Origin of the sequence: Solirubrobacter soli DSM 22325 (assembly GCF_000423665.1) — a bacterium.
Classification (GTDB): domain Bacteria; phylum Actinomycetota; class Thermoleophilia; order Solirubrobacterales; family Solirubrobacteraceae; genus Solirubrobacter; species Solirubrobacter soli.
The window spans coordinates 1-57,671 of sequence record NZ_AUIK01000029.1; the positions used below are offsets into that span (position 1 = coordinate 1).

The window sequence follows — 57,671 nt, forward strand, 5'->3', positions numbered from 1 at the left end:
GGCGGCGGCGCGGGGCGGCGGCGGCGGCGCGGGGCGGCGGCGGCGGCGCGGGGCGGCGGCGGCGCGGGGCGGCGGCGGCGCGGGGCGGCGGCGGCGCGGGGGCGGCGGCGGCGCGGCACGCGCGGGGGGCGCGGGCGCGGGCGGCGCGGCGGCGGCGCGCGGCGGCGCGGCCGGCGGGGGCGCGCCGGCGGGGCGCAGCGTGGGCGACGACGACGTGCGCCGGGGGATCGTCGACGGCGCCGAACGGCGTGGCCGGCGCAGACGGCGCGGGCAGCGAAGACCGGCGGGCGGCGCAGCGCGGGCGATTGGCGCGGCGTGGGCGCCATCTGCGCTGAGGGGTGGGTGACGAGAAGGTCCACAGAGGACCTTCTCGTCACCCACCCCCATCAATGCGCCAACTCGAACAGTGCGAACGTGATCGATGGGCATCGCTGCTGCCGAGACCGACCACGATCGCCCGTCGCGCAAACCTCGACGCGCGCCTGGCGCGGCAGTGGCGCGTGGCGTGGCACGACGAGGGTCGGCGTGCTCGATCGGCGCGACGAGACGAGGGGCGCGGCTTTGCGGCGCGGTGAGGGCGGCGCGACCCGGCGAGGGCGCGGCGAGGCGGCGCGGCACGCGCAAGGGGTGCGGCGCAGGCGGCGCGGGGGCGGCGCGGGGCGGCGGCGGCGCGGCACGCGCGGGGGGGCGCGGGCGCCGCGAGGCGGCGGCGCGGCGAGGCGGCGCGACCCGGCGAGGGCGTGGCGAGGCGGCGCGGCACGCGCAGGGGGCGCGGCGCAGGCGGCGCGGGGGCGGCGCGGGGCGGCGGCGGCGCGGCACGCGCGGGGGGCGCGGGCGGCGCGAGGCGGCGGCGCGGCGAGGCGGCGCGGCGAGGACGGGCGCGAGCGGCGCGGCGCGGGCGGCGCGGCTCGGCGGCGCGGTGAGGGCGCCGCGGCTCGGCGGCGTGGCTCGGCGGCGTGGCGGCGCGGCTCGGCGGCGCGGCTCGGCGGCGCGGCGCGGCTGCGCGGCGCGGCTGCGCGGCGTGGCGGCGCAGCTCGGCGGCGCGGCTCGGCGGCGCGGCGCGGCTGCGCGGCTCGGCGGCGCGGCGTGGCGGCGCGGCTCGGCGGCGCGGCGTGGCGGCGCGGCTCGGCGGCGTGGCGGCGCGGCGGCGCGGCTCGGCGGCGCGGCGGCGCGGCGGCGCCGCGGCGCGGCGGCGGCCGGTGTGCGGCCCCCGGTGGCACGCGCGTGCCGCACTAGGCGGCTTCGGCGAGGCCCTCCAGTAGGAGCGGTTCGAGTTCGTCGAGGGCGAGGCGGATGGCGCCGAGCAGTGGGCCGCGTTCGGCGAGTGGGGAGGCCTCCAGGCGGGGTGGGCGGCGGACCATTCGCTGCAGGCGGTCGCGGAGCGGGGCGAGCAGGACCTCGCCCGCCCGGGCGACGCCGCCGCCGATCACGACAACCTCGGGGTTGACGAGCTGGGCGGTGGTGACAATGCCGTGGCCGGCCCAGCGCTCGGCACGCTCGACGATCGCCAGCGCTTTGCGGTCGCCCGCGCCCGCGGCCGCGAAGACCGCCTCGGGCGCCTGGCCGGAGAGCTCGCGCACGAGTTGGCCGATGCCGCGGGCGCCGTGCTCCTCCTCGAACGCGCCGAGAAACGCCAGCTCGCCCGCCGCGCCCTCGTGGCCGCGCATCAGCGAGCCGCCGACCATGATCCCCGCGCCGATCCGCTCACCCGCGAGCACGCAGACGACATCCTCCAACCCGACGGCCGCGCCGCACCAGCGCTCGGCGAGCACGGCCAGGTTGCAGTCGTTCTCGATCACGACCGGGCAGGCGAGGTCGATCGCGCCCGCGAGGTCGAAGTCGTCGTCGAACACGCTCGAGAAGAGGACGGTGCCGCGCGTGCGGTCCATCGCGCCGGTGCAGCCGACGCAGGCGAAGAGCAGGTTGTCGACGCCCAGCGCGGCCACCTCGCTCCGGATCACCGGCAGCCGGTCCTCCCCGTCGAACTCTCGCACCCGCTCGACGACCACCCGCCCGAGCAGGTCGGCGACGGCGCAGCGCACCTTCACCTCGCCGATGTCGACCCCGAGCACGAAGCCCGCGTCGGCGCGGAACGCCAGCGACCGCGCCGGCCGGCCGCGCGCGCCCTCGACCGCGGCGACCTCCGACAGCCAGCCGAGCGCGACGAGCTCATCGGCGACGGCATCCACGGTGGGCCGCGAGAGCTCGGTGGCTGCCACCAGCTCGGTGACGCGCAGCGGCCCCGAGGCGCGCAGTGCGTCGAGCACGCGCTGGGCGTTCATGCGGCGGAGCAGTCGCGTCGTGGCCATCGCGGCGAAAGCATATTTCATAAACCACTCTTGACAAATCGATGACGCGGCGCAACTCTATTCGCAAGGTCATTTCGTAAATGACCTAGGAGAACTGTCCTCAGAGGAGAGGGGGAGCACGTGGCGAGCGTCACGTTCGATCGCGTCTCGAAGGTCTACGACAACGGCTTCAAGGCCGTGGACGACCTGGATCTCGAGATCCGCGACGGCGAGTTCATGGTCCTGGTCGGTCCATCCGGCTGTGGGAAGACGACGGCCCTGCGAATGCTCGCGGGCCTCGAGGAGATCTCGGACGGCGAGCTGGTGATCGACAACACCGTCGTCAACGAGGTCGCGCCGCAGAAGCGCGACATCGCGATGGTCTTCCAGAACTACGCGCTGTACCCGCACCTGACGGTCTACGACAACATGGCGTACGGCCTGAAGATCCAGAAGCTCTCCAAGGCCGAGATCAAGCAGCGCGTCCACGAGATCGCGAAGGTGATCGGGCTCGAGGACCTGCTCGAACGCAAGCCCAAGGCGCTCTCCGGCGGCCAGCGCCAGCGGGTGGCGATGGGCCGGGCGATCGTGCGCCGCCCGAAGGTCTTCCTGATGGACGAGCCGCTGTCGAACCTCGACGCCAAGCTGCGCGTCCAGATGCGCTCCGAGGTCGCGCGCATCCAGCACGAGCTGCAGGCCACGACCGTCTACGTCACCCACGACCAGGTCGAGGCGATGACGATGGGCGACCGCGTGGCGCTGATGCGGCGCGGCGTGCTGCAACAGGTCGATACGCCGATGAACCTCTACGACAACCCCGCGAACCTCTTCGTGGCGAGCTTCATCGGCTCCCCCGCGATGAACCTCTTCGAGGCGACCGTGGACCGCCGCAACGGCCACCTCGTGGCGACGATCGGCGACCAGTTCCTGCGTCTCCCGCAGCGCCGCGAGCTCGACGCGCTCGCCGGCCGCAAGCTCGCCCTCGGCATCCGCCCGGAGCACCTCGAGGACGCGACGGTGGCCACCGGCGCGCCGCCCGAGCTGCGCCTGAAGGCCGCGGTCCGCGGCGTCGAGGCGCTCGGGGCCGAGCTGATCGCCCACCTCGAGGTCACCGGCCGCGCCGTCCTGACCGACGAGGTCAAGGAGATCGCCGCCGACCTCGACGCGACCCTGGTGGCCGAGCTCGAGCAGGAGAGCGCGGACGCGACGCTGCCGCTGGTCGGCCGCTTCGACGTCGCCAGCCGCGCGCGCACGGGCGGCACGGTCGAGGTCGTGGTCGACACCGACAAGGTCCACTACTTCGACCTCGACACCGGCGCCGCGATCGGGCGGAGCTGACATGGCCGTCGCCATCGACCGCCCGGCGACGGCCAGGCCCAAGGCGAAGCGGCGCGGACGCCGGATCACCGCCGAGACCCGCACGGCGATGCTGTTCCTGGCGCCGAGCTTCATCGGCTTCCTGGTCTTCTACGCCGTCCCCGCGGTGCGGGGCTTCTACCTCAGCTTCACCGATTTCGACCTGCTCAAGAACTCGGGCAGCTGGATCGGGCTGGACAACTACCGGGGGCTGCTGTCGGACGCGCTGTTCTGGAACGCCCTCTGGATCACGCTCAAGTACGTCGTCATCAACATCAGCATCCAGACGACGCTCGCGCTCGCGATCGCCGTGCTGATGCACCGCTTGACCCAGTCGGTCGTCGTGCGCAGCGTGATGCTGATCCCGTGGCTGGTGCCCAACGCGGTGCTCGCGCTGCTGTGGATGTGGATGCTCGACCCGAACCTCGGCATCGTCAACCACTGGCTCAACGCGATCGGCATCGACAGCCAGGGCTTCCTCGGCTCCGAGTCGCAGGTGATCCCGACGATCGCCGGGATCAACATCTGGAAGAACATGGGCTACACCGCGCTGCTGCTGTTCGGCGGCCTGGTGATGATCCCCAAGAGCTTCTACGAGGCCGCGTCGCTGGACGGCGCGTCCGAGTGGCGGATGTTCCGCACGATCACGCTGCCGCTGCTGCGGCCGGTGCTCGCGCTCGTGCTGGTCGTGACCGTGATCGGGTCCTTCCAGGTGTTCGACACGATCCAGATCGCCACCGCCGGCATCGGCGGCGGCAACCCCGGCGGACCCGGCAACTCCAGCCGCGTCCTCTACATGTACATCTTCCAGCAGGCCTTCGAGTTCAACGCGCTCGGCTACGCCTCCGCGCTCGCCGTCGCGCTGATCATGCTGCTGGTCATCGTCGCCGCCATCCAGATGCGCATGCTGCGCGCGGGGGAGTCGGATCTCGCATGAGCACCGCCGTTCGAATCCGCGCGAAGAAGCGCACGAACTGGGGCCGCATCGCGGCCTGGGGCGCGATGGGCCTGCTGCTCTTCGTCAGCCTCTTCCCGTTCTTCTGGATGATCCGCACGGCGCTCTCCACGAACGCCGACCTGGTCACGGGCTCGCAGTCGCTCGTGCCGGACAACCCGACGCTGCTCAACGTCCGCCAGGCGCTCGGACTGGCATCGACGGACGAGCTGACCAAGGCCGGGACGCTGACATCGGCCGACGTGAACTTCTTCACCGCCCTGCGCAACAGCGTGATCGTCTGCACGCTGATCACCGTCGGCCAGGTCACGTTCTGCTCGATGGCCGCCTACGCCTTCGCGCGTCTGAAGTTCCCCGGCCGCGACAAGCTGTTCTTCCTGTTCCTGACGGCGATGATGATCCCGCCGATCTTCACGCTGATCCCGAACTTCGTGCTGATCAAGAACCTCGGCTGGCTGAACACGTTCCCGGGGATCGTCGCGCCGTTCTTCCTGATGACACCGTTCGCGGTGTTCTTCCTGCGCCAGTTCTTCCTCGGGATCTCCAAGGAGGTCGAGGAGGCGGCGCTGCTCGACGGCGCCGGGCGCTGGAAGATCTTCCGCCAGCTGATCCTGCCGATGTCGGCGGCGCCGCTGGCGACGCTCGCGGTGCTGACCTACATCACCGCCTGGCACGAGTACATGTGGCCGCTGGTCGCGGGTGACTCGGCGAACGTGCGGGTGCTCACCGTGGCGCTCAACGCGTTCAAGTCGTCGACGCCGACCACGGCCCCGCCGTGGGCGCCGTTGATGGCGGCCACGTTCCTGGCCTCGCTGCCGCTCATCGTGCTCTTCATCGCGATGGCGAAGCGCATGGTCGACGCGATCGGCTTCTCGGGGATCAAGTGATGAAGCGACTCACCGCAGTCATCCCGCTCGCGCTCGTCGCCGCGGCGTGCGGCGGCTCGAGCCAGCCCACCCGCACCGCGGACGGCAGGACCCTCGTCCGCTACCAGCTCTGGGACACCAACCAGAAGCCCGTCTACCAGAAGTGCGCGGACAAGTTCGAGCAACAGAACCCCGACATCAAGATCCAGATCGAGAACAAGAACTGGGGCGACTACTGGTCCGGGCTCGCGCGCGGGTTCATCGCCGACACCGCCCCGGACGTCTTCACCGACCATCTCGGCAAGTACCCGCAGTTCGCGCAGAGCGAGGTGATCGAGCCGGTCAGCACCCGCGCGGTCGACATGAACCAGTACCTGCCCGGGCTGGCGAGGCTGTGGAAGAGCCCGAACGGCAAGCAGTACGGCTACCCCAAGGACTGGGACACCGTCGCGCTGATCGTCAACGAGGACATGCTCGCGAAAGCGGGCGTCACCAGGCAGCAGCTCGACACCGCGACCTGGAACCCGGACGACGGCGGCAGCTTCGAGCAGATCGTCGCCAAGCTCACGGTCGACGGCAAGGGGCGGCGCGGAGACCAGCCCGGCTTCGACCCCTCAGACGTGAAGGTCTACGGGCTCGCGTTCGACCCGGGCGGCCTGACCTACGGCCAGACCACGTGGGCGGGCTTCGCCGCCAGCCTCGGCTTCAAGCTCAACGACAAGAACCCGTGGGGCTCGAAGTACAACTACGACTCGCCGGCGTTCGCCAAGACGTTCACCTGGTGGCGCGACATGATCCACAAGGGCTACATGCCCTCGCTGGAGCAGGCGCGCACGCTCGGCCAGTCGGCGGCGTTCCAGAGCGGCCGCGCCGCGCTGGCGATCGACGGCGACTGGACGATCGGGACCTACTCCGGGACGAAGGGCATCAAGGTCGGCTACGCGCCGCAGCCCGCCGGCCCGAAGGGCTCGTGGAGCATGTACAACGGCCTCGCCGACGCGATCTGGGTCGGCTCCAAGGTCAAGCCGCAGGCGACCAAGTGGGTGCAGTTCATGGCCTCGACCGCCTGCCAGAGCATCGTCGGCTCGGAAGCCGTCGTGTTCCCGGCGATCAAGTCCGAGATCCCGAAGGCCGTCGCCAAGCACGACAAGGACGGGATCGATGTCAGCGCGTTCACGTCCTACATCAAGTCCGGCAACACGGTGCTCTACCCGATCACCGACAAGGCGCCGCAGATCAACCTGATCGTGCAGCCGACGCTCGAGGAGTTCCTCAACGGCAACGAGGACGCCACGACCGTCTTCAAGAAGATGAACGACCAGGTCAACAACCAGCTGAAGTTCGCCCAGTGATGCTCGCCGTCCTCGCCCACTTCACGCCGGTCACCGCGTTGATCGCGTCGCGCAGCCAGGACGCGTTCACCCGCGCGCACGGCCGCGCGGCGCTGCGCTTCCAGCTCTCGCTGGCGCTCTACCTGGCCGCGATCGTCGGAGTCATGCACCTGCTGGACGGCAGCATCGTCGCCGTCCAGTTCGTCCCGTTCCTGCTGTTCCTGAACCTCGTCCTGGTCCTCAACGCGGTGCTGTTCGCGATCGTCGCGATCCACCGCGCCGCGACCGGGCAGACGTTCACGTACCCCCTGACCATCGGAAGGATCTGATGCCGAAGATCGCCTTCATCGGAGCCGGATCGGCCGTCTTCACCCGCAACCTCGTCGGCGACGTCCTCAGCCTGCCGGCGCTGCGCGACACCGCCGAGTTCGCGCTGATGGACATCGACGCCGAGCGGCTGGACACGGCCGACCTCATCACCCGCCGCCTGATCGACGCCCACGGCGCCCGCGCCACCGTCTCGGCGACCACCGACCGTCGCAGCGCCCTCGACGGCGCCGACTACGTCGTCACGTCGTTCCAGATCGGCGGCTACAAGCCGTCGACGGTGGTCGACTTCGAGGTGCCCAAGCGCTACGGGCTGCGCCAGACGATCGCCGACACGCTCGGCGTCGGCGGGATCATGCGCGGCCTGCGCACGATCCCGGTGCTGCTCGACGTCTGCCGCGACCTCGAGGAGCTCTCGCCGGACGCGCTGCTGCTCAACTACGTCAACCCGATGGCGATGCTGTGCTGGGCGGCCGCGGAGGCGTCGTCGATCCGCACGGTCGGGCTCTGCCACTCCGTGCAGGGGACGACCGCCGAGCTGGCCCGCGACCTCGGAATCCCCGCGGGCGAGATCGACCAACTCGCCGCCGGCATCAACCACATGGCGTTCTTCCTGCGCTTCGAGCACGAGGGCGAGGACCTCTATCCCGCGCTGCGCGAGGTCGATCCGCCGCCGTGGAACCGGGTCCGCTACGAGGTGCTCAAGCACTTCGGCTACTTCGTGACCGAGTCCTCGGAGCACTTCTCCGAGTACGTCCCGTGGTTCATCAAGGACGGCCGTCCCGACCTGCTCGAGCGCTTCAACGTGCCGCTGGACGAGTACCCGCGCCGCTGCGAGCGCCAGATCGCCGAGTGGGAGTCGATCCGCGGCGTGCTCGAGGTGTCCACGGAGCAGTCGCACGAGTACGGCGCGCACATCATCAACGCGTGTGAGACGGGCGAGCCGTACGCGTTCAACGGCAACGTCCCGAACCGCGGCCTGATCGACAACCTGCCCGCGGACTGCTGCGTGGAGGTGCCCTGCGTCGCATCGGCGGACGGGATCACGCCACAGCGCGTCGGAACGCTGCCGCGCCAACTCGCCGCGCTGATGCAGACCAACGTGAACGTGCAGGGTTTGACCGTGGAGGCCGCGCTGACGGGTCGCCGCGAGGCGATCCACCAGGCCGCGATGCTCGATCCGCATACCGCGGCCGAACTCTCGCTGGACGAGATCGCATCTTTGGTGGACGATCTGCTCGAGGCGCACCATGAGCACCGGGCAGCCACGTGAAGACGCCAAGATCGCCTTCGACCGCGAACGGCGTCGGCGTGCGCTGTCGCGGCTGGCCTCGCGGATGCGTTTCGAGGCCGACGACGTCTCGCACATGCTCCCGTTCGAGGAGGTCGTCTCCGCGCTGGGCGCGACCAGCCGCGCCTCGCTCGGCGAGCAGGTGATCCCGCTCGACCAGATCGTCGGGACCGTCGACCGCCGGAGCGGCGACTTCGACCGCCGCTTCCGGCCCTCCCCCAGCACCCGCGGGCGCTGGGAGCGGATCGCGGAGGCGCGCAAGCGCGGCGAGGCGATGCCGCCGATCGACGTCTTCCAGATCGGCGACCTCTACTTCGTCCAGGACGGGCACCACCGCGTCTCCGTGGCGCGCGCGATGGGCGACAAGGACATCAACGCCAACGTCGTCCAGGTACGCACCAAGCTCGGCGGCGCCGACAGCTCGCTGCAGAAGAGCGACCTGCCGCTGAAGGCCCACGAGCGCGTCTTCCACGAGCGCGTCCCGCTGCCGGCGGCGGCGCGCGACCGGATCCAGCTCTCCGACGAGTGGCGCTACGCCCAGCTCGCGAACCTCGTCGAGGGCTGGGGCTACCGGGTGTCGCTGGAGCGCGAGCGACTGCTGCCGCGCGCGGAGATGGCGCTGCTGTGGTTCCGCGAGGAGTACGAGCCGATGGTCGAGATGCTGCGCGAGGCCGGCCTCGGCGGCGGCGGGACCGAGACCGAGCGCTACCTGCGGGTCGTGATGCTGCGGTTCCTGCTGCTGCAGCGTTGGGACTGGACGGAGGACCTCGCCGAGCGGCTCTCGGACGAGGTCTCGCACCCGAGCAAGGCCGCCGAGGCCGACACCATGACCCACCAGATCATCAAGGAGATGCGCGACTAGTCAGCAGGACCCGCAGGCGGTCGAGCAGCGCCGCCTCGGTGAAGGGCTTGTCGATGATCTCGCCGGTCAGCTCGACCACGGGCTGGGCGTAGCCGGACATGAACAGCACGCGGAGGCTCGGGCGCGCGGCGGTGAGGCGTTCGGCGACCTCCTTGCCGAGCATCTCGGGCATCACGACGTCGGTCAGGAGCACGTCGATGTCCCCCGGATGCTCGTCGGCGAGCTTGAGCGCGTCCGCGCCGCGGGTGGCGGAGAGCACCTCGTAGCCGTTCTCGTCGAGGATCCGCCGGGTGACCTCGAGCAGCGCGGGCTCGTCCTCGACGACGAGGATCGTCTCGCCGCCGCCGCGCGTGGGCGGCGCGGCGGCGTCGTCCGACACGCCCGGCACGGGCGCGTCCGTGGTCGGCAGCAGGATCGTGAACGTCGTCCCGAGCCCGGGCTCGGAGTAGATCTGCACGCTGCCGCCGGCCTGGGCGACGATCCCGTGCACGGTGGCCAGCCCGAGGCCGGTGCCGTCGCCGCTGGACTTCGTCGTGAAGAACGGCTCGAAGGCGCGGGCGGCGGTCTCCCGGTCCATGCCGATCCCGCTGTCGGAGACGCGCAGGCGCACGTAGCGCCCGGGCTCGAGGCTGGGGCGCGCGCTCAAGTAGGCGGCGTCGGCCTCGACGTTCTCGGTGTCGAGCGTGAGGATGCCGCCGTCGGGCATCGCGTCGCGGGCGTTGACGGCGAGGTTGAGGAGGATCTGCTCGAGCTGGCCGTGGTCGGCCATGATCGGCCAGAGGTCGGGGGCGAGCGACGTCTTGAGCATCACGTGCTCGCCGATCGTGCGGCGCAGCAGCTCCTCCATCTCCAGCACGACCCCGGTCAGGTCGAGCACGCGCGGGCGGACCACCTCGCGGCGGGCGAACGAGAGGAGCTGGCGCGTCAGCCGCGTCGCCCGCTCTCCCGCCTTGCGGATCTCCGCGCTGTCGTGCTGGTCGCGCGTGCCCGGCTCCGCGCGGCGCTCGATGAACTTGGCGTAGCCGAGGATCACCGCCAGCAGGTTGTTGAAGTCGTGGGCGACGCCGCCCGCGAGCTGGCCGAGACTCTCGAGCCGCTGCGACTGCTGGAGCTGCAGGCGCAGGCGCTCGGCGTCGGTGACGTCCTCGGCGATCACGACGCTCGCCTCGGCGCCGCGGAAGTCGATCGCGTGCGAGGCGACGTTGACCTCGATCGGGACGCCGTCCTTGCGCAGGTGGTCGCCCGGCCCGCGTTCGATGTCATCGACGGTCAGCGCGAGGAACTCCTGTCGCGTGTAGCCATAGCTGGCCACCGCGGCGTCGTTGACCTCGACGATCCGGCGTGTGTCCACCTCGTTGACCCACATCGGCAGCGGGCTGCCCTCGAACAGGACGCGGTAGGCCGCCTGCTCTCTGATGAGCTCTTGGCCCAGCTCGTTCAGCCGGCGCGCGAGGCCGGCGACCTCGCGCGGGCCATCGACCGGAAGCATGCGCGGCACGCCCGCGGCGGCCGCGGCGTCGATCTCGTGGCCGATCCGCGCCAGTGGGCGCGCGACCCGCCGGTGCACGACCCAGGTCGCGAGGCCGAACAGCAGCAGGCCGGCGAGGACGATCGTGAGCTCGCGCCGGTTGAGCTGGCGGGTCGCGGCGAGCGCCTGCGCGCGGTCGGCGCCCGCCCGCACCCGCCAATTGACGCCCGGAACGGTCGCCTGGGCGTACAGCCGCGTCCTGCCGTCCACGTCCTTCTCGGACCGCGTGTAGGGCTTGCCGATCCAGCGCGCCGGGTCGATCGACCGGGTGAGCACCTGCTTGCCCGTGGCGTCGATGAGGACGAACTCGAGCCCGCGCGGGCCGCCGTAGCTGCGTCCCAGGCTCTGGCCGACCGCGTCGAGGTTGAACGAGGCGATGACGAAGCCATGGCCGGGCACGGGCGCGGTCGCCAACACGACCTGCTTGCCGGTGCGCGCGTCCGAGACGGGAGCGCGCAGCAGCGGCCGCCCGGCCGCGGCGAGCCAGTCGGCGTCCTGGTAGCCGCCGGCCCCTTTCATCGACGAGCACGCGACCGATCCGTCCTCCCGCACGAGGTCGAGGTGGCCGGTCGTGTACGCGTCGGTCCCGCCGAAGGTCAGCCCGCAGTCGCCGGGGTTCTCGAACGCCTTCCCGACGCCGGGGTTGGCCGCGGCGTTGCCGACGGTCTGCTGGAGCACCTTGATGCCGTCGCCGATCTCGCGCGCGGCGAGCCGGGCGCCGAAACGGGCGTCGGCCTGTGCCGCCTCGCGCGCATCGTCACCCGCTTGGACGCGCCCGTAGACGACCGCTGCTCCGGCGGCCGCCACGAACAGCACCGCGAGGCCGGCGAGATACGCGCGCAGCGGCACGTTCGGATGTTGGCACCACGGAACTCGCCGCGCGCCGGTATTTGCCACGAGGTCCGCGTGCGGACAGGATCATCGATTAGGGTCCGGCGCCGTGCAGAACGTGCACGCGATGCGTCCCGAGGTGCGGGCGGACTACGAGGCCGCGCGCGCGGTCGCGCACGGCGACATGGCCTTCGAGGTGCGCTTCGAGCGCTTCTTCACCGAGCTGCGGGACCCGCTCTGCGCGCTCTACGGCGACGATCCGCGGTTCGCCGACGCGTGGGAGCGGTTGCTGCGCGCCGTCGCGGCGACGGCGGCCGCGAGGTCGGACGAGCTGCGCGTGCTCGACCACGAGCGCGAGATCACGCCCGACTGGCTCCAGCGCGAGCAGGCGGTCGGGTATGTGACCTACGTCGACCGGTTCGCGGGCACGGTGCGCGGCGTGCGGGACAAGCTCCCCTACCTGCGCGAGCTCGGCGTGACGTACCTGCACCTGATGCCGCTGCTGCACGCCCGGCCCGCGCCCAACGACGGCGGCTACGCGGTCATCGACTACGCGGCGGTCGACCCCGCTCTGGGGACGATGGACGACCTGCGCGCCCTGGCGGACGACCTCCGCGCCGAGGGGATGGCGCTGTGCGTGGACGTGGTGCTCAACCACACCGCGGCCGAGCACCCGTGGACGCGCGAGCATCCCGACTACTACCGGACGTTCCCGGACCGCGTCGAGCCCGACCTGTACGAGCGCACGCTGCCCGACGTCTTCCCGGACACCGCCCCGGGGAGCTTCACGCAGGTCTCCGACCGCTGGGTGTGGACGACGTTCAACGCGTACCAGTGGGACCTCGACTACACGAACCCCGACGTGTTCGTGGCGATGACGTCGGCGATGCTCGGCCTCGCCGCGGTGGGCGTGGACGTGCTGCGGCTCGACGCCGCGCCGTTCCTGTGGAAGCGGGTGGGGACCAACTGCCAGAACCAGCCGGAGGTCCACGAGCTGCTGCAGGCGTTCCGGGCGGCGCTGCGGATCGCCGCGCCGGCGGTCGCCTTCAAGGCCGAGGCGATCGTCGCGCCGCGCGACCTCGTCCCCTATCTGGGGACCGGGCGCCATGAGGGCAAGGAGTGCGACCTCGCCTACCACAACGTCCTGATGGTGCTGCTCTGGAGCGCTCTGGCCTCCGGGCGGGTGGCGCTGATGACGAGCACGCTGAAGGCGATGCCACCGGTCCCGCCGGGCGCCGGCTGGCTGACGTACGTGCGCTGCCATGACGACATCGGGTGGGCGATCACGCCTGAGGACGCCGGCCGCGTCGGCGAGGACGCGTACCTGCACCGGCGCTTCCTCGCCGACTTCTACGCGGGCGACTTCCCGGGCACGTTCGCGCGCGGCGCGCGCTTCCAGCCCGACCCGCGCACGGGCGAGGCGCGGACCAGCGGGACGTGCGCGTCGCTGGCGGGGCTGGAGTCGGCGCCCGACCCGTACGCGACCGAGCTCGCGGTGCGGCGAATCCTGCTCCTGTACGCGGTCGCCTTCGCGCACGGCGGCCTGCCGCTGATCTACATGGGCGACGAGTTGGGGCTGCTGAACGACCCCGCCGGCGCCGCGGACCCCGACAGCCGCTGGATGCACCGCCCGTTCATGGATTGGCAGGCGGCCGAGCGCCGCCACGATCCCGCGTCGGTCGAGGGCCGGTTGTGGGCGGGGTTGCGGCGGTTGGTCGCCGCGCGCCGCTCCACCCGCGCGATCCACGTCCAAGGCGTGGTCGAGCCGCTGTTCACGGGCAACGACCACGTCTTCGGCCTCTGCCGCCGGCAGGCGGGCGAGGCGCTGCTGGTCGTGGCGAACTTCACGGCCGATCCGCAGCCGATGTCACTCGACGTCGTGCGCTCACGCGGCTTCGACCTCACCGGCGCCGCCGAGGTCGACGGCCGCGACCTCGATGTCTCCCACGACTTCGTCGTCCTCGCGCCCTACCAGCACCTCTGGTTCGGGGAATGACGGGCCGCGGCGCGCCGTCTTAGGAGGCAGTGCGAACGGTCGAGACCCAGCGCGCGGACGAGCGCGCCGCTCCCACGGCGACCCCCGCGGCGCCGAGCCTGACGGGCGGCGCGGGCAACCAGGCGATGGCGGCGCTGATGCGCAGCGCCGCCGAGGCGGGCACCTCTGAGGTCATCCACTTCGAGGGCAGGGCGCTGCGCTTCGACCGCGATGTGCTGCTCGAGACGCTGACGGCGATCGAGACCGCGCAGGGGCTGGAGGCGCGGGCGGCGTTCGTGGGGCGCTTCCGCGGCGCGGCGCTGACGCCGGGCGTGCTCACCGGTGACGAGCGCGCCGGGCTCTTTCAGGACATCGTCCGCGGCCTCGATGACGCGTCCGCGCAGCTCGACCACGAGCACGAGGAGTTCCTGAAGACGTTCGAGACGCAGGGGATCGCCGCCGCGCGCGGCATCCTCGACGACAGCGAGGCCAAGCTCCGGGCCGAGTCCGAGCGGCTCGGGCTGAGCGTGGCCTGGCAGGGCGGAGCGCCGGTCGGCGGCGACGTGCCCGGCCGGGCGATCCACACGCTCGGCAACAAGGACGAGGGCGCCAAGCTCAAGGCCGCGGCCGCCGCGCTGCTGCCGCTCGCGACCGCGGTCGAGACGACGGGCCGCGAGTCAGCGGCGGCGCTCGACGCGTTCTCGAAGGCCTCGGTCGCCGATCCCTTCGCGCTGAGCACGAAGCCGTTGTTCGAGGATTCCGAGGCGCGGCGTAAGCGCTGGCAGGAGGCGTTGGACGCGTACGAGCAGGCGCGCCGCCCGCAGGTCGCCGCGCAGCCGTCACTGGCGATGTTCGCCGACGAGCCGGGGTCGGCGCCGAAGCTGCGCAAGCTGGCCGCGATGAGCGACGCCGACCTCGGCGACGCGATGGGGCGCGAGATCGCCGAGCGGCTGGAGAACATCGAGACGGTGCGGCCCGAGCTCGGCCAGGGGCTCACGGTCTGGGGCCAGCCGCATCTGCGCCGGGTGACGCTCGACCAGATGGCCGCGACGCCGCTCCAACGCCAGCTCGTCGACAAGCGGGCGCGCGAGAAGGCCGCGCAGGCCGAGCACGACAAGATGCTGTTCGGGCTGCTGGCGCTCGGGCTCGGGATCGTCGCCGCCATCCCCTCGTTCGGCATCGGGCTGCTGGCGGAGATCGGCGCCGCCGCGGCCGCCACCGGCGCCGGCCTCGCGCTCTACCAGCTCGGCGAGACCGTCGACCAGTACTCGCTCGCGGCCGCCGCCAACGCGACCGACTTCGACAAGGCCAAGGCGATCTCCGGCGACGAGCCCAACGGGCTCGCGCTCGCGATGGCGATCGTCGGCGCGATCGCGGACGTGTTCGCCGCCGCGCACGCGTACAAGGCGCTCAAGGGCGTGTGGTCCGCGGCCAAGGCGGGTGACGTCAAGGCCGCGATCCAGTTCGCCTCGGCGGCGGAGAGCGTCGGCGTGACCGGCGCCGCCAAGCAGCAGCTGGTCGCCGAGGCGGTCGCCGGGCTCACCGACGACGCGATCGAGGAGGTCGCGAAGACGACCGCGCGCTCGGGCGGCGGCATGGACGTCGCCGAGCACATCCGGCGCCTCAGCGCGGGCCTCTCCGAGCACTCGCAGTTCAAGAACGACCTGGTCGCCGCGGAGCAGCTGATGGAGCACGTCTCCGGCCGCATCCCGGACGCGGCGCGGGAGATGATCCGCTCCGGCCGCGTACGGGTGTTCAACGAGGCGGCCATGATCGACGTCTATGGCCCGGCGCTCGGCCCCGCCAAGTGGGAGAAGCTCAACTACGCGGGCGGCTTCTACGACAAGGCCAGGGACGTGATCTTCATGCGTGGCGGGTCCGCCGAGGACATCGCCGGCGGGATCATCCACGAGGCGACGCACCGCCTCGGGAACGCCAACCCGCTGCGCGGCAACGACTTCGTCTCCGAAGCGATGGCGGAGTTCGCCGAGCGCGACTTCTACATCAGCCTCTACCACGAGGGCGGGCCGCTCGCCGGCCGCGCGCCGACCTCGCCCCGGATCCGCAACATGCTCGCCTGGGACGACGAGACCCTGATGGCCGACATCGAGACGCGCTACTTCGACGCCAAGGCGAACATGGCGCCGGAGAAGCGCGTGTTCTTCCTCAACGTGGGCAAGCGCACCCCGGAGGACATCGTCACCGAGGTCATGACGGACATCGCCGCCGACTACAAGGCACGGCTGCCCAGCGAGTAGATGATCGTCACCGGCTTCGCGCCGGGGCTCGTGGCGGTGATGGTGAGACGGCGGGCGCGCTTGGCGGCGGCGGTGAGGTGGAAGGTGACCTTCCCGCCCTTGCGGCGGGCGATGACGCGCTTGCCGATGGCGAGCGAGACGGTCGTCACGCAGCGGGTCGAGCAGCCGGCACGGACGACGAGGCCCTTCTTGAGGATGGTCGCGCGCCGCTGGCTGGTGATCGAGAGCGAGAGCACGGGGGTGGCCGCGGGCGAGACGGTCGGGCGCGGCGTGGGGGTCGGCGCGGCCGTGGCGGTGGGCTCGGGGGCGGGCGTCGACGTCGCGGCGACGGTGGCGGTCGCGGTGGCCGTGGGTGACGCCGTGGCGGTCGCGGTGGCCGTCGGTGACGCCGTGGCCGTGGCGGTCGCGGTAGCGGTCGCCGTCGCCGTGGCGGTCGCGGTCGCCGTGGCGGTGGGCGTCGCGGTCGCGGTGGCGGTGGCCGTCGGCGTCGCCGTCGCCGTCGCCGTCGCGGTCGCGGTGGCCGTCGCCGTCGGCGTGGCCGTCTCGGTCGGCGTGGGTGTCGGCGTCGGTGTCGCCACCACGAGCGTCTGCGGCGCGGTGCGGGTCACGTTGCCCGCGTCGTCGCCCTGCTCGGCCGTGATCGAGTAGGTCCCGTCGGGCAGGGCGAGGTCGGCGGACCAGCGGCCGAGCAGCGGCGCGACGCCGATCCGGCGCACGAGCGTGTTGCCCTGCATGACGCGCACGACGACGCCCGGGAAGTCGCCCGGAGCGGTCCCCGCCGCACCGCCGACCTTGGTCGGCGTGAGCTGGTCGACGGTCAGGTCGGGTGCGGCGGCGTCGGCCGGTGCGAGCGCGCCTGAGACGTCGAGCGACCACGGCCCGGAGTCGCTGATCGCCGCGACCGTGACCGTGTAGTGCCCCGGGGCGGGCGCGGTGAGCGTGACATCACCCTGGCGCGATGGACCCGGCTGCGGGGTCATCGTCCCCACCGAGGTCCCGCTCGCGTCGCGCAGCCAGAGGCCGAAGCCCGGGCTCGCCGCGTCCAGCGTGACCGCCAGCGGCACGCCCGCGTCGGTGACGTCGACGTCATGCGTCTCGGAGTTGCCGGCGGTCAATGTGCCGGACCATGCGCGATGCGACGGCACCGCGGGCGGGGTCGCCAGCGGCGCGCCCGCCGCGGCGAGCGCCGCGTACACGTCGACGCGCCCGTACCCGTAGTCGTTGTCGCGGCCCGGCACGCCCCAGTCGACCGCGGTGCGCTCGAGCACGCTCTTGACCTGTGCGGGCGTCAATGCCGGGTTGGCCTCGAGCAGCAGCGCCACCGCCCCCGTGACGAACGGCGCCGCGGCGCTCGTGCCGATGCCGAGCGTCGTCCCGCCGCCGGGCTTGGGGATGACGACGTTGAAGCCGGGCGCCATGACGTCGGGCTTGATCCGGCCGTCCGCGGTCGGGCCGCGGCTCGAGAACCACGCTTCCGAGAACCCGCCGGCGCCCGGGTCGGCCATCGCGCCCACGGTCACCGCCGACTCCGCCGCCCCCGGCGACTTGACCGTGCACAGGCCCGGCCCGGCGTTGCCCGCCGCCGCGACGACCACGATGCCGGCCGCGACCGCGGCGTCGACCGCCTTGGAGGCGACGTCGGTCCCCTCCCCACAGCCGGTCGGGTCGCCGATCGAGAGGTTGATGGCGTCGATGCCATAGGTGTCGCGATGATCGACCGCCCACTGGATGCCCTGCGCGATCAGGCCGAGGCTGCTCTGGCCGCCCGAGTCGATGACGTTGACGCTCACGAGCGACGCGCCCGGGGCGACGCCGCGTCCCTCCGGCCCGCTCGCCCCCGAGCCGGCCAGGATCGCGGAGACGAGCGATCCGTGGCCGAGCGCGTCGAACGGCTCCGTCCGCCCGCCTACGAGGTCCTTGAACGCGACCACCTTCCCGCCGGCGAGGTCCGGCATCGTCGGGTCCACGCCCGAGTCGATCACGGCGACCGTCTCACCGGATCCGTCCAGATCCGGGAGCTCGGTGCGCGCCTGCGTGACGCCGGAAGCGGTCTGACCGCTGACGCCGAACGGGACGGCGACGGCGTCGTCCTCGACGTGCGCGACGTCGGCGCGCGCAGCCAGCGCGCGGATCTGATCCGGCGTCGCCTCGGCCGTGAAGGCGTCGACCAGGTGCAGGCGCTGGGCCCGCCGGAGCGAGCCGACTCCGTCCTCGATGGCGTCCACGCGGCCCGCCGTCGCGGGCTGGCGCAGGGCCACGATGACGGGCCGGGGCGCGCTGCCGCGCAGGTCGACGGTGTCGAAGATCTTGTCGCCGTTCGCGTCCTCCCGGGCGGCCGCGGCGGACACGCCGGGGAACACCGCGAACAGGACGAGAGCCGTCAACAGAACCCGCATGCGGTAGAGCGTCGCGGCGACGGGGTCGGCTGTACCTGGACCTTTGCAGGGGGTCGCGAATGTGAACGCGCTCGATCATCGTCTGCATGACTCCGGCCATCGACGTGCGCGGGCTCGAGCGCCGGTTCGGTCTGCGGACCGCGATCGCCGGTGTCGACCTGTCCGTCCGTCCTGGCGAGATCCACGCGCTGCTCGGACCCAACGGCGCCGGCAAGACGACACTGCTGCGTACCCTCGCCGGGCTCGTCGAGCCGACCGCGGGCACCGTCCACGTCGCCGGCGTCGACGTCGCCAAGGGCCCGCGCGCGCTGCGCGGCAAGGTCGGGTTCGTCCCGTCCAACGACCGCTCCGCCTACCAGCGGATCTCCGGCGTCGAGAACCTCGCCTTCTTCGCCCGCCTGCACGGCATGCGCAAGAAGCCGGCCTACGCGCGGGCCCGGGCGGTGCTGGCGGACGTCGGCCTCGGCGACCGCGGCGACGACGCGGTCGGCGGCTGGTCGCACGGCATGCAGCAGCGCCTGTCGGTCGCCCGCGCGCTGCTCACCGAGCCGCCGGTGCTGCTGGTCGACGAGGCCACGCACGACCTCGACCCCGAGGCGGCCGCGACCGTGCGCGAGCTGATCGCGGCGCGCGCCGAGGCCGGAACGGCGGTCCTGTGGGCGACGCAGCGGCTCGACGAGCTGCGCGGCTTCGCGGGTGAGGTCACGCTGTTGTCCGCCGGCGCGGCCGCGTTCCACGGCACGGTCGAGGCGCTCGCCTCCCGCGCGGTGCCGGACTCCGCCCGCCGCCACGCCTCCGAGCTCGAGCAGGGCTACATGGCGATCATGCGGGGCGCGGCATGAGCGCCGCCGGCTTCGTCGCCGAGGCCCGCAAGCTCCCGGCGTTCGTCCGCCGCGACTGGAAGATCGCGCTGTCCTACCGCGCCGTGTTCCTCGCCGACGTGCTCGGACTGGCGACGCAGGTGATCGTCTTCTACTTCGTCGCCGAGCTCGTCGACCCCGGGACGCTGCCGCTCTACGGCGGCACGGTGCCGAGCTACCTGGCGTTCGTCGTCATCGGGCTCGTCGTCAACCTCACCGCCGGCGTGCTGCTCTACACGGTCGCCGGCGCGCTGCGCCAGGAACAGCTCACGGGCACGATGGAGGCGCTGCTGGCCACGCCGACGACGGGCGCCACCCTGCAGTTCGGCTCGGTCGCCTACACGCTGATCCTCGTCCCGATCCGCGCGACCGTGCTGCTGGGCGCGATCAGCCTCCTGTTCGGCCTCGACCTCGAGCTGAGCGGCATTCCCGCGGCGCTGGTGATCCTGATGTGCTTCCTCCCGTTCACGTGGGGGCTCGGGCTGATCGCCGCCGGCCTCGTGGTCACGTTCCGCCGCGGCCAGAACGTGACCGGGATCGCCGTCACCCTGCTCGGGCTGATCTCCGGCGCCGTGTTCCCGATCGCGCTGCTCCCGCCGCTGTTGCGGACGATCGCGGAGTGGAACCCGTTCGCGATCTCGATCGACGGCGTCCGCGACGCGCTGATCGGCGGCACCGGCTGGAGCGAGGCGCTGCCGACGATCGCCAAGCTCGTCCCGCTCTCGCTCGCCGGGCTCGCGCTCGGCGGCTTCTGCTTCCGGTGGGCGATGGCGCGCGAGCGCCGCCGCGGGACGCTGGGGATGTACTGATGGACCCGTTGCTGTGGGACCGCGTCGGTGAGCTCGCGGACCGTTCGCCGCGGTTCTCGGACCTGCACCATCACCGCCTGCACCTGATCGCCGCCTCGCGGATGCGCGCCCGCGGCGAGACGGTCCCCGAGTCCATGATCTTCGAGGAGCGGCTCGCGGCGGCGATCGCACTCGCCGCCCCGATGCTGATGCGGCGGGTGCGCGAGGCGACGGACGCGCGCATCATCGTGATGAAGGGCCCGGAGGCCGCCTCGCGCTGGCCGCATCCACGGCTGCGGCCGTGGCAGGACCTCGATCTGCTCGTCGAGGACGCCCACGCCGTCCAGGGCGCGCTGCTGGGCGCCGGGTTCGTCGAGGTCGGCGAGCCCGCGGCCTACGTCGACATCCATCACCTGCGCCCGCTCGCCAGCCCCGGGCTCCCGCTCTCGATCGAGGTGCACATGCACCCGAAATGGCCGACCGAGCGCGCGCCGGGCTTCGCCGAGCTCCACGCCGACGCCGCGCCGGGGGCGTTCGCCTCGATCCCGGACGTCGTCGCGCCGTCCGCCGCGCACCACGCGGTGCTGCTCGCCGCCCACGCGTGGGAACACGACCCGCTCAGCCGGCTCGGCTCGCTCGTCGACATCGCGGCGCTGATGCTCGAAGCCGGCCGCGACGAGACCGACGCGGTCGCCCACGAGTGGGGGGTCGCGCGCCTCTGGACGGCCACGGCGCGCGCGATCGACGAGGTGCTGCTCGACGAGGGACGGTCGCTGCGCCGTCCGATCTGGCGCCGCCACCTGCACGAGGCCCGCGAGCGGACGGTCTTCGAGACCCATGTCGAGCGGCTCGTCGGCCCGGTCGCGGCCCACCCGGTCGCGGCGGCCCCCGCCGTCGCCACCCGCGCGCTCGCGAAGACGCTCCGGCCCAGGAGCGACGAGCGCTGGGGCACCAAGATGCGCCGCTCGAGCCGCGCACTGCGCAACCGCTCGCTCCGGCGATCCGATCACCTCGACCGAGAAGGACCCGTATGACCGAGCTCAAGCTCCGCGGCGAAGGCGTCGCCTGGACCGACGTCGACGGCGAGATCGTCGCGCTGGACGAGGCCGCGGCCGTGTATCTGGCCGCCAACGAGGCGGGCGGCATGCTGTGGCGCGCGCTGGCCGACGGCGCGACGCAGGAGTCGCTCAGCGCCGCGCTGGCGGCCGAGTACGGCATCGACGCCGCGCGTGCCGAGGCCGACACCGAGGCGTTCCTCGCGGCGCTGCGCGAGCGCGGGCTGCTCGAAGGTGCGCCGGCCGCCTGACGTCCACGACGCCCGCGCCGGCCTGTGGGCCTGGCGCGCGCTGCGCTCGGTCCGCGCGCAACTGCGCGCGGGCGCGATGCGCGACGTCCAGGTCCCCGCGCCGCCGGAGGTCCGCGGAACCGCGGCGCGCGCCGTGCGGCTCGTACTGGCACGCCAGGAGCCCTCGTGCCTGGAACGCGCGCTCGTCCTGCAGCGCTGGCTGCTCGCGACCGGCGAGGCGCGCGACGTCGTCGTGGGCACCCGCGGGAGCGCGCAGGGAACGTTCGAAGCCCACGCGTGGCTGGAAGGCGAGACCCTCCCGGCGGGCGGTCGCTACGTCGAGCTGACGCGCCTGGCGCCATGAGTCTGACGCCGCTCGAGCTCGCGACCGGCATCGTCTTCGGCGCGACGCGAGCCTCGCTGCCGCGCGCGACGCTCGCCCCGGACGCGGCGCTCGAGGCCGCGGTGGCGGGCGCGGTGCGTGGCGGCCGCTGCTTCGTGTCCTTCTCGGGCGGGCGCGACTCCTCGGCGGTGCTCGCGGCCGCGACCGCCGTCGCGCGCCGCGAAGGCGTCCCCGACCCCGTGCCGCTGTCGCTGCGTGTGCACGACGTGCCGCAGTCGCACGAGTCCGACTGGCAGGAGCGCGTGGTCGCGCACCTCGGGCTCGCCGACTGGGTCCGGGTCGAGATCGGGGACGAGCTCGACTGCGTCGGGCCGTACGCGCGCCGCGCGCTCTCCCGGCACGGCCTGCTGTGGCCGTTCAACGCCCACTTCCACACGCCGCTGCTCGAGCTCGCGGCGGGCGGCACGCTGCTGACCGGCATCGGCGGGGACGAGCTCTGGCTGTCCGCGGCGGCCCCACATGAGCGGGTCCGGCGGCGCGCCCTGCGAGCCGCGCCGTTCGCGCTACGCCGCGCCGTGCTCGCGCGGCGCCAGCCGATCGGCTTCCCGTGGCTGCGCGACGAGGCGCGCCGTCAGGCGCGGCTGGCCGCGGCGGGCGACGACGCGGCGACGCCGCGTTCGCCCCGCCGCCGGATGGAGCACTCGCGCGGGATGCGCTACACGGCCGTCGGGACCGCGGCACTCGCGCTGCTGGCCGCCGACGCGGGCGCCGAGATCGCCCACCCGCTGCTCGACCTCGGCCTGTGGGCCGCGGTCGCCCACGCCGCACCGTTCGACCGCCGCGACGCCGCCCTCGCCGCGGTGGCCGGCGCGCTGCTCCCGCCCGAGCTCGTCGCGCGCCGGACCAAGGCCGGCTTCGACGGCGCGTTCTTCAACGCCCACGCGCGGGCGTTCGCCGCGGGGTGGGACGGACGCGCCGCACCCGCGGGCGGCGCCGCGGAGTGGGACGGACGCGCCGCACCCGCGAGCGGCGCCGCGGAGTGGGACGGACGCGGCGCGAACGCGAGCGGCGCCACGCAGCGGGACGGCCGCGCCGCCGCGCCGCCGGGCGTGCCGTACGCGCTCGTCGACCCCGGCGCTCTGCGCGCGCACTGGCTTCGCGCCGAGACGCCCGACCCGCACTCGCTCACGCTGCTGCAGGCGGCCTGGCTGGCCTCAGCCGGCGACCGCGTCGAGCAGCCGGCCGGCCGCCTCGGGCAGTGAGTCCCACCCGCGCGGACGGACGAGCCGCAGGTGCGGGAGCGCGCTGAAGCGCACCAGCGCCGACGGCACGGCCGGCTCGAGGAACACGCCGCGGTGGGGGAACAGCGCCCGCAGGCGGTCCGCGCCGCGCAGCGGCTCGACGGCGACCGCGTCGCCCCAGTCGAGCGTCACCCACCCGCGCAGCGGCAGCTCCGCCGGCACGGGGTCGAGCGTGACGCGCCAGCGGTCGCGCGCGCCCACCCGGCCCATCAGCTCGCCGACGCCGAGCCGCTCCGCGGCCTCCTCGCGCAGGTCCAGCGACCGCGGACCGGCCAGCGCCAGCTCGCCGTCGACGATCAGCACGTCGTCGCTGAACACGGGCACCCCGGCGCGGGCGAGCCAGGCGAGCGTCGTGCTCTTGCCGGCGGTCTTCTCGCCCAGGACCGCCCAGACGCCGCCGTCGGCGACGATCCCGCCGCCATGGAATCCCTCGCGCCCGAGCCAGCGCGACCACACGAGCGCCACGGGCGCGAGATACGGGTGGACGATCGCGCCGTCGGTCGTGCCCTGCGGAACCTCCAGGTCGGCGCGGCCCGCCGCGCGGTGCAGGTCCGCGAGCGCGCCGCCCGCGAGCCACAGCCGCGCCCCCTCGTCGGTGACCGACTCACCGGTGAACGGCGCCCCGCCGGCCACCCGCCGGAGCGTCAGCGACGGCCAATGTTGCGGCGCCTCGACGAGCAGGCCGGCGGCGTCGGCGAGGCCCTCGAGGCGGAAGCCATAGGCACCGAGTCTGGACCTTTGCTCAGTGGTCACCGGCTGATCATGACCGTAACCTGATCGTGACAGTCGTACAAAGGAAGGTAGTGGCGATGGACCACACTCCTGAGCCGAAGCAGTACGAGGCACCGTCGCTGACGGTCCTCGGCAGCGTTCATGCTTTGACGCAGACCCAGGACAAGAAGTGGGGCGGCAGCGACGGCTTCACCTTCATGGGTCAGCCCATCTCGAACGCCTCGCCGTAGGCCTTCAGCGCATCACAAGCAGACCAGAGGCTTCGTGCGCGAGCGCCAGAACGCGCTCGAAGTCGCTGCTGACCATCCACGAGCCGCCGACACAGACCACGTTCGGCTGCTCGAGGTAGGACGGCGCGTTCGCAGCGTTGATGCCGCCGGTCGGGCAGAACCGGACCCCGGGGAACGGTCCGGCGAACGCCTTCAGAGCCTTCACCCCGCCGACGACCTCGGCGGGGAACAGCTTCGCGTGGGTGATCCCACGCTCAAGTAGCGCGACGACGTCAGACGCCGTCGCGGTCCCGGGGAGGAAAGGGACGCCGGACGCCTCGAGGCCGTCCAGCAGGTTCGGGGTCGCCCCGGGCGAGACGAGGAAGCGCGCGCCGGCGCCGATCGCGGCATCGATCTGCGCGGTCGTGGTCACCGTGCCGGCGCCGACCACGGCGCCCTCGACCTCGGCGGCGATCCGCTCGATCGCGCCCAGCGCCGCGTCGGTGCGCAGCGTGACCTCGATCGCGGGCAGGCCGCCGCGCACGAGCGCCTCGGCCAGCGGGACCGCGTCCTCGACGTCCTCGACGACGACCACGGGGACCACCGGGGCGAGGGAGACGATGTCTTCGATACTCACGACCACACCCCCGGGATGCCTGAAATCGAAAGGACGGTCCCTCGAAGGCGGTTCTCCAGGCTCCTCACGCGTAGATCCATTCGTTGTCGCTGAACACCGACGCGCCCTCGTCCGGCCGGCCCACCCGCCGGCGGAACGCCGCGAACAGCTCGCGGCCGGTGCCGTGCGTCGCGTGCTCGGGGATCCAGGGTTCGCGGTCGTGCAGGTCGACGTCGACGTCCAGCCGGCCGGTCTCGGCGTCCACGCGGACGACGTCGCCGTCGCGCAGGCGGGAGAGCGGTCCGCCGGCGGCGGCCTCGGGCGTGCAGTGCAGCGCCGCGGGGACCTTGCCGGACGCGCCGCTCATGCGGCCGTCGGTGACCAGCGCGACGCGATGGCCGCGGTCCATCAGCACGCCCAGCGCGGGCGTCAGCTTGTGCAGCTCGGGCATGCCGTTCGCGCGCGGGCCCTGGTGGCGGACGACCGCGACGAGGTCGCCGTCGAGCTCGCCGCGCTCGAACGCCTCGAGGAAGTGGGCCTGGTCGTCGAACACGCGCGCTGGGGCGGTGACGACACGGTGCTCGGGGGCGACGGCTGAGACCTTCATGACCGCGCGGCCGAGACCGCCGTCGAGGACGCGGATGCCGCCGTCGGGCGCGAACGCCTCGTGCGCCGGGCGCAGGACGCTCGCATCGCGGCTCTCGCGCGGGGCCGGGCGCCAGCGCAGCTCGTCAGCCTCGTCCAGGTACGGCTCGTCGCGGTAGCGGCCGAGGCCGTGCCCGGCGATGGTGTCGACGTCCGGGTGCATGAGCCCCGCGTCGAGCAGCTCGCCGATCAGGAAGCCGACGCCGCCGGCGGCGTGGAACTGGTTGATGTCGGCCGCGCCGTTGGGGTAGACGCGGGCGAGCAGCGGGGTCGCGGCGCTGAGGTCGGCGAAGTCGTCCCAGGTGAGCTGGATGCCCGCCGCGGCGGCGACCGCCACGAGGTGCATGGTGTGGTTGGTCGAGCCGCCGGTGGCGAGCAGCGCGACGACGCCGTTGACCACGGCCTTCTCGTCGACGATCTCGCCGATCGGCGCGCAGCCCTGGGTGGCGACGCGGCCGGCCTCGACGGTCAGCGCGCGGCGCAGGTCGGTGCCGGGGTTGACGAAGCTCGCGCCGGGGAGGTGCAGGCCCATCGCCTCGACCACGAGCTGATTGGAGTTCGCGGTGCCGTAGAAGGTGCAGGTGCCGGGCGCGTGGTAGGAGGCGAGCTCGGCCTCGAGCAGCTCGTCGCGGCCGACCTCCCCCGCCGCGTAGCGCTGGCGGGTGCGGCTCTTCTCGCCGTTGGGGATGCCGGATGGCATCGGGCCGGCGGGGACGAAGACGGTCGGCAGGTGGCCGAAGCTGAGCGCGCCGATGAGCAGCCCGGGGACGATCTTGTCGCAGACGCCGAGCAGGAGCGCGCCGTCGAACATGTCGTGGCTGAGCGCGATCGCCGTGCTCATCGCGACGACGTCGCGGGAGAAGAGCGACAGCTCCATGCCGGCGCGGCCCTGGGTGATGCCGTCGCACATCGCGGGCACGCCGCCCGCCATCTGCGCGACGCCGCCCGCCTGCAGCACGGCCTTCTTGAGGATCGACGGATAGCGCTCGAAGGGCTGGTGGGCCGAGAGCATGTCGTTGTAGGCCGACACGATCGCGACGTTGCGCCGCTCGGCGGCCTGCAGGTGGAGCTTCTCGTCAGCGCCGCACGCGGCAAGGCCGTGGGCCAGGTTCGCGCAGCCCAGATCGCCCCGCGCGGGGCCGTTCTGAGCGGCTGCGCGGATTCGGTCGAGATACGCGGAACGGCTGCTGGCGCTACGCGCGGCGATCCGCGCGGTGACTTCCATGACGACTGGATGCACAACCGGCACGCTACAGCCGCAAGCGCTTGCGCGCAACCGCTTGCGCACCGGATCACCCGGTTGGGTGGGTCCGCTTCACAAGGGCCTAACATCCCTGCCCGTGGTGACGATGGCGGATGTCGCACGGCTGGCCGGCGTCTCGGTGACGACCGTCTCGCACGTGATCAACGGGACGCGCCCCGCGAGCCAGCGCACGCGCGACCGCGTGATGGCGGCGATCGAGCGCACGGGCTACCGCCCGAACACGATCGCCCGAGCGCTCGCGCGCGGCGGCACGCAGTCGCTCGGGCTGGCGATCAGCGGCCTCTCCAACCCGTACTTCATGGACGTGGTCGCCGCCGTCGAGCAGGCCGCGGGCCGGGCCGGGCACACGCTGCTGCTCGCCGACACCCGCGAGGACCCCGAGCACGAGCTGCTGATCGTGCGTGCGCTGGCCGAGCGCCAGGTCGACGGGATGCTGCTCGCGCCGACAGCGGGCGCGCGGGAGCACGCGCTGGCGTACCTGGAGGCGCAGGAGGTCCCGACCGTCCTGCTCGACCGCTTCGTCGACGTGCCGCTCGACCAGGTCGGCTGCGACAACGAGCAGCCGACCGCGCGGCTCGTCGAGCACCTGATCGACAAGGGACATGAGCGGATCGCGATGGCGATCGGCATCCCCGGCCTGAGCACGACCGTCGAGCGCGTGCGCGGCTACCGGAGCGCGCTGCAGCGCGCAGGGCTGCCGTTCGACGAGACGCTGGTGGCCGAGGGCGGCTCGCAGCGCGACCAGGCGCGCGAGGCGATGCACATGCTGCTCGACCTCCCCGAGCCGCCCACCGCCGTGGTCAGCGGCAACAACTTCATGACGATCGGCCTGCTGCGGGCGATCGCCGAGCGCGGGCTGACCGTCCCGGACGACCTCGCGCTGGTCGCGTTCGACGACTTCGAGTGGGCGGACCTGTTCGCCCCGCGGCTGACCGTCATCCGCCAGCCGACGACCCAGCTCGGGTCGCGGGCGGTCGAGTTGCTGCTCTCGCGCCTGGAGGATCCGACGCGCCCGCCGCGCACGGAACGGCTCGAGGCGATGTTCGTGCACCGAAACTCATGTGGGTGCACAAGTCCTTCACCTGCGCTGCAGGTTCACGCGCAACCCTCGAAGGCATGACGACTTCACCTCGTGAGATCGGCATCACCACCGTGCTGTTCAGCATCTACGTGAGCGCCAAGAGCGGCGCTCTCCTGGCCGGCGTAGCGCGCCGGCGGTTGCCCTACTGAGTCAACTCCCTCGCCCGCGCGAGCGCCTGCTCGCGGGTCGAGACCACACCGGCGAACCGGTCCTCATCGAGCTGGGCGAGGAGCTCGCCCAGCCGCGGACCGGGGGCCACGCCGACCGCGATCAATTCGTCCCCGCGGACCAGCGGGGGCGGGATCGGCTCGGCCGCTGCGGCGATCAAGGTCCGTGCGACATCGAGATGGGCCTCGATCGCCGCTTCGGCGTTCTTGCCGCGGGTGGCGAGGCGGTCGGCGACGGTGAACAGCGTGATGTCGGCGCTGTAGGGCTTCGTGTCGCGGAGGTAGCGCCAGATCGTGCGGCGGTCGAGCGGACGCTCATGGACGAGGAAGCCCGCGTCCAGGTGGTGCGCGATCAGCGCGGCGACGTACTCGCGTAGCCTCGCCGACGTTCTGAGCCGCCCGAGCACGTTCTTGGCCAGCCGCGCCCCCGCCGCGTCGTGGCCGAGGAACGTCACCCGCCCGCCGGGGAGCTCGCCGCGGGTCTCGGGCTTGGCGGCGTCGTGCAGGAGCGCGGCCCAGCGCATCGCCTCGCCGCGGGTGAGCTCGTCCGAGAGCGGCTCTTGCAGCAACGGGTCATCGAGCTTGGTCACCTCGTCGAGGACCGCCAGCGTGTGGTCGTGGACGTCGAGGTGGTGGAAGTGGCTCTGCTGTACGCCTTTGAGCGCGTTGAGCTCGGGGAGCACGATGTCGGTCAGGCCGTGCTCGTCGAGCAGCCCCAAGCCGCGCAGGACGGCGTCGGCGGAGATGACCCGCTTGAGCTCGGCGAAGATGCGCTCGGCGGCGACGCGCTCCAACCCCGGGGCCTGACGGGTCACCTCGATCGCCGTCGCCGGGTCGAGGCCGAGGTCGAGCTCGACGGCGAAGCGGATCGCGCGCAGGCTGCGCAATGGGTCGTCGCTCAGTGCGTGCGACGAGACCATCCGGACGACGCGATCCGCGAGGTCGCGCTCGCCGCCGTGCGGGTCGCGGACTGTCCCGCCGGCGAGCGGCTCGGCCATCGCGTTGATCGTGAAGTCGCGTTGGGCGAGGTCCGTGTCGATGTCGCCGTCGCGCAGCGTGACGATGTCGACGTGCCACGCGTGCTCCGGCGCGACCACGCGCCAGGCCCCGAACTCACCACTCAGCTCGAACGCCGTGCCCTTGATCGCGCGCGAGAGCTTGCGGGCGTACGGCTTCGGGTCGCCCGGGACGGCCAGGTCGATGTCGTCGGTGTCGCGCCCGAGGAGCCGGTCGCGGACCGCGCCGCCCACCAGCCACGCCTCCTCGCCTTCGAGGGCGGCGCGGGCGGCCCGCAGCGCCTCACGCATAGCGGCGCGGCACGCGCGCGCTGATCCCGCACGTGATCTCGTAGTTGATCGTGCCGAGCTGGGCGGCCAGATCCTCGGCGAGGATGCCGTCGCCGATCAGGACCGCCTCGGTCCCGTGGGGAACGGGCTCGTCGCCGAGGTCCACGGTGACGTTGTCCATCGAGACCGTCCCGATCCCCTTGACGCGGCGCCCGCCGACGATCGCCTCGAAGCGGTTGGTCAGGCCGCGGCGGAACCCGTCCCCATAGCCGATCGGGATCGTGCCGACCCACGTGTCCCGCTCGGCGATGAACCGGCGCCCGTAGCCCGTCGACTCGCCCGTTCGGGCCTGCTTGACCTCGGCGACGTAGGAGACCAGCTTCAGCGCGGGCTCGAGGCCGTGGTCCGCGGGGTCGCGGTGGAACGGGTCCATGCCGTAGATCGCGATCCCGCAGCGGATCATGTCCAGCCGCGCCGCGGGCTCGCCGAGCGCGGCCGCCGAGTTCGCGGCGTGCCGCGGGGCGTCGATGTCCCACGCGAGGAAGCGCGCGAGTTGCTCGCGCATGAACGCGGGGTCGTCGTCGGAGGTCGCGAAGTGGGTCATCGCGCCCGCGAGCCGGAGTCCGCGCGCCTTGACCGCCTCGGCGACCCGCGTGGCCTCCGCCGGATCGCGCGTGCCGAGCCGCCCCATCCCGGTGTCGAGCTTGACGTGCACGCCCACGCCGCCCGCGCTCGCGAGGGCGCCGCCCGCCGCGCCGCCCGGCGCCGGCACACCGCCCGGCGCCGGCACACCACCCGGCGCCGGCACACCACCCGGCGCCGGCACACCACCCGGCGCCGGCACACCACCCGGCGCCGGCACCCCGCCTGGCGGCGGCGCGCCGCCCGCGCCGAGCGCGGCTGCGCGCGCCGCCACGGCGGCGACGAAGTCCTCGCGCCACGCCACCACCTCGGCGCCCGCGACCAGCGCGATGTCGAGCTCTTCCGGCGACAGCGCGCCCAGGACCAGCAACGGTCCTCCGACGCCCGCCGCCCGCAGCTCCGCGGCCTCGTTCGCCGTCGCCACCGCGAGGTACACGGCTCCCCCGCGCTGCGCCGCCCGCGCCGCCTCGACGGCCCCGTGGCCGTAGCCGTCGGCCTTCACCACCGCGCACAGCGGCGCCAGCGCGGCCAGCTTCGCGCAATTGCGCTCGATCGCGCCGGTGTCGATCCTCGCTTCAGCTCGAAGCACTATTCCGGGGTTACGAGTGCGTCGAGGACGTCGATGCGCGTGACCACGCCGACCAGCCGGCCGTGCTCGACCACCGGCAGACGGTTGTGCTTGTGCTTCGCGATCTCGCGGGCGGCCTCGAGCACCGTCGCGTCCGGGTGGATGGTGATCGGGTCCTCGGTCATGACGTCCTGGGCGACGAAGCCGATCGCCTTGCGCAGGCGCTCCTCGTACTTCTTCGTCGACTCGAGGAAGATCACGCCGCCCCACAGCTCGATGATGTGCGGGAGGTGAAGGTCTTCCTTCTCGCCGCCCATCACCAGGTCGGCCTCGCTGATGATCCCCACGCAGCGCCCGCCCTCGTTGATGACCGGAATCCCGTGGAGGTCGTTGTCGCGCAGCGTGTGCAGGACCTTGTCGATCGGGTCCTCGGGATAGATCGCCGGGAGGTCGGTCTCCATGATGTCGCGCACGGTGAGGGCCATCGGCAACCGCAGGTTAGGCGGTGAGCGCCGCGGGGAGCGCCGCGATCACGTCGGACGCGATCACGCCGTCCGGGCCGTGCGGCGCCGCGGCGATCTGCCCCGCCCGCAGGTGGGCGTAGACGCCCGCGCATGCGCCCTGGGCGACGGGCATCCCCTTCGCCAGCATCGCGGCGATCACGCCGGACAGCACGTCGCCCGTGCCGGCGGTCGCCAGCCCCGGCGCCTTCCCGCGCGAGATCGCGACCCGGCCGGACGGCGCGGCGACGAGGGTGTCGTCGCCCTTGAGCACGACGAACGCCTTGCTGATCGCCGCGGCCTCGCGCACGTGACGCAGCCGCGAGCGCTCGACGTCCTTGGAGTCCACCTCGAGCAGCCGCCCGAGCTCGCCCGCGTGCGGGGTCAGGACCGTCGGCCAGCGGCGGCCGGCGACGATCTCCTCGAGCCGGCCAGCGATCGCGTTCAGCCCGTCGGCGTCGATCACCAGCGGCACGTCGATGCGCGGGGCGACCGCGCGGGCGAGCGCCTGCGCGTCCGGGTCCTTGCTCAGCCCGGGGCCGAGCACGACCGCGTCGGCGCGGCCGACCGCGGTGAGCACGGGCTCGACGCCCGACGCGTCGAGGTGCCCGTCGCCGTCCTCGGGCAGTCCGACGACCATCGCCTCCAACAGTCTCACCGTGAAGCTCAGCTCCAGGCTCGCGGGCGCGCCGACCGTCACGTACCCCGCTCCGGCGCGCATCGCGGCCAGCGCGGACATGCACGGCGCGCCCGTCAGCCCGCGCGAGCCGCCGATGATGAAGACGTTGCCGGAGCTGAACTTCGTCGACGCCGCGCTCCGACGCGGGACCTCCCGCAGCACCGTCGCGCCGATCAGCCCCGCCTCGGGCCGCGCCGGCCCGCCGCGCGGAATGCCGATGTCGACGACCTCGACCTCGCCCGCGTACTCCTTGCCCGGACGCGTCCACAGCCCGACCTTCGGCCGGTGGAACGTCGCCGTGGCGAGGCAGTGCACCGCCGGCCCTTCGACCTCGCCGGTCGTGGCGTCCACCCCTGACGGGACGTCGCACGCGATTACGGGCGCCTTGGCGGCCTCCATCTCCTCGATCACCTGGTCGGCGGGCGAGCGCGGCGATCCGCTGCTCCCCGTGCCCAGCAGGCAGTCGACGATCACGTTGGCCTTGTTGAGCCGCCCGGCCTCGAACGGCACGGGCTTCGCCCCCGGCAGCTTCTTGATCTGCGCCTGCGCGTCCTCCCCCATCCACTCCGGAGGCCAGACCACCAGCACCTCGACGTCGCGCCCCGCCTGGCGCAGCAATCGCGCGGCGACGATCCCGTCGCCGCCGTTGTTGCCCTTGCCGCAGACGATCACGACCCGCCCCGCGGGCGCGCGCCGCGCGACCACGTCCGCGAGCCCCTCGCCCGCGCGCTCCATCAACTCGGTCACCGCGACCTTGCGCTCGTGGATCGCCCAGCGGTCGACCTCGCGCATCTCACCCGCTTCGAGGAGCGGCTCCATCCAGCGGGGAAGGCTCATGTCGCTGGAACGCTATCTGGCGTCAACCCAGCGTGACTCGCGGGGAGGTTCATCCCCGCGAGACATCTCAACGGCTCAGGCAGGAAGGCCCGAGAGGGAGCGCAGGCGCGAGGCCGCGCGGACCGCTTCTTCGCGCGAGTTGACCTCGAGCTTGCGGTAGAGGTTCTTCAGGTGCGAGCGAACCGTCTCGCTCGACAGCACGAGGGTCTTGGCGATCTGGTCGGTGGTTGCACCGGTCGACAACAGATCGAGCACCTCCCACTCGCGGTCGGTCAGCCGCGAGCGGACCGGGCGCAGGCCGGCACCGCCGGTCGGCGCGGCGCGGTAGCGCTCGATGAGCTTCATCGCGAGTTGGCGCGAGATCGCGGCCTCGCCCTCGAGCGCGCCCCTCAGCGCACGCGGGAGCGCGTCCAGCTCGACTTCCTTGGAGAGGTAGCCCGCGGCGCCGGCGCGCAATCCGCGCAGGCCGAGCTCCTCATCGCCCGCGCCGGTCAGCATGACGACACGGATCGACGGATCATGCTCGTAGATCCTGCGGGTCGCCTCGATGCCGTCCATCTCGGGCATCATGAAATCCATCACGACGACGTCCGGGCGATAGAAGAGCGCGAGCTCCACTGCCTCCCGGCCGGTCGATGCCTCGGCGATGACTGTCACATCCGCGCGCTGAAGCGTGTCGCGGATCAGTCGGCGGACCAGGGGATCATCGTCGGCGATGATGGTCCGCAGCACTGGCTCTTCGATGTTGTCGTCCTTGTCAATCATGTTGTCGGAGCCTCCGGGTCCGGTCCTGCCCCGCAGAACGGTACCTATGTCATCGGCTGGCGTGGGGGAATTTTCTGCCCACGGGGGATCGGACATCCGTTTAGTGGGTCAGTAGTACCCCCCTCGGGGCAGAGGAACGCGCCTCTCCCCCCCAGGTGAAGACCACCTTCCACGACCATGGTCTAGCCGCGACGCTGCTCACCGTGTCCAACCGACGGGGTGACCACGGAATGAGCAACAGCCTCCGCGAGCTGCGGGATTCACAGGGAGCAGACCAGACCCTTCAGAACCTGCTGCGGGCGCTGACGCTCAACCTCGAGCTGCGGGCGCGTTACCGGGTCTTCGAATTCGAGGCGGCCCAGGATGGCCACCCCGAAACGGCCCAGCTCTTCCGCAACCTGCGGGCCGCGGAGAGCGAGCAGATCGCGGAGCTGATGGCCGGGCTGCACGCCCGCCTCGGCCAGGACCAGGCACGGAGTGAGGAAATCGCATGAGCCATCGTCAAGGAGGAAGCATGACCGTCGGCATCGTTGGACTCGGCTACGTCGGCCTTCCGCTGGCCGTCGCATTCGCCGAGGCCGGCGAGCGCGTGATCGGCGTGGATACGAGCGTGGCCAAGGTGGCCTCGATCCGTCGCGGCGAGTCCTACATCGAGGACATCCCGTCGGAGCAGCTCGCCGCCGTTCGCTCGCACCTGGAGGCCACCACGCGCACGTCGCGCCTGGCCCTCGCGGACGCGATCATCATCGCCGTCCCCACCCCGCTGACGGCCAACCGCGAGCCCGACCTCGGCCCGCTCCTCGCCGCTGCCCAGTCGGTCTCGGACGTCCTGCAGGCCGGCCAGCTGGTCGTCCTGGAGTCCACGACCTACCCCGGGACGACTCGTGAGCGCCTGCTCCCGATCCTTGAGGAGACTGGACTGCAGGCCGGTGTCGACTTCCACCTGGCCTTCTCGCCCGAGCGCGTCGACCCGGGCAACGAGAAGTTCGCCCTCGCGAACACCCCGAAGATCATCGGCGGCCTGACGCCCGCCTGCGCCGCCAAGGCCGAGGGCCTGTACGGCAGGGTCTGCGAGTCGATCGTCCCGGTCTCGACCCCCGAGGTCGCCGAGATGGCGAAGCTCCTCGAGAACATCTTCCGCAGCGTGAACATCGCGCTCGTGAACGAGCTCGGCATGCTCGCCGAGCGCATGGACGTCGACATCTACGAGGTGATCGACGCCGCCGCGACCAAGCCCTTCGGGTACATGCGCTTCGAGCCGGGCCCGGGCATGGGCGGCCACTGCCTGCCGGTCGACCCCTTCTACCTGAGCTGGAAGGCCCGCGAGTACGACTTCTCCACCGAGTTCATCGAGCTCGCCGGCAAGGTCAACCAGAACATGCCGTACGTCTGCGTCGAGCGCGCCGAGCGCGCCCTCAACGAGAACGGCAAGGCGGTCCGCGGCTCCAAGATCGCGATCCTCGGCGTGGCCTACAAGCCCGCCGTGGGCGACATCCGCGAGTCGCCGTCCCTGAAGATCATCGAGCGCCTGCAGTCGCTCGGCGGCGAGGTCGTCTACCACGACGAGTTCGTCCCGGAACTGCCGAAGTACGGTCTGGCCAACACGCCGCTGGACGCGGCGCTCGAGGGCGCGGACATCGCCCTCATCGTCACCGCCCACCCGGGCATCGACCACAACGCGATCGCGGCGCAGGTGCCCACGGTCGACTACCGCGGGGTCACCCGCACCACTCGGGCGGCAGCGAGGCCCCCGATGGAGATGGCCGTCCTGCCCAAGCGGGACAACGAGATCGAGCCCACGGAGGTGGCGGCATGAAGCGTCTTATGATCGTGGCGGACCATTCGTTCGTCGTCCAGGCCATCCGCCTGGCACTGCGGCAGACCGCCGGCTTCCAGGTGGTCGGCTTCTTCGACGGCCGCGGCTCGGTGCGCAACGCGCTCCAGGAGCTCCGCCCCGACGTCGTCCTCGTCGACGACATGCAGGAGGCCGACAACGCGCTGGCCCGCCTGCGCGAGATCGCCGAGGAGGCCCCGCAGGCCAAGTCGATGCTGCTCACGCTGCAGATGGAGTCCGACTGGCTCGAGCAGGCCTTCGAGGCCGGCGCCCAGGCCGTCGTCTCCAAGACCGTTCACCCGGTCTCGCTCGGCACGCTGCTGCGCGAGATCTCCCACGGCAACGTCGTGCACCGCTTCGAGAAGCGCCCGGCCGCGGTCGTCGAGGACGACTGCCCGCTGACCGATCGCGAGCTCGAGATCCTGCGCCTCGTGGCCGAGGGCCACACGAACGGCCGCATCGCCCGCGAGCTGTGGGTCACGGAGCAGACGGTGAAGTTCCACCTCTCCAACACCTACCGCAAGCTCGGCGTCGCCAACCGCACCGAGGCGAGCCGCTACGCGCACCTGCACAACCTGACGGCGCCGCGTGAGCGGCTGGCGTCCTGAACACCGATCCGAATCTGATGACAGTGGAGGCTGAACCGCTCACGAGCGGTCCCGCCGCCCTGCGCCTGCCCGCGCGCGCCTCGGAGGCCCGCGGGCTTGGCCGCGGTCGCGTCTGGGGCCTGCTGATCGTGGACGTCATCGCGGTCGTGTTCGCGCTGGCGGGTACGTACCTCGCCGCCGACCAGATCGGCGACGAGGCGCCGTTCATCGCCCCGACCGGAGCCCTCGTGGCGCTCGCGGTCGGCGTGGTGGCGATGTGGCCCGCCCTGTTCGGGGCCTACGGGCTCTACGAGCGCCAGACGCGGGCGATCGCGCCCGCGAGCCTGGACGAGGTCGCCGACCTCTTCCACGCGCTGCTCGCGGGCTCGCTCGTGCTGCTCGTGGCCGGCCAGGGGGGCGCCAAGCTGCTCGACTGGTCGCTGTACTCGCCGCTGGAAGCGGCGATGTTCCTGGCGTTCGCGCTCGTGCTGATCCCGCTGGGCCGCGCGTGCGTCCGGACCTGGGTCCTGCCCAACGTGCTGCGCCCGCGCCGCGCGCTGATCGTCGGCGCCGGCCTCGAGGGCCGCGTCGTGCAGAAGAAGCTTGAAGCGCATCCCGAGTTCGGCCTGCAGGTGATCGGGTTCGTCGACGACGAGCGCGGCCCGAACGTCCTCGGCGAGCCGGGCGATCTGCCGCGGCTCATCGACACGCTCGAGGTCGACTGGGTCGTCGTCGCCGCGACCGCCGAGCCGACCAGCGAGATGCTCGACCTGATGCGCGCCGTGCGCCGCCCGGACGTGCACCTCTCGATCGTCCCGTCCTACTCCGAGCTGTTCGCGTCCAACGCGACGATCGAGGAGCTCGAGGGGATCCCGGTCGTGAGCCTGCCGCCGATGCGCCTGTCGCGCAGCATCCGGACGGTCAAGCGCGCGATCGACCTGGTCGCCTCCGCGCTCGGGCTGCTGATCCTCACCCCGGTCCTCGCCGCGGTCGCGGTCGCGGTCAAGGTCGACTCCAAGGGCCCGGTGTTCTTCCGCCAGAAGCGCCACGGGCGCGGCGGCACCGAGTTCGAGATCGTCAAGTTCCGCACGATGGTCGCCGACGCCGAGGCCCAGCGCCTCGCGATGGCGCATCTGAATGAGATGGAAGGCGCGGGGCCGCTGTTCAAGATGGCCAACGACCCGCGCATCACCAAGGTCGGCGCGTTCCTGCGCAAGACCAGCCTGGACGAGCTGCCGCAGCTGTGGAACGTCCTCAAGGGCGAGATGTCGCTCGTCGGCCCGCGCCCGTTCGTGGTCCACGAGTCCGAGCAGATCACCGGCTGGGCCGGCCGCCGGCTCGACACGACCCCCGGCATCACCGGCCTCTGGCAGGTCCTCGGCCGCAACGACATCCCGTTCGACGAGATGGTCAAGCTCGACTACGTCTACGTGACGAATTGGTCCCTGTGGTGGGACATCAAGATCCTGCTACGGACGATCCCGACGGTGCTCGGGCGGAAGGGTGCGTACTAATGCCCGTCATCGTGGTCCCGGCCTTCAATGAGGAGGCCAACGTCCCGAACCTGATGCGGGACCTCGCCGCGCGCCCGGAGCTGTGGCGCGACGGCGGCCGCATCATCCTGGTCGACGACGGCTCCTCCGACCGCACGGTCGAGGTCGCGCGCGCCGAGGGGCGCGGGCTGCCGCTCGAGGTCCTGGAGCAGGTCAAGAACCAGGGTCCCGGCCGCGCCTTCGACGCCGGCTTCCGCCGCGCGCTCGAGGTCTGCGACGAGGACGAGCTGATCATCACGATGGAGTCCGACACGACGTCCGACCTGGACGCGCTGGAGGGCATGCTCTTCGTCGCTTCCCAGGACGCGGACATCGTGCTCGCCTCGCACCACGACGGCGGCCAGCTGGCCAACGTCTCGGCGCACCGGCGCTTCCTGTCCAAGGCGGCGTCGAGCGCGATCCGCCGCGGCGCCGGCCTGGACGCGAGCACCGTGTCGAGCTTCTTCCGCGTCTACCGCTCGTCGATCCTGCGCGAGGGCTACGCCGAGCACGGCGACGCGCTGATCCGCGAGCGCGGCTTCGCGTGCAAGGCCGAGCTGCTGATCAAGCTCTCGCGCCTGGGCGCCCGCGTCGCCGAGGTGCCGGTCACCCTGGACTGGGCCAACCGCCAGGGCGAGAGCAAGATGCGCGTGCTGCCGACGATGGCCGGCTACGCGCGGATGATGACCCGCCAGGTCGCTTCGCGGCGGGGTTCTGCATGAGCCAGAGCGTCGGCATCGTCGGCGGCGGCCTGCTCGGCCTCGGCATCGCCTATGAGCTCGCCTCCAAGGGCGTGCAGGTCGATGTCTACGAGGCCGACAAGCGCCTCGGCGGCCTCGCCGGTTCCACGCGGATCGGCGGCGTCGCCGTCGACCGCTACTACCACTGCGTCACCACGACCGACCACAAGGTCGTCTCGCTGGCGGAGGACCTCGGGCTCAGCATCCGCTGGCGCCCGCTCGGCGTGGGCTTCTACCACGACGGGCGCCGCTGCTCGATGTCCACCCCGTTCGAGGTCCTGAAGTTCCCGGGCCTGCGGGTCGACGACAAGGCGCGGCTCGCCGCGTTCGTCCTCGCGTGCGGCCGGATCTCCGACCACGAGGCGCTCGACGAGATCGGAATCGAGGAGTGGGCGCGCGCAAAGAGCGGGAACCGGCTGTGGGAGCGCCTCTGGGCGCCGCTGCTGGACTCCAAGTTCGACGGCCGCTTCGACGACCTCCCGGCCACGTACCTGTGGTCGCGCATGCGCCGCACCGCGGGCACGCGCTCCAAGGGCGGGCGCGAGGTCATGGGCGCGATCGAGGGCGGCTACCAGGCGCTCGTCGACCGGCTCGCCGAGCGGATCCAGGGCATGGGCGGCCGCGTGCACACGAGCACTCCGGTCCGGCACATCCCGGCGTCCGCGACCGGCCGCGCCATCGGCGTCGTCACCGAGGAGGGCCTGCGCGAGCACGACACCGTCGTGACCACGCAGCTGCGCCCGAACCTCAAGGGCCTGCTCGACCCGGAGCTCGAGCGCCAGCTCGGCGCCGACCCGCTGCGCTACATGGGCATCGTCTGCCTCGTCGCGCGGGTGAAGAAGAGCGTCAGCCCGTACTACGCGATCAACATCACCGACCGGCGCGTGCCGATCACCAGCGTCGTCGAGACCACCCACGTGGTGGATCCCGAGGCCGTCGAGGGTCACCTGATCTACGTGCCGAAGTACGTCAAGTCCACGAGCGCCGACCTCGAGCGCTCGAACGAGGACATCACCGACGAGTTCCTGGGCCACGTGCAGACGTTGTTCCCGGACTTCCGTCGCGAGGACGTGATCGCCAGCCAGGTCGCGCGTGCGCGCGTCGCCGAGCCGGTCCACGTCGCCCGCGTCGAGAACCGCATCCCGCCCGTGTTCGCCGCGCCCGGTCTCGCCGTGGCGTCATCGGCGCGGGTCCATCCAAACATCGTTCACGGCCAGGCCATCGCAGGGGTCGCCGAACACGTCGCCGGCGAGGTCCTCGTTCGGCTCTCCACGGACATCGCAGAGCAAAGGAGTGCAGCATGAACCTCCCCGCCACAGTCGGCGTGACGGGTGCCGCCGGCTTCGTCGGCGCCAACCTGGTCGAGCGCCTGCTCGACGAGGGTTGCAAGGTCATCGGGGTCGACGACTTCTCGATGAGCGGCCCGGAGAACCTCCGCGGCATCCTCGGGCGTCCGGGCTTCGAGCTGCTCGAGTACGACTGCCGTGACAGCGCGCGCCTGACGCGTGACTTCAAGGACGTCGGCGGCATCATGCACCTCGCCGCGTGCAAGATCCCGCGCTTCGGTGGCGCGCTGAACACGATGCACGTCAACGTCGACGGCTCGCAGGCCGCGTTCGACGTCGCGCTCGAGCTCGACGTGCCGGTCGTCTTCACGTCGACCTCCGACGTGTACGGCAACGCCGAGACCCCCTTCCGCGAGGACGGCGAGATCGTCCTCGGCCCGCCCACGAGCCGCCGCTGGAGCTACGCCGCGTCGAAGTACTTCGACGAGCACCTCGCTCTGCGCATGCACGAGGAGCGCGGCCTGAAGGTCTCGATCCTGCGCCTGTTCAACGCCTACGGCGCCCGCAACCACCCGAGCTGGTGGGGCGGCCCGCTCGCCGTCTTCCTCGAGGACCTCCTCGACGGCAAGGAGATGGAGATCCACGGCGACGGCCAGCAGGTCCGCTCGTTCACCTACGTCAGCGACACGGTCGACGGCTTCGTCCGCGCCCTCGCCACGCCCGAGGCGGTCGGCGAGGTCATCAACATCGCCAACGAGGAGCCGGTGAAGATCATCGACCTCGCGCAGACGGTCCAGACCGCGATGGGCTTCGACGGCCCGCTGCGGGCGAAGATCGTCAGCTACGAGTCGATGGGCGGCAACTACCAGGACGTCAAGATCCGCGTCCCCTCGACCGAGAAGGCCCAGCGCATCCTCGGCTTCAAGGCCGAGGTCAAGCTCGAGCAGGGCCTCGAGAAGACGATCGCCTGGCACAAGGCACTGCGCGAGGAGCGCGTGGCGGCGTGACCACCCTCCCCGTCCAGGACGCCAACCCGTCCCCGAAGGCCGGCAAGCGCGACGCCGCGCTGCTGTCGGCCGGGACGGTCGGCTCCGGCCTGCTCGCCTACGCGTTCAACGTGTTGGCGGCGCGTGCCCTGGGACCTGAGGCGTTCGCCGCCGTCGGGGCCCTCTGGGCGGGGATGTTCCTGGTCGCCGTGCTGCTGTTCCGCCCGCTCGAGCAGACGGTCTCGCGCACGGTGGCCGACCTGGTCGCCCGCGGCGCGGACGCCCGTGCCGCGATCCGCACGACCGCCTGGCTCGGCGGCGGCGTGGCCGTCGCCGCCTGCCTGGCGTGCGTCGCGGCCTGGGAGCCGCTCACCGACCGCCTCTTCGGCGGCCGGCCCGAGCTGACCGTCGCGCTCGTCGCCGGCCTCGCCGGCTACGCGCTGTCCTACTTCGCCCGTGGCCTCGCCGGCGGCGTGCGCTGGTTCGGCGGCTACGGCCTCGTGCTGCTCGCCGACGGCGGCATCCGCCTCGTGGTCGCGCTGCCGCTGCTGATCTGGGCCTCGACGACGCTGGCGGCGATCGCGATCGCCGCCGCCGCGGTCGGCGGGGCGATCGCTCCGCTGCTCTCGCGCGACCGCACCGCGCTGCGGCGCGCCGGCGGCGTGACCGGCGCCGAGAGCGCGCCGTTCGCGTTCCGCGCCGCGGCCCGCTTCGCCGCGCCCGCCGCGGTGATGGCCGGCTGCGAGCAGATCCTGCTCTCAGGCGGCCCGCTGATCGTCCTGATCCGCGGCGAGGAGGGCGCGGCCGCCACCGCCGGCGTCCTGTTCGCCGCCGCGCTGCTCGTCCGCGCGCCCGTGTTCCTGTTCCAGGGCGTCGCGGCCTCGCTGCTGGCCAACTTCACGACCTACCAGGCCAACGGCGACTTCGCCCGCATGCACAAGGCCTGCGTCAACGTCGCCCTGATCTGCGTCGGCGTCGCCGGCGCAGGCGCGATCGGCGCGCTGATCGCCGGTCCGTTCGCGATGGAGGTCCTCTACGGCTCGGGCTTCGACGCCACCCGCGGCGACCTCTCGCTGCTGGCGATCGGCATCGGCGGCTTCCTCGCCGCCAGCACCTTCTCGCAAGCCCTGCTGGCACGCGACGAGGCGAGCTCCGCCGCCTGGCGCTGGTCGATGGCCACCGCCGTCTTCATCGCCACCCAACTTCTCCTGCCGGTCGACGCGTTCACCCGCGTCTGCATCGGCTTCGCAGCCGCCGGCGTACTCGTCGGCGCGCTGCTCATGACCCTCGTCTGGAGAGAACGAGAATGAGCGCAACCCTGCATCCAACGCGCATGTCCGTCCCCCGCTCGGCGACCTCGGTCGCCGAGGTCCGTGGGGACGCTGTCGTGCTTTCGGGCCTGGTCATCTGGACGATCGCGCTCGCTGCGCTGATGTGGGGGACCTGGGGCAACCCGGCGATGGACACGGGCTACGACCTCGTGGCCGCGAGCCGGACCGCCCATGGCGAGCTGCCGTACGTCGACTACACGTACTGGTACGGCCCCGTCTCGCCCTTCCTGCTCGGCGGGATCTACGCGATCGTCGGCACCGGCGTGGCCCCGGCGGTCGTGCTCGGGCTCGTGATCAGCGCGCTGGCGATCGGGCTCACCTACCGGCTCGCGCGGACGTTCGTGAGCGCCCCGGCGGCCGGCCTGGCCGCCGCGCTCGTGGCGCCGGCCGCGCTGTCGAGCGCCAACAACTCCTACGTGCTGCCGCACAGCACGTCCGCCCCGCTCGGGATCGTGCTCGTGCTCGGCGTCGTGCTCGCGCTGGTGCGCCGCGGGGAGGGCCGGCGCGGCTTCGTCGTCGCCGGCGTGCTCGCCGGGCTGACCGCGCTGACCCGCCCCGAGATCGCGCTCGCCCTCTACGGCTCGCTGGCGGTCTGGATGGCGTTCTCGCTGTATCACCGCGCCGCGGACCGCCGCGACGCGCTCGCGCTGGCCGCCCCCGCGCTCGCCCTGCCCGCGCTCGTCTACGGCGTCTTCGCCGCGAAGGTCGGGCTCAACGAGCTGCTGACGGTGAACCTCTACCCGAAGGCGTTCGTCGCGGCCGCCGGGCACGTGATCCTCGACTCGCACGCGCCCAAGACGCCGGGCAGCGTCGCCAAGCTGCTCGCGTACACGGCGCTCTACGCCGCCGGCATCGGCGCGATGCTCGCGGGAGCCTGGGCGATCGCCAAGGGCGGCGCACTGCGGCTCGCCGCGTACGGCGCCGCGGGGCTCGCCGGCCTCGCCTTCGTCGCCGTGCTCGTCAAGCGGCCGGAGACGATCCGCTACTACCTCGAGTTCGCCTACGCGTGGATCCCCGCCGGTGTCGCCATCGCCGTGCTCGCGCTCGCCTGGCGCGGCCGCCGTCGCGGGAGCTGGGCGGACGCCGAGCGCGGCCCGCTGCTGGTCTGCCTGCTGCTCGCCGCCGCCGCCGCGTCCACCTACGCGTCGTTCAAGCCTTTCCCCAACGCCGCCTTCCCGGAGGCGACCCCCTACCTGCTGCCGCTCGTCGGCGTCTTCCTGGCATGGCTGCACACCCGCGTCCTGGACCGCACCGGCGTCCTCGGGCTCGCGTGGCTGGCCCTGCTGGTGGTGGGTAGCGCCGGTCTCGCGCTGCATGACGCACGCGCCGAGACCGCCAAGGCCCACGGGCCGCACGGCACGTTGACCGCCGCGCCGCAGGATGCCGTCGCGCTTCAGGGCGCGCTGGACATCATCGCCCGTGAGACCAAGCCCGGCGACCCGATCCTGGTCGCCCCGCAGCTCAGCTCGCTGTATGTGATGTCGGGCCGTAAGGACCCGCTCCCCCAGCTCAGCCTCCTCCCGGGCGCTCTCCCCACGCCCGCAGACGAGAAGGCAGCGATCCGCCGCATGGGCGACGTCCGCCTCGTGCTGATCGACCGCAACCCCCTTACCTTGTACCGACACGGTGCCTTCGGCACCACGTTCGATCGCCAGTTGGCGGCCTGGGTGCGACGCGATTTCGTGCGCGTCGCCACCGTGGCCGGACCGGGGCAGGACGCCCTGGCCATCGACGCTTGGCTCAGGAGGAGTCCATGAACGTAGGCCCCCGTTCTAGATCGGCGCGGCTGACCGCCCGCCTCGGTGCATTCGCTGCGATCGCCGCCCTCGTGGCGGCGATCTCCGCTTCCGCGCCCCAAGCCGCCGGCATCCCGCCGACGCCGGCCGGTACGGCCGGCATCGCGCTCGACGGCAAGGTCGCGCTGTCCTGGAAGGCGTCCAGCGGCGCCACCAGCTACGCCGTCTTCCGAGGCACGTCAGCCGCCGCCATCAACACCCAGATCTCGCCCTCCGGGCTGACCGCGACGTCGTACACCGACACGAGCGCGGCGAACAACACGACCTACTTCTACGCGGTCAAGGCCGTGTCCGACGAGGGCTCCTCGGCCGCCTCGCAGATCGCGAAGGTCACACCGAAGTCCGCCTCCTGCTCGACCGGCAACGCGGTCGTCAAGGAGAACTGCTTCCCGGGCACGACCGCCTGGAAGACGACCGACAACTCGCCCGCCTACCCGGACGGCATCGAGGGCTTCACGTCGGCGCCGAGCGTCAACGCCGGCGCGAGCGTCGACGTGCGCGTCGAGTCCAAGGCCGAGACCTCCTACCACGTCGACATCTACCGGACGGGTTGGTACGGCGGCACGCAGGGCCGCCTGATCGGCTCGATCCAGGGCCTCGTGGGCGACGCCCCGCAGGGCTGCGCCGGCAGCGCCGGGACCGACCCGACGGGCCTGATCGAGTGCGCCGACTGGCCGGTCTCGTTCACGCTGACGACCGGCGCGGACTGGACCTCGGGCGTCTACCTGCTCAAGCTGATCCGCGACGACAACGGAAACCACTCCGATGTCCTGCTCGTCGTGCGCAACGACGGCTCTGACTCGGACGTGCTCTACCACGTCCCGACCAACACGTACCTCGCGTACAACAACTGGTTCGGCAAGTCGCTCTACACCGCGCAGAGCGACGGCCCGACGACCGTGACCGGCGCCAACCGCGCGGCCAAGGTCTCCTTCGACAAGCCGTTCGTGCAGTCCACGGGCGACTACCGCTCGCACGACTTCTACCTGCGCACTGACGTCGCCGCAGTCGGCTGGCTCGAGAGCCAGGGCTACGACGCGACGTACACGGACTCGACGAACTTCGACGCCGACGGCGCCCAGCTCCAGGACCACAAGGTGTTCATCTCGGGCGCCCACGACGAGTACTGGACGCAGGCGATGCGCGACGCCGCCCTGCAGGCGCGCAATCACGGCACGTCGCTGTTCTTCCTCGGCGCCAACGCCATGTACTGGAAGGTCCGCTACGAGGCGAGCCCGACATCGGGCGTCGCCCGCCGCGTGATGGTCACGTACAAGACGATCGAGAGCGGCCCGGTCGATCCGAGCGGCACGTCCACCTCGACCTATCGCGACCCGGCCGGGCCCAACCAGCCGGAGAACGCGCTGATCGGCCAGCAGTACATCGGCGACAACTCCGCCCAGGCGTTCCCGCTGCGGGTCTCCGCCGCCCAGGGCAAGAACCGCGTCTGGCGCTACACGTCGCTCGCCGGCCAGGCCGACGGGGCCTCGGCCAACGTCGGCACCCAGCTCGTCGGCTGGGAGTGGGACGCGCCGTTCGACAACGGCCTCCAGCCCGCCGGCCTGCAGTCGATCGCCGCCTCGCCGGTGCAGGGCAACCTCGTCCTCAACAACGGCGCCGCGTACACGTTCGGCTCGGCCACGCAGCAGAGCACGATCTACACCGCCGCCAGCGGCGCGAAGGTCTTCTCGACCGGCACCAACAACTGGTTCCGCGGCCTGGCGCTCAACGTCGACGGCGACGGCGAGCCCAACTCGAAGATCCAGCAGGCGACGATGAACGTCCTGTCGGACATGGACGTCCACCCGACGACCCCGACGTCGGGCATGGTCGAGGACACCACGGGCGCGCCCGCCGTCAGCTCGACCACGCCGGCCAACGGCTCGTCCGGCGCCTCGCTGACCGCGAACATCGACATCAAGTTCGACCGTGAGCTGGACCCGAGCACGATCGACAGCTCGGACGTGACGCTGACCGAGAACGGCGGCGGCACGGTCACGGGCACGCTGTCCTGGGACGCGGCGAGCAAGACGCTGACCTTCGACCCGGACGAGACGCTCGAGCCGTTCACGGGCTACACCGTGACCGTCGGCACCGGCGTCAAGAGCTGGACCGGCGCCGCGCCGGCCGCGCCGACCGTGTTCAGCTACACGGCCGGGCAGGGCACGCCCCCGCAGATCGTCGCCAAGACCCCGGCCGCCTCCGCGACCGCGGTCCCCAGCGACACCACGATCACGGCGAAGTTCGACCGGCGCCTGGACGCGTCCACGGTGACCACGTCGACGTTCTCCGTCCGGCCGACCGCCGGCGGCGCCGCCGTCCCGGCCGCGGTCAGCTACGACAACGCCACCCGCACGGTGACGCTGACGCCGACCAGCCGCCTCACCGAGTCGACCAACTACACGGTGACGGCCACGACCGGCATCCAGGCCAACGGCGACGGCACGCCGATGGCGGCCCAGGTCACCTGGGCGTTCGCCACCAACCAGAACCTGAAGGTGACCTCCACCTGGCCGACCTCCGGCGCCACCGGCATCTCGCCGCTGGCGGCGGTCCGCGCGACGTTCTCGCGCCCGATCCAGGCGGGCGGCCTGCCGTCCGGCGCGGTCGAGCTGCGGACCGCCGGCGGGACGCTCGTCCCGGCCACGGTCAGCTACGACGCGACCGACCGCACCGCGACGCTGGTCCCCAACGCCGAGCTGTCGGTGGGTGCGACCTACGAGGCCGACGTCTCCGGCGTGCACGCCGCCGACGGCGCGCCGCTGGACGCCGCGACGTGGACGATCACCACGGCCGCGAGCCCGCCGCCCGCGGCCGAGCTCACCGGGACGTTCCCGGCCGACGCCGCCGTCGGCGTCGCGCCCGGGGCCACGGTCCGGGCGAGCTTCGACATCCCGGTCGACCCCGGCACGGTGACGGGCCAGAACTTCACCCTCACCCCCGACGGCGGCGCCCCGATCGCCGCGACCATCACCTATGACGCCGCCGCCCGCAAGGCGATCCTGACGCCGCTCGCGGCGTTGGCGCCCGGCACGCACTTCACGGCGACGCTGACGACGGGCATCCGCACGACCACGGGCGAACCGCTGCCCGTCACGCGGACGTGGGGCTTCACCACGGCCAACTGCCCGTGCAACCTGCTGACCTACCAGACCCCGGACTGGAGCGGCCCGGTGCAGGACTTCCGCTCCGGCCCCGGCCCGTTCACCTACGAGCTCGGTCAGAAGATCCAGGTGACCAGCACCTCGCAGCTGCTGGCCCTGCGTTTCTACAAGCACTCGACGGAGACCGGGACGCACGTCGGGCGCGTGTGGAACAGCGCGGGCGCGGTGGTCGCGTCGGTGACGTTCCAGAACGAGACCACGGCGGGCTGGCAGCGTCAGGCCCTGACCGTGCCGCTGACCCTGCAGACGGGCCAGACGTACACGATCTCGGTCAGCTTCAACAACACGTACGTCCGCACCTACGGCGGGCTGGCCAGCCAGCTCACCAGCGGGCCGCTGCGCAGCGTGGCCGACGGCCACAACGGGGTCTACAACCCCACCGCGGGCCAGTTCCCGAACCAGGACTACCAGAGCTCGAACTACTTCGTCGACGGCGTGGTGCGTCTGCCCAGCGTCCCGACGAACGCGCCGGCGGTGGCGTCGCGCACGCCGCTCAGCGGCGCGACCGGCGTGTCGATCGACTCCGACGTCACGGCGACGTTCGCCGGCCGTCTGGACCCGTCGACCCTGCGGGCGACGACGTTCACCCTGACCGACGCCGGCGGGCACTCCGTCCCGGCCACGGTGAGCTACGACGACGACACGCAGACCGCGACGCTCGATCCCACGTCCGCGCTGGACAAGGGCACGAGCTACACCGCGCGCCTGACCACGGGCATCAAGTCCGAGGACGAGACGCCGCTGGCGTCCGCGATCACGTGGACGTTCACGACGATCCCGCCCGCGGCTCCCGTGGTCACGCAGACCTCGCCGGTGCAGAGCGCGGCGAACCTGTCGACCTCGACCGAGGTCACCGCGACGTTCGACCAGGCGATGTCCGCGAGCTCGATCACCAGCTCGAGCTTCCGCCTGAAGGCGCCGGGCGGCGACGTCGTCCCGGCGACGGTGGATTACGAGCCGCTCACCCGCACCGCGACGCTGACGCCGACCGACCCGCTGAGCGCGTCGACGACGTACACGGCGGAGCTGACGAGCGACGTCAAGAGCTCGGTCAACCTCTCGCTGGCCGCGCAGTCATGGACGTTCACGACCTCGCACTGCCCCTGCAGCCTGTTCGACAACGTCCCGCTGATGCCGCAGTACAGCGGCCTCTCGACCGCCAACGGCCGTCCGGCCGCGGGTGGCCCGTGGTCGCTGGAGATGGGCGTCAAGGTGCAGGTCTCCCAGCCCGCGCACCTGACGGCCGTCCGCTTCTTCAAGGACACCGCGGAAACGGGGAGCCACATGGCACGTGTCTGGACCGCTGACGGCACACTGCTCGCCAGCGTCGCGTTCGGCACTGAGACCGGCTCGGGTTGGCAGGAAGCCCAGCTGCCCGTCTCGCTGCCGCTGACCCCCGGCCAGCCGTACACGGTCTCGGTCGGGATGAACAACACCTTCACGATGTCGACGTACGCGTTCGTTTCGCCGCTCGTGAACGGTCCGCTCTCGAGCGTGGCGGATGGTCAGAACGGGGTCTACGGCGATGCGGCGGGTGCGTTCCCGACGCAGAACTGGGGCTCGAGCAACTACGGCATCGACGCAGTGGTGAAGTGATGCGACGCCTCCTCGTGACGCTCGTCGCCTTCTTCGCGGTGGCGATCACGGCTCCGGCCGTGGCCGCCGCCGCGCCTCCGACGGGCGTCACGGGGATGGCGCTCGACGGACGCGTCGAGATCTCCTGGCAACCCGTGGCCGGGGCGACCGGCTACAAGGTCTACCGGGGCGCCACCGCGACGACGGTGACCACCCCGTTGATGGGCAGCCCGATGACGCCCGTCGACCCGCTGGCGCCGGCGTCGTTCACCGACATCGGCCCCGCCAATGGCACCACGTACTACTACGCCGTCCGCGCGATCGTGAGCGGCGTCGAGTCGGCCAACTCGCGCGTCGTGCAGGCCACGCCGAAGGCGGCGACCTGCACCGGCGCCAACGTCGTCGTGCGCGAGAACTGCCTGCCCGGCAACACCGGGTGGGAGGTCGGCTACGGCGGCCAGCCGAACATCTACGCCTACGCGACCGCCTCGAGCATCGACCACGGCGGCTCGGTCGACATCAAGGTCTCCGCCCCGGGCACGTCCTCGGTCGACATGTTCATCTACCGCAGCGGCTACTACGGCGGGACCGGCGCGCGGCTGTTCGCGATGATCCCGAGCGTTCCCGTGTCGTCGCAGCCGGGCTGCACGAGCGACACGAACATGGGCCTCTACGACTGCTCGGCGTGGCACGTCGACCAGACGATCACGACCAGCGCGAACTGGCCGTCGGGCGTCTACCTGATCCGCGTCGCGCGCAACGACACCCACGAGGACACGCACGCCCTCGTGGTCGTCCGCGACGACGAGCGCCACTCCGACGTGCTCTACGGCGTGCCCGACACGACCTACCAGGCCTACAACTCCTACGGCGGCAAGTCGCTGTACCCGCACAACTCGACGTCGGTGACGACCGTCACCGGCACCGGCCGCGCGGCCAAGGTCTCCTTCGACCGCCCATACAACAACCAGCACGACGGCGTGGGCAAGGACTGGTACACGTTCAGCGACTACGCGTCGGTGTCGTGGCTGGAGCGGATGGGCTACGACATCTCCTACGAAGCCGTCTCGAACCTCGAGGTCGCCGGCTCCGAGGTCCGCGACCATCGCGTGTTCATCTCCGGCGCGCACGACGAGTACTACTCGGCGGCGATGCGCACGGCCCTCGAGCAGGCCCGCGACGCCGGCACGCGCCTGTTCTTCACCGGCGCCAACGAGGTCTACTGGAAGGTCCGCTTCGAGCCCAGCATCGTGTCGGGCGCGGCTAGGCGCACGCTCGTGTCCTACAAGACCGCGCAGAGCGGTCCGGCGGACCCGAGCGGGATCTCGACCAGCACCTGGCGCGACCCGGCCGGCCCGAACAAGCCTGAGAACTCCCTGACCGGCGGCATGTACGTCGGCCAGGAGGCCTACACCTACTTCCCGCTGAAGGTCACCTCGGCGCAGGGGAAGGACCGCATCTGGCGCTACACGGGCCTCGACACGCAGGCGAACGGCGCCACCGCGACGGTCGGCACCTCGCTGATCGGCCACGAGTGGGACGCGCGCGTCAGCAACGGGCTCGAACCGCCCGGGATCGTGACGCTCTCGGCCTCCCCCGCATCCGGCGACATCCTCCAGGACAACGGCGGCGTCTGGGCGCGCGGCTCGACGAACTCGAACATGAGCAAGTACACGGCGGCCAGCGGCGCGCTGGTGGTCTCGACCGGCACCAACCACTGGAACTGGGGCCTCGGGATCAACAACCGCAACGAGGGCGAGCCCAACGCCAAGATCCAGCAGGCGACGACGAACATCCTCGTCGACATGGGCGTCTACCCCGAGACGCCGATGTCCGGCATGGTGCTCGACGACCCGACGATGCCGCCGCTGGTCACGCAGAAGCTGCCCGCGCCCAACGTCACGGGCGTCGACATCGGCACGACGGTCAAGGCCGTCTTCTCACGGCCGATGAACGGCGCGACGATCACGTCGGGCTCGTTCACGCTGACCGGCCCCGGCACGACCTCGGTGCCGGCGACGGTGAGCTACGACGGCGTGTCGCTGACCGCGACGCTCACGCCCTCCTCCCCGCTGGCGCTCAACACCACCTACACGGCGACGCTGAGCACGGCGGTGGCGGCGGCGAACGGGATCGCGCTCGGCGCGCCCGTCACGTGGAGCTTCACCACGCGTCCGCCCGACACGACCAAGCCCTCGGTCGCCATGACCGCGCCGGCCGACGGCGCGACGCTGCTCGGCAGCGCCAACCTGACGGCCGCGGCGTCCGACGACACCGCCGTCGCGGGCGTGCAGTTCAAGCTCGACGGCGACAACCTCGGCTCCGAGGACACGTCGGCGCCGTACGCCTACACCTGGGCGCTGGCCGGCGTGCCGGCGGGCCCGCACACGCTGACCGCGGTCGCGCGTGACACGTCCGGCAACACGCAGACGTCCGCGCCGGTCAACGTCACCGTCGACCCGACCGGGCTGGTCGCCGCCTACGGCTTCGAGGAGGCGACCGGGACCACCGTGACCGACTCCTCCGGCAAGGGCAACACCGGCACGCTCGTCAACGGCCCCGTGCGGGCGACGACGGGCAAGTTCGGCAAGACGATCACGTTCGATGGCTCGAACGACTACGTCAACGTGCCGGACGCGAACTCGCTCGACCTCACCAACGCGCTGACGATGGAGGCGTGGGTCAACCTCGCGACCGCCGGCGGCGCCGCGTGGCGGACGGTCCTGATGAAGGAGCAGTCCGGCGGCCTCGCGTACGGCATGTACGCCAACACCGACAACAACCGGCCGAGCGGGCACGTCTACACGAGCTCAGAGGTCGACACGCGCGGGACCGCCCAGGTCGCCGCCAACACGTGGACGCATCTCGCCACGACCTACGACGGCACCACGCTGCGGTACTACGTCAACGGCGTGCAGACGTCCTCCAAGGCCGTGACCGGCAACATCGTCAACTCGACGTCGGCGCTGCGGATCGGCGGCAACTCGGTCTGGGGCGAGTACCTGAGCGGCCGGATCGACGAGGTCCGGATCTACCGGCGGGTGCTGTCGGCGGCCGAGATCACGACCGACATGAACACGCCGGTCGTGCCGTCGGACTCCGTGCCCCCGAGCGCGCCCGGGACGCCGACCGCGACCGGGTCGCTGGCGAAGGTCGCGCTGAGCTGGACGGCGGCCACGGACAACGTGGGCGTCGACCACTACAACGTCTACCGCTCGACGACGTCGGGCTTCACGCCCGCGGTGGGGAACCGGATCGCGACGCCGGCCGGCCTGAGCTACAACGACACGCCGCTGGCCGCGGGGACGTACTACTACCGCGTCAGCGCGGTGGACGCGGTCGGCAACGAGGGCCCGTTCTCGCCGCAGGTCCAGGGCGACGCGCTGGCGGACTCGACGCCGCCGACGACGCCCGGCTCGCCGGCCGCGGCGGGCGCGCTCGGGAAGGTGACGGTCAGCTGGACGGCGTCGACGGACAACGTCGGCGTGGACCACTACAACGTCTACCGCTCGATCACGGACGGCTTCACGCCGGCCGCGGGCAACCGGATCGGCTCGCCGACCGGGCTGTCGCTGGTCGACCAGCCGCTGGCCGCGGGGCAGTACTTCTACCGCGTGACCGCGGTCGACGCGATCGGCAACGAGAGCGCCCCGACCGCCCAGTTCTCCGGCACCGCCACCGCCGACACGACCGCGCCGACCGTGAGCCTCACCGCGCCCGCCGCGGGCACGGTGTCCGGCTCGGTGACCGTCACGGCGACCGCGTCGGACAACGTGGGCGTCGCGGGTGTGACGTTGAAGGTCGACGGGGCGGCGCTCGGCACCGAGCTCACCGCTTCGCCCTACACCCGCGCGTGGGACACGTTCACCGTGGCGAACGGCTCGCACACGCTGACCGCGACCGCGCGCGACGCGGCGGGCAACTCGACGACGTCGGCCCCCGTGGTCGTCACCGTCAACAACCTGCCGCCGGACACGTCCGGCCTGGTCGGCGCGTACGGCTTCGAGGAGGCGAGCGGCACGACCGCGACCGACTCGTCGTCGGCGGGCAACACGGGGACGATGAACGCGGGCGTGACCCGTGCCGCGGGCGCCGGCAAGTTCGGCTCCGCGCTGACGTTCAACGGCACCAGCGGCATGATCAGCATCCCCGACGCGAACTCGCTCGACTTCACGACGGCGATGACGATCGAGGCGTGGGTGAACCCGACGACCGCCGGCGGCAGCGCCTGGCGGACCGCCGTGCTCAAGGAGCAGCCGGGCGCGCTCGTGTACGCGCTGTACGCGAACATGGACGCGAGCCGGCCTTCCTTCCACGGCTTCACGTCGTCCGAGTTCGACACCCGCGGCACCGCTGCCGTCCCCGCCAACACCTGGACGCATCTCGCGGGTGTGTTCGACGGGCTGACGCTGCGGCTCTTCGTCAACGGCGTGCAGGTCTCGAGCACGGCGATGACCGGGTCGTTGACGACGTCGACGGGCGCGCTGCGGATCGGCGGCAACTCGATCTGGCCCGAGTGGTTCGCGGGCAAGATCGACGAGGTCCGGCTCTACAACCGCGCGCTTTCGGCGGGCGAGATCCAGACGGATATGAACCGCGCGGTGGTGGGCTCATAAAGCCATCTACGGGGGGTTAGGAACGGCCCTGGACGATGGTCCAGGGTGCCCGTTCCGGCCCCCCTAGTCCGCCTACGATCAACGCCATGAACCTTCGTCGTCACCTGAACGTGCTGCGGCGCTTCCGCGTCATCGTCGCGGGCGGCGTCATTCTCGGAATCGCGCTGGGCACCCTTGCCATCTTCAAGGTCTCCACCAGTGGCCTGGAGTGGCGTTCCACGCAGACGTACCAGAGCACCTCGACGCTCAACGTCACCCAGCACGGGTTCCCGGACGGACGCGTCATCCTCGCCGACTCCAACGCCGCCGACCCGAACTCGCCGGCGGAGGTTCAGAAGGCCAAGTCCAGCGACCAGTTCGCCGACCCGGGCCGCTTCGCCAACCTCGCGATCACGTACGCGTACTACGCGCAGAGCGACGCGGTGCGCAAGCTGATCCAGCCGACCCCGGACCCGGAGCAGGTGACGATCACCCCCGTGCCCGCCGGCTGGAACACGAGCGCCACGCTGCCGCTGCTGACGCTGCAGACGATGTCGGAGAACCCGGACGCCGCCAAGAAGCTCAATCAGTCGGTGATCACCGCGCTGCGCGGCTACATCGAGAGCGAGCAGGCGCGCAACAACATCCCGCCGGACAACCGCGTGCGGATCGACATCCTCACCCCGCCGAGCAAGGCCGCGGTGCTGATCGGGCACTCCAAGACGCCCGCGATCATCGCCTTCATCCTCGTGATGGCCGCCACGTTCGCCCTGGCCTACGTGCTCGACAACCTGTACCCGCCCAAGAGCGGCGTCGCGGACGACTACGTGCCGCTCGAGAGCGCGCCGGTGGCCACGATGCCGCACGCCGCCGCGGATCTCCCGCACGTGCCCGCCACGCCGTCCGCGCCGCTGACGGGCGGATGGTCGTCGCCGCCGTCCTCGTCGCGCCGCGCCAGCTAGAGGCGGGGCTCCGGCCGTGGCCGCCGTCGACGCCGGACCGAGCCCCGCGCTCGCTCCGGTCCCCCGTCGCGCGTATCTGATCTCACTGCTGCTGGCGGCGATCATGCTCGCCGCCGCGATCCTGGACCTGCGACCCACCTACTGGGTCGCGGGGATCAGCGGCGTGCTGCTCCTGATGGCCACGTACCGCTGGTTCACCCAGTGGCACGTGATGGTCGGGGGGATCTTCCTGATCGTCCTGTGGGTGCCGATCGGGCGCTACGGGCTCCCGATCACGCTGCCCTTCCAGCTCGAGCCCTACCGGGCGATGGTGGGCGTGGTCGCGATCGCCTGGGTCACGACGATGCTCGCCGAGCCGAAGAAGCTGCCGCTGCGGCCATCCGGCCTGCGCGGGCCACTGCTGTTCCTGTGGATCGTGATCGCCGCCGGCGTCGCCTCCAACATCGGCACGATCCAGGCCCGCGGCGTGATGATGGACGTGCTCTTCAAGATCTCGTTCCTCGCCAGCTACATCGTCGTGATGCTGCTGATCGGCAACGTGATCCGCACCCGCCAGGACATCGACCGCGCCATCAAGATCCTGATGTTCGGCGGCGCCGTCGTCGGCTTCTTCACGCTCGTCGAGAACAAGACCGGCTTCAACGTCTTCAATCACCTCCAGCAGGTGATCCCGATCTTCCGGTTCGACCCCTCGCAGGTGCCGACCTACCTCGAGCAGCGCGGCAGCGGCAACCGCGTGATGGCGTCCGCGCAGCATCCGATCGCGCTCGGCACCGCCCTCGCGACGCTGCTCCCGCTCGGGCTCTACCTCGGCTTCCGCACCAAGAGCTACTTCTGGTGGGGCTGCGTGGGCATGATCGCGCTCGGCGTGCTCACCACGGTCGCCCGCACGGCGATCCTGATGCTCATCGTCGAGGCGATCACCCTCGCCTGCCTGAAGCCCGCGACCGTCAAGCGGCTCTGGTGGGCGATCCTCCCATTCGTGCTGGTGGTGAACATCGCCGTGCCCTCGACCCTCGGCACCATCAAGGCGTCGTTCTTCCCCGAGGGCGGTCTCGTGGCCCAGCAGAACACCAACCCCGGCGGCGACGCCTCCAACCGCGTCTCCGACATCGGCCCCTCGCTGCACGAGGCCAAGGCGACCCCGTTCTTCGGCCAAGGCTGGGGCACCCGCGTGCCCGCCAAACTCGACCCCGCAAAGACCCGCCGCTACCTCGACGACCAGTGGCTCGGGCTCGTCCTGGAGGCCGGCTATTTCGGCTTCATCGCCTTCATCTGGTTCTTCGGACGCAACGTCCGGCTGCTCGGAGGTGCAGCCCTGCGCGATCAGTCGTCGCACGGCTGGCTGCTCGCCGGCCTCGCGGCCTCGATCTTCGGGTTCGCGATCGGCATGGCGACCTACGACGCGTTCGGCTTCCCTCAGGCGACCCTGCTCATGTACATCATGTGCGGCCTCGGCATCGCCGCGCGCCGGCTCCCGGCGCTGGACGACAACCCGGGCGGCGCGAAGCCGAAGGCCGAGAAGGCCGCCCCGCAGCTCGAGTTGCTGGCGACGCGCTGATCACTCGTCGCCGGCGGGCAGCTCCGCCGGCGCGAGCCCTTCCTCGCGAAACCACGCGAGTGCGCGGTCGATCGTCTTCAGCTTGGACTTGAGCTCCTTGATGACCGGGGCGTCGTCGTCGCTGAACAGCGAGAGCAGTGAGAGCTGGTCGGCGGCGAACCCCTCGGACTCGATCAGCGCGAACCATTCCTGATGCCCGCGGGCGGTGACGATCAGGTTGTCGGCGTGCAGGAGGTGCCGGGCACGCGCGTAGGCCTGCAGGAAGATCACCGTCTGCTCGACCTGCGCGGGTGAGCCGGCGAGCAGCGCGCGGCCGGCGGTGAGCCCGCCCGCGCCGCCCATCAGGCTGATGATGCCGAGGCCGCCGAGCATCCCGCCGGGGCCGAGCGCGGCGAGCCCCGCGACGAACGCGGCGCCGCCCGCGAGCCCGGCGGGTGCGGCGGCGAACACGAGCGCGGGAGCGGCGGCGATCACCGCCAGGCCGACGACGGCCAGCGCGGCCCGCTTGAAGACCTGACTGTCCTTGTGCGCGCGGCGCGCGGAACGCTCGCTCTCCTGAACGTGCACGGCGAGCTGCCTGGACCGGCGCAGGTCACGCGCCAGCAGCTCGAGCGCCTTGACGCGCTCCTCGCGGGAGACGTCGATCTGGAAGCGCTCGACCGGGTTGCCCATGAACGCCGCCAGCAGGCAGGCGAGGAGCTCGTCGTCGGCGATCGGGCGGGCGCCGAGCCACGCGGCGTTGTCGCGCAGGAGCTGATCGGCGGTGACGTGCTCGAAGCCGGCGCCGGCGATCTTCTGCGCGAGGTCCGGCAGCACGAACTCGCGCGCCCCGATGAACCGCGCCCGCTTGTCCGCGTTCTCGATCACCTGGCCGAGTCGCAGCCCGTACTGGGCGCCGATGATGACCGCCAGCAGCGCCGCCGGGAACGGGCGATCCGGGAGCGGACGATCGTCGGCGGGCTCCTCGGGACGCTGGTCGTACCAGTCCAGCGCGACGCCCGCGCACGGGTTGGCCAGGTACGCCGTCGCGTCGTGCGAGCGGTTGGTGTCGATGAAGACGTCCAGCGCCTGGCCTTCGATCTGCGCCAGCCCGCGATGACCCGTGACCATGTCCCCCGCGCCGACGAGGTTGAGCCACGCGCCCATCGTCTCGTACGGGAACCGCCGGTTGGCGTCCTTGAGGTGCTCGCGCATCGGCCCGAGCGCGAGCGGCGTGCCGATCGTGATCAGCAGCGTCAGCTCACAGCCCGGGGGCAGGTGGTAGATCAGGTCGCGCGCGACCACCGACCCGAGGCTGTGCGCGACGATCACCAGCTCGCCGGTCCGCGGCAGGTCCTGCAGGATCCGCCGCACGATCGCGTGCCGGCGCTTCGCGTCGCGGCGGTAGCGCTGCGCGTCCTGGAACCGGAGCTCGCGCACCAGGTTGGCGTGCGGCCCCTCGGCGGGGATGTTCCCGAGGATGCTCGGCGGGACCTCGAAGCGCCGGATGCCGCTCTCCTCGAGGCTGTGCAGCGTGCGCCAGTAGCGAGCGCCGGCGCGCGCGTAGCCCGCGTCGTCGGCGCGCTTGTAGGTCTCTTGTGGCCGGTCGCCGTCGAGCGCCGTCTCCGGCTGCAGCAGATCGAGGTATGAGGGCGCGTGGATCGTGTACCCACGCTCCTCGATCGTCCTCAGCCCTTCCTGACGCAGGCCTTGATTGAGCGCGACGAGCCACTCGCGTCGCGGATCGTCGTTGCGGATCCCATGCAGGAAGAGCAGGTGGCGCATCGCGTCAGCTCGCGGCGGCGTGGATCACGACGCCACCGTAGCCGCCCTTCGCGAGCGGTGCGGTCAGCGGGCGGCGGGCTGCGCCGGGAAGCCGCCGAGGGCGGTCCAGGACTTGGTGAGGCCGCCGAAGCGCTCGCCGACGATCGACGAGCTCGGGAACAAGCGCGCGAGCTCCTTGCGGCGCATCAGGCGGTGCTCCTGGATGATCTCGCGGGCCTTGTCGGCGTCCGGGACGCGGCCGGCCCAGCCGACGCCGCGGCGGCGCAGGATCGCGATGCGGGTGGACTCGGGAAGCCAGTGCCAGACGGGGACGAGGAAGTGGGGCTCGATCGGGAACCAGAAGTTCGGGGTCTGGACCCAGTAGGCCTTGGCGACGCGCTGGACCTCGCGAGCCATCTTGGCCTGGTTCTCGAAGGTGAAGAGGTGCTCGATCACCGAGTTCGAGAACGCGATGTCGAAGGAGTCGTCCGCGTACTGGGAGAGGTTGGTGGCGTCGCCCTGGGTGGGGATGATGTTCGCGTGCTTCTGGGGCTGCGCGTCGAGGTTGACGAGGGTGATCGTCACGCCCTCGCGGCCGGCCCAGCCGCGCTGCTCCCAGTACTCGTTCGTGCCGCCCAGGTCGATGATGTTGAGCGGGCGCGGAAGGTCGGCGACGAGCTGCTCGAAGAGCCGGAACCGGCGCTCACGCAGTCGATGGCTGATCGAACCGGCACTCTTGTCATCGGCAAGCCCGCGGAGTCGGGCGGTCGGGCTGAACATGCGGTGCAGCTTGGCCCGCTCGTGCGCGGGCGTCCCTATCCGACCGGCCAGGTTGACCCACCCACCCTGGCCATTCCGGGAGGAGCCGTTCGCGCGCGACCTCTAGGTTCTGGCCCATGGCGGAACCCATCGACATCGTCCTCCTGACGTTCAACCGGCTCGACTATCTGATCGCGACCGTCGACAACCTCGAGGCGCGCACGACTCAGCCGTACCGTCTGACGATCGTCGACAACGCGTCCGGCGCCGACGTGCGCCAGTGGCTGGCCGACAACCGCCACCGCTTCCACCAGGTCATCCTGCGCCCGACGAACGAGCATCTGCCGGCGTTCCAGCACGGCATCGACGCCACGACGAGCGACCCGTT

The 57,671-nt window shown here is 72.0% G+C and carries 45 protein-coding genes and 1 pseudogene (1 of these 46 running past the window's edge); 33 read left to right on the forward strand and 13 right to left on the reverse strand.

Going from position 1 to position 57,671, the window contains the following annotated elements:
- Both G569_RS64690 and G569_RS50915 read left to right on the forward strand, forming a co-directional pair.
- A pseudogene (locus G569_RS64690) lies at positions 1–335 on the forward strand (hypothetical protein); the annotation flags it as partial.
- A 621-nt stretch (positions 336–956) separates the two neighbouring features.
- Positions 957–1,262: a hypothetical protein gene (locus G569_RS50915; RefSeq protein ID WP_053226867.1), complete on the forward strand. Its 306-nt coding sequence runs from the start codon at positions 957–959 to the stop codon at positions 1,260–1,262.
- On the opposite strand, the gene G569_RS0123380 is transcribed toward G569_RS50915, so the two are convergent.
- The gene (locus G569_RS0123380; RefSeq protein ID WP_028065218.1) at positions 1,233–2,309 is read right to left on the reverse strand and encodes an ROK family transcriptional regulator; all 1,077 of its coding nucleotides are present in this window, start codon (positions 2,307–2,309) and stop codon (positions 1,233–1,235) included. The genes G569_RS50915 and G569_RS0123380 overlap by 30 nt on opposite strands.
- A 120-nt stretch (positions 2,310–2,429) precedes the next feature.
- Between G569_RS0123380 and G569_RS0123385 the strand changes: the two genes are divergently transcribed.
- From G569_RS0123385 to G569_RS50920, 7 genes are read left to right on the forward strand one after another with little or no spacing between them, the layout of a single operon-like run.
- Positions 2,430–3,626 carry an ABC transporter ATP-binding protein gene (locus tag G569_RS0123385; protein ID WP_028065219.1) on the forward strand — a complete coding sequence of 399 codons (1,197 nt, stop codon included), beginning with the start codon at positions 2,430–2,432 and terminating at the stop codon, positions 3,624–3,626.
- A 1-nt stretch (position 3,627) separates the two neighbouring features.
- The gene (locus G569_RS0123390; RefSeq protein WP_053226868.1) at positions 3,628–4,581 is read left to right on the forward strand and encodes a carbohydrate ABC transporter permease; all 954 of its coding nucleotides are present in this window, start codon (positions 3,628–3,630) and stop codon (positions 4,579–4,581) included.
- Positions 4,578–5,486 carry a carbohydrate ABC transporter permease gene (locus G569_RS0123395; RefSeq protein ID WP_028065221.1) on the forward strand — a complete coding sequence of 303 codons (909 nt, stop codon included), beginning with the start codon at positions 4,578–4,580 and terminating at the stop codon, positions 5,484–5,486. Before G569_RS0123390 ends, G569_RS0123395 begins: the two co-directional genes overlap by 4 nt.
- Positions 5,486–6,817, forward strand: a complete 1,332-nt coding sequence (locus tag G569_RS0123400; RefSeq protein ID WP_037498592.1) for an ABC transporter substrate-binding protein — start codon at positions 5,486–5,488, stop codon at positions 6,815–6,817. Before G569_RS0123395 ends, G569_RS0123400 begins: the two co-directional genes overlap by 1 nt.
- On the forward strand, positions 6,817–7,125 hold the full coding sequence (locus G569_RS0123405; RefSeq protein ID WP_028065223.1) for a magnetosome magnetite crystal formation protein family: 309 nt from the start codon (positions 6,817–6,819) through the stop codon (positions 7,123–7,125). Before G569_RS0123400 ends, G569_RS0123405 begins: the two co-directional genes overlap by 1 nt.
- Positions 7,125–8,396 (forward strand): alpha-glucosidase/alpha-galactosidase, encoded by a 1,272-nt coding sequence (locus G569_RS0123410; RefSeq protein ID WP_028065224.1) that lies wholly within the window; start codon positions 7,125–7,127, stop codon positions 8,394–8,396. Before G569_RS0123405 ends, G569_RS0123410 begins: the two co-directional genes overlap by 1 nt.
- Positions 8,374–9,276 carry a hypothetical protein gene (locus tag G569_RS50920; protein WP_064750432.1) on the forward strand — a complete coding sequence of 301 codons (903 nt, stop codon included), beginning with the start codon at positions 8,374–8,376 and terminating at the stop codon, positions 9,274–9,276. Before G569_RS0123410 ends, G569_RS50920 begins: the two co-directional genes overlap by 23 nt.
- Here the strand turns inward: G569_RS50920 and G569_RS58725 are convergent.
- Positions 9,257–11,653, reverse strand: coding sequence for an ATP-binding protein (locus G569_RS58725; protein WP_053226869.1), 2,397 nt, complete (start codon positions 11,651–11,653; stop codon positions 9,257–9,259). The two genes, G569_RS50920 and G569_RS58725, sit on opposite strands and share 20 nt — an antisense overlap.
- 91 nt (positions 11,654–11,744) lie before the next feature.
- On the opposite strand from G569_RS58725, the gene G569_RS50930 reads away from it, so the two are divergent.
- Together G569_RS50930 and G569_RS0123430 are read left to right on the forward strand one after the other, a co-directional pair.
- Complete coding sequence (locus G569_RS50930; protein ID WP_053226870.1) at positions 11,745–13,631, forward strand: amylosucrase; 1,887 nt, start codon at positions 11,745–11,747, stop codon at positions 13,629–13,631.
- Positions 13,632–13,660: 29 nt separating this feature from the next.
- Positions 13,661–15,868: a hypothetical protein gene (locus tag G569_RS0123430; RefSeq protein WP_028065225.1), complete on the forward strand. Its 2,208-nt coding sequence runs from the start codon at positions 13,661–13,663 to the stop codon at positions 15,866–15,868.
- Here the strand turns inward: G569_RS0123430 and G569_RS58730 are convergent.
- Positions 15,841–18,264: a S8 family serine peptidase gene (locus G569_RS58730; protein ID WP_053226871.1), complete on the reverse strand. Its 2,424-nt coding sequence runs from the start codon at positions 18,262–18,264 to the stop codon at positions 15,841–15,843. The two genes, G569_RS0123430 and G569_RS58730, sit on opposite strands and share 28 nt — an antisense overlap.
- 86 nt (positions 18,265–18,350) lie before the next feature.
- Here G569_RS58730 and G569_RS50940 point away from each other — a divergent pair, with 86 nt between their 5' ends.
- Genes G569_RS50940 through G569_RS0123465 form a run of 6 tightly spaced genes read left to right on the forward strand, consistent with a single transcriptional unit; the run spans position 18,351 to position 22,802 of the window.
- Positions 18,351–19,106 (forward strand): ABC transporter ATP-binding protein, encoded by a 756-nt coding sequence (locus G569_RS50940; protein WP_053226872.1) that lies wholly within the window; start codon positions 18,351–18,353, stop codon positions 19,104–19,106.
- Positions 19,103–19,933 carry an ABC transporter permease gene (locus G569_RS0123445; protein ID WP_028065226.1) on the forward strand — a complete coding sequence of 277 codons (831 nt, stop codon included), beginning with the start codon at positions 19,103–19,105 and terminating at the stop codon, positions 19,931–19,933. The genes G569_RS50940 and G569_RS0123445 overlap by 4 nt, the downstream gene beginning before the upstream one ends.
- A complete protein-coding gene (locus tag G569_RS0123450) occupies positions 19,933–20,946 on the forward strand; it encodes a nucleotidyltransferase family protein (RefSeq protein ID WP_028065227.1) in 1,014 nt (337 codons plus the stop codon). Before G569_RS0123445 ends, G569_RS0123450 begins: the two co-directional genes overlap by 1 nt.
- Entirely contained in the window at positions 20,943–21,218 is a 276-nt protein-coding gene (locus G569_RS0123455; protein ID WP_028065228.1) for a PqqD family protein, read from the forward strand. The genes G569_RS0123450 and G569_RS0123455 overlap by 4 nt, the downstream gene beginning before the upstream one ends.
- On the forward strand, positions 21,202–21,561 hold the full coding sequence (locus tag G569_RS0123460) for a lasso peptide biosynthesis B2 protein (protein ID WP_028065229.1): 360 nt from the start codon (positions 21,202–21,204) through the stop codon (positions 21,559–21,561). The genes G569_RS0123455 and G569_RS0123460 overlap by 17 nt, the downstream gene beginning before the upstream one ends.
- Positions 21,558–22,802 carry an asparagine synthase-related protein gene (locus G569_RS0123465; protein ID WP_028065230.1) on the forward strand — a complete coding sequence of 415 codons (1,245 nt, stop codon included), beginning with the start codon at positions 21,558–21,560 and terminating at the stop codon, positions 22,800–22,802. Before G569_RS0123460 ends, G569_RS0123465 begins: the two co-directional genes overlap by 4 nt.
- Here the strand turns inward: G569_RS0123465 and G569_RS0123470 are convergent.
- Positions 22,755–23,594: a hypothetical protein gene (locus G569_RS0123470; RefSeq protein WP_028065231.1), complete on the reverse strand. Its 840-nt coding sequence runs from the start codon at positions 23,592–23,594 to the stop codon at positions 22,755–22,757. The two genes, G569_RS0123465 and G569_RS0123470, sit on opposite strands and share 48 nt — an antisense overlap.
- 56 nt (positions 23,595–23,650) lie before the next feature.
- On the opposite strand from G569_RS0123470, the gene G569_RS62890 reads away from it, so the two are divergent.
- Positions 23,651–23,803 (forward strand): lasso RiPP family leader peptide-containing protein, encoded by a 153-nt coding sequence (locus G569_RS62890; RefSeq protein ID WP_157592251.1) that lies wholly within the window; start codon positions 23,651–23,653, stop codon positions 23,801–23,803.
- Between the two features lie 4 nt (positions 23,804–23,807).
- Here the strand turns inward: G569_RS62890 and eda are convergent, their stop codons facing one another.
- Positions 23,808–24,413 carry a bifunctional 4-hydroxy-2-oxoglutarate aldolase/2-dehydro-3-deoxy-phosphogluconate aldolase gene (eda, locus tag G569_RS0123480; RefSeq protein WP_157592270.1) on the reverse strand — a complete coding sequence of 202 codons (606 nt, stop codon included), beginning with the start codon at positions 24,411–24,413 and terminating at the stop codon, positions 23,808–23,810.
- 70 nt (positions 24,414–24,483) lie between these two features.
- Positions 24,484–26,268: a phosphogluconate dehydratase gene (gene edd, locus G569_RS0123485; protein WP_037498595.1), complete on the reverse strand. Its 1,785-nt coding sequence runs from the start codon at positions 26,266–26,268 to the stop codon at positions 24,484–24,486.
- 124 nt (positions 26,269–26,392) lie between these two features.
- Between edd and G569_RS0123490 the strand changes: the two genes are divergently transcribed.
- Positions 26,393–27,427 (forward strand): LacI family DNA-binding transcriptional regulator, encoded by a 1,035-nt coding sequence (locus G569_RS0123490; protein ID WP_245602547.1) that lies wholly within the window; start codon positions 26,393–26,395, stop codon positions 27,425–27,427.
- Between the two features lie 103 nt (positions 27,428–27,530).
- On the opposite strand, the gene G569_RS0123495 is transcribed toward G569_RS0123490, so the two are convergent.
- From G569_RS0123495 to G569_RS0123515, 5 genes are all read right to left on the reverse strand, one after another.
- Complete coding sequence (locus tag G569_RS0123495) at positions 27,531–28,862, reverse strand: CCA tRNA nucleotidyltransferase (RefSeq protein WP_028065235.1); 1,332 nt, start codon at positions 28,860–28,862, stop codon at positions 27,531–27,533.
- Entirely contained in the window at positions 28,855–30,072 is a 1,218-nt protein-coding gene (gene alr / locus G569_RS65485) for an alanine racemase (protein WP_028065236.1), read from the reverse strand. Before alr ends, G569_RS0123495 begins: the two co-directional genes overlap by 8 nt.
- Positions 30,072–30,536 carry a CBS domain-containing protein gene (locus G569_RS0123505; RefSeq protein WP_037498598.1) on the reverse strand — a complete coding sequence of 155 codons (465 nt, stop codon included), beginning with the start codon at positions 30,534–30,536 and terminating at the stop codon, positions 30,072–30,074. Before G569_RS0123505 ends, alr begins: the two co-directional genes overlap by 1 nt.
- Before the next feature lie 13 nt (positions 30,537–30,549).
- Positions 30,550–32,067: an NAD(P)H-hydrate dehydratase gene (locus tag G569_RS0123510; protein WP_084285428.1), complete on the reverse strand. Its 1,518-nt coding sequence runs from the start codon at positions 32,065–32,067 to the stop codon at positions 30,550–30,552.
- Between the two features lie 75 nt (positions 32,068–32,142).
- Positions 32,143–32,928, reverse strand: a complete 786-nt coding sequence (locus tag G569_RS0123515; protein ID WP_084285429.1) for a response regulator transcription factor — start codon at positions 32,926–32,928, stop codon at positions 32,143–32,145.
- Between the two features lie 59 nt (positions 32,929–32,987).
- Here G569_RS0123515 and G569_RS50945 point away from each other — a divergent pair, with 59 nt between their 5' ends.
- The 13 genes from G569_RS50945 to G569_RS0123580 all read left to right on the forward strand — a co-directional run bounded on the left by G569_RS50945 (position 32,988) and on the right by G569_RS0123580 (position 54,781).
- Positions 32,988–33,326, forward strand: a complete 339-nt coding sequence (locus tag G569_RS50945) for a ferritin family protein (RefSeq protein WP_037498601.1) — start codon at positions 32,988–32,990, stop codon at positions 33,324–33,326.
- 20 nt (positions 33,327–33,346) lie between these two features.
- Entirely contained in the window at positions 33,347–34,648 is a 1,302-nt protein-coding gene (locus tag G569_RS50950; protein WP_064750433.1) for a nucleotide sugar dehydrogenase, read from the forward strand.
- A complete protein-coding gene (locus G569_RS0123530; RefSeq protein WP_084285432.1) occupies positions 34,645–35,274 on the forward strand; it encodes a response regulator transcription factor in 630 nt (209 codons plus the stop codon). Before G569_RS50950 ends, G569_RS0123530 begins: the two co-directional genes overlap by 4 nt.
- Before the next feature lie 23 nt (positions 35,275–35,297).
- Positions 35,298–36,767, forward strand: a complete 1,470-nt coding sequence (locus G569_RS50955) for a sugar transferase (RefSeq protein ID WP_053226873.1) — start codon at positions 35,298–35,300, stop codon at positions 36,765–36,767.
- Positions 36,767–37,507, forward strand: a complete 741-nt coding sequence (locus G569_RS0123540; RefSeq protein WP_028065242.1) for a glycosyltransferase family 2 protein — start codon at positions 36,767–36,769, stop codon at positions 37,505–37,507. The genes G569_RS50955 and G569_RS0123540 overlap by 1 nt, the downstream gene beginning before the upstream one ends.
- Positions 37,504–38,829, forward strand: coding sequence for an FAD-dependent oxidoreductase (locus tag G569_RS0123545; protein ID WP_028065243.1), 1,326 nt, complete (start codon positions 37,504–37,506; stop codon positions 38,827–38,829). Before G569_RS0123540 ends, G569_RS0123545 begins: the two co-directional genes overlap by 4 nt.
- Positions 38,826–39,818 carry an NAD-dependent epimerase/dehydratase family protein gene (locus tag G569_RS0123550; protein ID WP_028065244.1) on the forward strand — a complete coding sequence of 331 codons (993 nt, stop codon included), beginning with the start codon at positions 38,826–38,828 and terminating at the stop codon, positions 39,816–39,818. The genes G569_RS0123545 and G569_RS0123550 overlap by 4 nt, the downstream gene beginning before the upstream one ends.
- The gene (locus G569_RS0123555) at positions 39,815–41,107 is read left to right on the forward strand and encodes a lipopolysaccharide biosynthesis protein (protein ID WP_028065245.1); all 1,293 of its coding nucleotides are present in this window, start codon (positions 39,815–39,817) and stop codon (positions 41,105–41,107) included. The genes G569_RS0123550 and G569_RS0123555 overlap by 4 nt, the downstream gene beginning before the upstream one ends.
- A gap of 23 nt (positions 41,108–41,130) precedes the next feature.
- Entirely contained in the window at positions 41,131–42,885 is a 1,755-nt protein-coding gene (locus G569_RS0123560; protein WP_028065246.1) for a glycosyltransferase family 39 protein, read from the forward strand.
- Positions 42,882–47,684: an Ig-like domain-containing protein gene (locus tag G569_RS0123565; RefSeq protein ID WP_157592252.1), complete on the forward strand. Its 4,803-nt coding sequence runs from the start codon at positions 42,882–42,884 to the stop codon at positions 47,682–47,684. The genes G569_RS0123560 and G569_RS0123565 overlap by 4 nt, the downstream gene beginning before the upstream one ends.
- The gene (locus G569_RS0123570; RefSeq protein ID WP_028065248.1) at positions 47,684–52,279 is read left to right on the forward strand and encodes a N,N-dimethylformamidase beta subunit family domain-containing protein; all 4,596 of its coding nucleotides are present in this window, start codon (positions 47,684–47,686) and stop codon (positions 52,277–52,279) included. Before G569_RS0123565 ends, G569_RS0123570 begins: the two co-directional genes overlap by 1 nt.
- Before the next feature lie 86 nt (positions 52,280–52,365).
- Positions 52,366–53,220, forward strand: coding sequence for a YveK family protein (locus G569_RS0123575; protein WP_028065249.1), 855 nt, complete (start codon positions 52,366–52,368; stop codon positions 53,218–53,220).
- Between the two features lie 16 nt (positions 53,221–53,236).
- Positions 53,237–54,781 (forward strand): O-antigen ligase family protein, encoded by a 1,545-nt coding sequence (locus G569_RS0123580; protein ID WP_028065250.1) that lies wholly within the window; start codon positions 53,237–53,239, stop codon positions 54,779–54,781.
- Here the strand turns inward: G569_RS0123580 and G569_RS0123585 are convergent, their stop codons facing one another.
- Both G569_RS0123585 and G569_RS50960 read right to left on the reverse strand, forming a co-directional pair.
- Positions 54,782–56,545, reverse strand: a complete 1,764-nt coding sequence (locus tag G569_RS0123585; protein WP_028065251.1) for a hypothetical protein — start codon at positions 56,543–56,545, stop codon at positions 54,782–54,784. It lies immediately after the preceding gene.
- A 63-nt stretch (positions 56,546–56,608) separates the two neighbouring features.
- Complete coding sequence (locus tag G569_RS50960; RefSeq protein WP_053226874.1) at positions 56,609–57,304, reverse strand: methyltransferase domain-containing protein; 696 nt, start codon at positions 57,302–57,304, stop codon at positions 56,609–56,611.
- A 116-nt stretch (positions 57,305–57,420) separates the two neighbouring features.
- On the opposite strand from G569_RS50960, the gene G569_RS0123595 reads away from it, so the two are divergent.
- Positions 57,421–57,671, forward strand: partial view of a glycosyltransferase gene (locus G569_RS0123595; protein WP_028065252.1) — the 5' portion only. The gene runs 1,132 nt beyond the window's last position; 251 of the gene's 1,383 nt are visible here — the first part of the coding sequence; the start codon lies at positions 57,421–57,423; its stop codon lies off the right edge, out of view.

Coding starts and splice junctions, on each gene's coding strand:
- G569_RS0123490 (WP_245602547.1), top strand. CDS start 26,393: ATGGCGGATGTCGCACGGCTGGCCGGCGTCTCGGTGACGACCGTCTCG.
- G569_RS0123560 (WP_028065246.1), top strand. CDS start 41,131: ATGTCCGTCCCCCGCTCGGCGACCTCGGTCGCCGAGGTCCGTGGGGAC.
- G569_RS50950 (WP_064750433.1), top strand. CDS start 33,347: ATGACCGTCGGCATCGTTGGACTCGGCTACGTCGGCCTTCCGCTGGCC.
- G569_RS0123570 (WP_028065248.1), top strand. CDS start 47,684: ATGCGACGCCTCCTCGTGACGCTCGTCGCCTTCTTCGCGGTGGCGATC.
- G569_RS0123400 (WP_037498592.1), top strand. CDS start 5,486: ATGAAGCGACTCACCGCAGTCATCCCGCTCGCGCTCGTCGCCGCGGCG.
- G569_RS0123565 (WP_157592252.1), top strand. CDS start 42,882: ATGAACGTAGGCCCCCGTTCTAGATCGGCGCGGCTGACCGCCCGCCTC.
- G569_RS0123465 (WP_028065230.1), top strand. CDS start 21,558: ATGAGTCTGACGCCGCTCGAGCTCGCGACCGGCATCGTCTTCGGCGCG.
- G569_RS0123585 (WP_028065251.1), bottom strand. CDS start 56,545: ATGCGCCACCTGCTCTTCCTGCATGGGATCCGCAACGACGATCCGCGA.
- G569_RS0123455 (WP_028065228.1), top strand. CDS start 20,943: ATGACCGAGCTCAAGCTCCGCGGCGAAGGCGTCGCCTGGACCGACGTC.
- G569_RS0123550 (WP_028065244.1), top strand. CDS start 38,826: ATGAACCTCCCCGCCACAGTCGGCGTGACGGGTGCCGCCGGCTTCGTC.
- G569_RS0123515 (WP_084285429.1), bottom strand. CDS start 32,928: ATGTCCGATCCCCCGTGGGCAGAAAATTCCCCCACGCCAGCCGATGAC.
- G569_RS0123530 (WP_084285432.1), top strand. CDS start 34,645: ATGAAGCGTCTTATGATCGTGGCGGACCATTCGTTCGTCGTCCAGGCC.
- G569_RS0123495 (WP_028065235.1), bottom strand. CDS start 28,862: ATGCGTGAGGCGCTGCGGGCCGCCCGCGCCGCCCTCGAAGGCGAGGAG.
- G569_RS50960 (WP_053226874.1), bottom strand. CDS start 57,304: ATGTTCAGCCCGACCGCCCGACTCCGCGGGCTTGCCGATGACAAGAGT.
- G569_RS50940 (WP_053226872.1), top strand. CDS start 18,351: ATGACTCCGGCCATCGACGTGCGCGGGCTCGAGCGCCGGTTCGGTCTG.
- G569_RS0123450 (WP_028065227.1), top strand. CDS start 19,933: ATGGACCCGTTGCTGTGGGACCGCGTCGGTGAGCTCGCGGACCGTTCG.
- G569_RS58730 (WP_053226871.1), bottom strand. CDS start 18,264: ATGCGGGTTCTGTTGACGGCTCTCGTCCTGTTCGCGGTGTTCCCCGGC.
- G569_RS0123445 (WP_028065226.1), top strand. CDS start 19,103: ATGAGCGCCGCCGGCTTCGTCGCCGAGGCCCGCAAGCTCCCGGCGTTC.
- G569_RS0123380 (WP_028065218.1), bottom strand. CDS start 2,309: ATGGCCACGACGCGACTGCTCCGCCGCATGAACGCCCAGCGCGTGCTC.
- G569_RS0123410 (WP_028065224.1), top strand. CDS start 7,125: ATGCCGAAGATCGCCTTCATCGGAGCCGGATCGGCCGTCTTCACCCGC.
- G569_RS0123405 (WP_028065223.1), top strand. CDS start 6,817: ATGCTCGCCGTCCTCGCCCACTTCACGCCGGTCACCGCGTTGATCGCG.
- G569_RS50920 (WP_064750432.1), top strand. CDS start 8,374: ATGAGCACCGGGCAGCCACGTGAAGACGCCAAGATCGCCTTCGACCGC.
- G569_RS62890 (WP_157592251.1), top strand. CDS start 23,651: ATGGACCACACTCCTGAGCCGAAGCAGTACGAGGCACCGTCGCTGACG.
- G569_RS0123505 (WP_037498598.1), bottom strand. CDS start 30,536: ATGGCCCTCACCGTGCGCGACATCATGGAGACCGACCTCCCGGCGATC.
- G569_RS0123510 (WP_084285428.1), bottom strand. CDS start 32,067: ATGAGCCTTCCCCGCTGGATGGAGCCGCTCCTCGAAGCGGGTGAGATG.
- G569_RS0123390 (WP_053226868.1), top strand. CDS start 3,628: ATGGCCGTCGCCATCGACCGCCCGGCGACGGCCAGGCCCAAGGCGAAG.
- G569_RS0123395 (WP_028065221.1), top strand. CDS start 4,578: ATGAGCACCGCCGTTCGAATCCGCGCGAAGAAGCGCACGAACTGGGGC.
- edd (WP_037498595.1), bottom strand. CDS start 26,268: ATGGAAGTCACCGCGCGGATCGCCGCGCGTAGCGCCAGCAGCCGTTCC.
- G569_RS0123545 (WP_028065243.1), top strand. CDS start 37,504: ATGAGCCAGAGCGTCGGCATCGTCGGCGGCGGCCTGCTCGGCCTCGGC.
- G569_RS0123575 (WP_028065249.1), top strand. CDS start 52,366: ATGAACCTTCGTCGTCACCTGAACGTGCTGCGGCGCTTCCGCGTCATC.
- G569_RS0123540 (WP_028065242.1), top strand. CDS start 36,767: ATGCCCGTCATCGTGGTCCCGGCCTTCAATGAGGAGGCCAACGTCCCG.